At 47.0% G+C, this 57671-nt stretch carries 60 protein-coding genes and 1 pseudogene (2 of these 61 only partly in view); 54 read left to right on the top strand and 7 right to left on the bottom strand.

The genetic code is table 11. From position 1 onward, the window contains the following. A protein-coding gene (locus tag skT53_RS06490) for a ParM/StbA family protein (RefSeq protein ID WP_200760298.1) crosses the window boundary here: on the bottom strand, positions 1–961 show its 5' portion. It extends 116 nt beyond the left edge of the window; only the first 961 of its 1077 coding nucleotides appear in the window; the start codon lies at positions 959–961; the stop codon falls past the left edge of the window. A 382-nt stretch (positions 962–1343) separates the two neighbouring features. Here skT53_RS06490 and skT53_RS06485 point away from each other — a divergent pair, with 382 nt between their 5' ends. From skT53_RS06485 to skT53_RS06380, 22 genes are all read left to right on the top strand, one after another. Next, positions 1344–1679, top strand: a complete 336-nt coding sequence (locus tag skT53_RS06485; RefSeq protein ID WP_200760297.1) for a CDP-alcohol phosphatidyltransferase family protein — start codon at positions 1344–1346, stop codon at positions 1677–1679. A 156-nt stretch (positions 1680–1835) separates the two neighbouring features. Continuing rightward, on the top strand, positions 1836–2834 hold the full coding sequence (locus skT53_RS06480) for a LacI family DNA-binding transcriptional regulator (RefSeq protein ID WP_200760296.1): 999 nt from the start codon (positions 1836–1838) through the stop codon (positions 2832–2834). A 143-nt stretch (positions 2835–2977) separates the two neighbouring features. Continuing rightward, complete coding sequence (locus skT53_RS06475) at positions 2978–4246, top strand: ABC transporter substrate-binding protein (RefSeq protein ID WP_200760295.1); 1269 nt, start codon at positions 2978–2980, stop codon at positions 4244–4246. An 87-nt stretch (positions 4247–4333) separates the two neighbouring features. Further along, positions 4334–5209, top strand: a complete 876-nt coding sequence (locus skT53_RS06470; RefSeq protein WP_200760294.1) for a branched-chain amino acid ABC transporter permease — start codon at positions 4334–4336, stop codon at positions 5207–5209. Positions 5210–5224: 15 nt separating this feature from the next. Next, the gene (locus skT53_RS06465) at positions 5225–6238 is read left to right on the top strand and encodes a branched-chain amino acid ABC transporter permease (protein ID WP_200760293.1); all 1014 of its coding nucleotides are present in this window, start codon (positions 5225–5227) and stop codon (positions 6236–6238) included. Next, positions 6204–6929, top strand: a complete 726-nt coding sequence (locus skT53_RS06460; protein WP_200760292.1) for an ABC transporter ATP-binding protein — start codon at positions 6204–6206, stop codon at positions 6927–6929. Before skT53_RS06465 ends, skT53_RS06460 begins: the two co-directional genes overlap by 35 nt. Beyond that, on the top strand, positions 6922–7626 hold the full coding sequence (locus skT53_RS06455; RefSeq protein ID WP_200760291.1) for an ABC transporter ATP-binding protein: 705 nt from the start codon (positions 6922–6924) through the stop codon (positions 7624–7626). Before skT53_RS06460 ends, skT53_RS06455 begins: the two co-directional genes overlap by 8 nt. Positions 7627–7640: 14 nt before the next feature. Next, positions 7641–9074 (top strand): aldehyde dehydrogenase family protein, encoded by a 1434-nt coding sequence (locus skT53_RS06450; RefSeq protein ID WP_200760290.1) that lies wholly within the window; start codon positions 7641–7643, stop codon positions 9072–9074. 15 nt (positions 9075–9089) lie between these two features. Then, positions 9090–10247, top strand: coding sequence for an iron-containing alcohol dehydrogenase (locus skT53_RS06445; protein WP_200760289.1), 1158 nt, complete (start codon positions 9090–9092; stop codon positions 10245–10247). Positions 10248–10502: 255 nt separating this feature from the next. Continuing rightward, on the top strand, positions 10503–11264 hold the full coding sequence (locus skT53_RS06440) for an SDR family NAD(P)-dependent oxidoreductase (protein ID WP_200760288.1): 762 nt from the start codon (positions 10503–10505) through the stop codon (positions 11262–11264). Positions 11265–11291: 27 nt separating this feature from the next. After that, on the top strand, positions 11292–12248 hold the full coding sequence (locus skT53_RS06435; protein ID WP_200760901.1) for a 3-hydroxyacyl-CoA dehydrogenase family protein: 957 nt from the start codon (positions 11292–11294) through the stop codon (positions 12246–12248). A 28-nt stretch (positions 12249–12276) separates the two neighbouring features. Beyond that, a complete protein-coding gene (locus tag skT53_RS06430; RefSeq protein WP_200760287.1) occupies positions 12277–12879 on the top strand; it encodes a YitT family protein in 603 nt (200 codons plus the stop codon). 112 nt (positions 12880–12991) lie between these two features. Then, positions 12992–14857, top strand: coding sequence for a PrpR N-terminal domain-containing protein (locus tag skT53_RS06425; RefSeq protein WP_200760286.1), 1866 nt, complete (start codon positions 12992–12994; stop codon positions 14855–14857). Between the two features lie 126 nt (positions 14858–14983). Next, the gene (locus skT53_RS06420; RefSeq protein WP_200760285.1) at positions 14984–16303 is read left to right on the top strand and encodes a four-carbon acid sugar kinase family protein; all 1320 of its coding nucleotides are present in this window, start codon (positions 14984–14986) and stop codon (positions 16301–16303) included. Then, positions 16300–17553, top strand: a complete 1254-nt coding sequence (locus skT53_RS06415) for a nickel pincer cofactor-dependent isomerase, group 22 (protein WP_200760284.1) — start codon at positions 16300–16302, stop codon at positions 17551–17553. The genes skT53_RS06420 and skT53_RS06415 overlap by 4 nt, the downstream gene beginning before the upstream one ends. A 61-nt stretch (positions 17554–17614) precedes the next feature. Further along, entirely contained in the window at positions 17615–18817 is a 1203-nt protein-coding gene (locus skT53_RS06410; protein ID WP_200760283.1) for a hydroxyacid-oxoacid transhydrogenase, read from the top strand. A gap of 117 nt (positions 18818–18934) precedes the next feature. Then, positions 18935–19939 (top strand): 4-hydroxythreonine-4-phosphate dehydrogenase PdxA, encoded by a 1005-nt coding sequence (gene pdxA, locus skT53_RS06405; RefSeq protein ID WP_200760282.1) that lies wholly within the window; start codon positions 18935–18937, stop codon positions 19937–19939. A gap of 81 nt (positions 19940–20020) precedes the next feature. Beyond that, positions 20021–21013: a 2-hydroxyacid dehydrogenase gene (locus skT53_RS06400; RefSeq protein WP_200760281.1), complete on the top strand. Its 993-nt coding sequence runs from the start codon at positions 20021–20023 to the stop codon at positions 21011–21013. A gap of 56 nt (positions 21014–21069) precedes the next feature. Further along, positions 21070–21879 carry an ATP-dependent sacrificial sulfur transferase LarE gene (larE, locus tag skT53_RS06395; RefSeq protein WP_200760280.1) on the top strand — a complete coding sequence of 270 codons (810 nt, stop codon included), beginning with the start codon at positions 21070–21072 and terminating at the stop codon, positions 21877–21879. A gap of 13 nt (positions 21880–21892) precedes the next feature. After that, entirely contained in the window at positions 21893–22573 is a 681-nt protein-coding gene (larB, locus tag skT53_RS06390) for a nickel pincer cofactor biosynthesis protein LarB (protein WP_200760279.1), read from the top strand. After that, positions 22570–23865 (top strand): nickel pincer cofactor biosynthesis protein LarC, encoded by a 1296-nt coding sequence (gene larC, locus skT53_RS06385; protein WP_200760278.1) that lies wholly within the window; start codon positions 22570–22572, stop codon positions 23863–23865. Before larB ends, larC begins: the two co-directional genes overlap by 4 nt. Before the next feature lie 249 nt (positions 23866–24114). Next, entirely contained in the window at positions 24115–25008 is an 894-nt protein-coding gene (locus skT53_RS06380; RefSeq protein ID WP_200760277.1) for a LysR family transcriptional regulator, read from the top strand. Between the two features lie 45 nt (positions 25009–25053). Here skT53_RS06380 and skT53_RS06375 read toward each other — a convergent pair whose 3' ends face one another. Next, a complete protein-coding gene (locus skT53_RS06375; protein ID WP_200760276.1) occupies positions 25054–25296 on the bottom strand; it encodes a Rossmann-fold NAD(P)-binding domain-containing protein in 243 nt (80 codons plus the stop codon). A gap of 118 nt (positions 25297–25414) precedes the next feature. Between skT53_RS06375 and skT53_RS06370 the strand changes: the two genes are divergently transcribed. From skT53_RS06370 to skT53_RS06320, 11 genes are all read left to right on the top strand, one after another. After that, positions 25415–26824, top strand: coding sequence for a Rieske 2Fe-2S domain-containing protein (locus tag skT53_RS06370; protein WP_226375359.1), 1410 nt, complete (start codon positions 25415–25417; stop codon positions 26822–26824). 37 nt (positions 26825–26861) lie between these two features. After that, on the top strand, positions 26862–27956 hold the full coding sequence (locus tag skT53_RS06365) for a zinc-dependent alcohol dehydrogenase (protein ID WP_200760275.1): 1095 nt from the start codon (positions 26862–26864) through the stop codon (positions 27954–27956). A gap of 207 nt (positions 27957–28163) precedes the next feature. After that, the gene (locus skT53_RS06360) at positions 28164–29453 is read left to right on the top strand and encodes an MFS transporter (protein WP_200760274.1); all 1290 of its coding nucleotides are present in this window, start codon (positions 28164–28166) and stop codon (positions 29451–29453) included. A gap of 142 nt (positions 29454–29595) precedes the next feature. Continuing rightward, positions 29596–30243 (top strand): cysteine hydrolase family protein, encoded by a 648-nt coding sequence (locus tag skT53_RS06355; protein WP_200760273.1) that lies wholly within the window; start codon positions 29596–29598, stop codon positions 30241–30243. A gap of 58 nt (positions 30244–30301) precedes the next feature. After that, positions 30302–31255, top strand: coding sequence for a xanthine dehydrogenase family protein molybdopterin-binding subunit (locus skT53_RS06350; protein ID WP_226375358.1), 954 nt, complete (start codon positions 30302–30304; stop codon positions 31253–31255). 2 nt (positions 31256–31257) lie between these two features. Next, entirely contained in the window at positions 31258–31728 is a 471-nt protein-coding gene (locus tag skT53_RS06345) for an XdhC family protein (RefSeq protein WP_200760899.1), read from the top strand. Between the two features lie 22 nt (positions 31729–31750). Beyond that, positions 31751–32380 (top strand): nucleotidyltransferase family protein, encoded by a 630-nt coding sequence (locus skT53_RS06340; RefSeq protein ID WP_200760272.1) that lies wholly within the window; start codon positions 31751–31753, stop codon positions 32378–32380. Positions 32381–32385: 5 nt separating this feature from the next. After that, entirely contained in the window at positions 32386–33210 is an 825-nt protein-coding gene (gene modA, locus skT53_RS06335; RefSeq protein WP_200760271.1) for a molybdate ABC transporter substrate-binding protein, read from the top strand. Further along, a complete protein-coding gene (modB, locus tag skT53_RS06330; RefSeq protein WP_200760270.1) occupies positions 33210–33875 on the top strand; it encodes a molybdate ABC transporter permease subunit in 666 nt (221 codons plus the stop codon). The genes modA and modB overlap by 1 nt, the downstream gene beginning before the upstream one ends. After that, positions 33865–34410 carry a MaoC family dehydratase gene (locus skT53_RS06325; protein WP_200760269.1) on the top strand — a complete coding sequence of 182 codons (546 nt, stop codon included), beginning with the start codon at positions 33865–33867 and terminating at the stop codon, positions 34408–34410. Before modB ends, skT53_RS06325 begins: the two co-directional genes overlap by 11 nt. A gap of 27 nt (positions 34411–34437) precedes the next feature. Further along, positions 34438–34884, top strand: coding sequence for a hotdog family protein (locus skT53_RS06320; RefSeq protein WP_200760268.1), 447 nt, complete (start codon positions 34438–34440; stop codon positions 34882–34884). Between the two features lie 397 nt (positions 34885–35281). On the opposite strand, the gene skT53_RS06315 is transcribed toward skT53_RS06320, so the two are convergent. After that, positions 35282–35881, bottom strand: coding sequence for a TetR/AcrR family transcriptional regulator (locus skT53_RS06315; protein ID WP_200760267.1), 600 nt, complete (start codon positions 35879–35881; stop codon positions 35282–35284). Between the two features lie 340 nt (positions 35882–36221). On the opposite strand from skT53_RS06315, the gene skT53_RS06310 reads away from it, so the two are divergent. The 4 genes from skT53_RS06310 to skT53_RS06295 all read left to right on the top strand — a co-directional run bounded on the left by skT53_RS06310 (position 36222) and on the right by skT53_RS06295 (position 40692). Next, the gene (locus skT53_RS06310; RefSeq protein WP_200760266.1) at positions 36222–37796 is read left to right on the top strand and encodes an AMP-binding protein; all 1575 of its coding nucleotides are present in this window, start codon (positions 36222–36224) and stop codon (positions 37794–37796) included. 80 nt (positions 37797–37876) lie between these two features. Further along, on the top strand, positions 37877–39013 hold the full coding sequence (locus skT53_RS06305) for a thiolase domain-containing protein (RefSeq protein WP_200760265.1): 1137 nt from the start codon (positions 37877–37879) through the stop codon (positions 39011–39013). 2 nt (positions 39014–39015) lie between these two features. Continuing rightward, on the top strand, positions 39016–39321 hold the full coding sequence (locus skT53_RS06300; protein ID WP_200760897.1) for a Zn-ribbon domain-containing OB-fold protein: 306 nt from the start codon (positions 39016–39018) through the stop codon (positions 39319–39321). Between the two features lie 75 nt (positions 39322–39396). After that, entirely contained in the window at positions 39397–40692 is a 1296-nt protein-coding gene (locus skT53_RS06295; protein WP_200760264.1) for an MFS transporter, read from the top strand. Between the two features lie 922 nt (positions 40693–41614). On the opposite strand, the gene skT53_RS06290 is transcribed toward skT53_RS06295, so the two are convergent. After that, the gene (locus skT53_RS06290) at positions 41615–42430 is read right to left on the bottom strand and encodes a CAP domain-containing protein (RefSeq protein WP_200760263.1); all 816 of its coding nucleotides are present in this window, start codon (positions 42428–42430) and stop codon (positions 41615–41617) included. 355 nt (positions 42431–42785) lie between these two features. On the opposite strand from skT53_RS06290, the gene prmA reads away from it, so the two are divergent. From prmA to skT53_RS06245, 9 genes and pseudogenes are all read left to right on the top strand, one after another. Next, the gene (prmA, locus tag skT53_RS06285) at positions 42786–43718 is read left to right on the top strand and encodes a 50S ribosomal protein L11 methyltransferase (protein WP_200760262.1); all 933 of its coding nucleotides are present in this window, start codon (positions 42786–42788) and stop codon (positions 43716–43718) included. 20 nt (positions 43719–43738) lie between these two features. After that, entirely contained in the window at positions 43739–44551 is an 813-nt protein-coding gene (locus skT53_RS06280; protein WP_200760261.1) for a 16S rRNA (uracil(1498)-N(3))-methyltransferase, read from the top strand. A gap of 6 nt (positions 44552–44557) precedes the next feature. Beyond that, positions 44558–45937: a tRNA (N(6)-L-threonylcarbamoyladenosine(37)-C(2))-methylthiotransferase MtaB gene (gene mtaB / locus skT53_RS06275; RefSeq protein WP_200760260.1), complete on the top strand. Its 1380-nt coding sequence runs from the start codon at positions 44558–44560 to the stop codon at positions 45935–45937. A 127-nt stretch (positions 45938–46064) separates the two neighbouring features. Beyond that, positions 46065–46274, top strand: a pseudogene (locus tag skT53_RS06270) (nitroreductase family protein); the annotation flags it as partial. A gap of 246 nt (positions 46275–46520) precedes the next feature. Beyond that, on the top strand, positions 46521–46952 hold the full coding sequence (locus skT53_RS06265) for an NUDIX hydrolase (RefSeq protein WP_200760258.1): 432 nt from the start codon (positions 46521–46523) through the stop codon (positions 46950–46952). Positions 46953–47095: 143 nt separating this feature from the next. Beyond that, complete coding sequence (gene deoC / locus skT53_RS06260; RefSeq protein WP_404828958.1) at positions 47096–47731, top strand: deoxyribose-phosphate aldolase; 636 nt, start codon at positions 47096–47098, stop codon at positions 47729–47731. A 30-nt stretch (positions 47732–47761) separates the two neighbouring features. Further along, positions 47762–48520: a 5-oxoprolinase subunit PxpB gene (pxpB, locus tag skT53_RS06255; protein ID WP_318978598.1), complete on the top strand. Its 759-nt coding sequence runs from the start codon at positions 47762–47764 to the stop codon at positions 48518–48520. Then, the gene (locus skT53_RS06250) at positions 48517–49536 is read left to right on the top strand and encodes a 5-oxoprolinase subunit C family protein (RefSeq protein ID WP_200760256.1); all 1020 of its coding nucleotides are present in this window, start codon (positions 48517–48519) and stop codon (positions 49534–49536) included. The genes pxpB and skT53_RS06250 overlap by 4 nt, the downstream gene beginning before the upstream one ends. An 8-nt stretch (positions 49537–49544) precedes the next feature. Further along, the gene (locus tag skT53_RS06245; RefSeq protein WP_404828957.1) at positions 49545–50285 is read left to right on the top strand and encodes a LamB/YcsF family protein; all 741 of its coding nucleotides are present in this window, start codon (positions 49545–49547) and stop codon (positions 50283–50285) included. Positions 50286–50294: 9 nt separating this feature from the next. Here skT53_RS06245 and skT53_RS06240 read toward each other — a convergent pair whose 3' ends face one another. Continuing rightward, positions 50295–51224 (bottom strand): Na/Pi cotransporter family protein, encoded by a 930-nt coding sequence (locus skT53_RS06240; RefSeq protein WP_200760254.1) that lies wholly within the window; start codon positions 51222–51224, stop codon positions 50295–50297. Positions 51225–51360: 136 nt separating this feature from the next. Between skT53_RS06240 and skT53_RS06235 the strand changes: the two genes are divergently transcribed. Further along, positions 51361–52722 (top strand): class I SAM-dependent rRNA methyltransferase, encoded by a 1362-nt coding sequence (locus skT53_RS06235; protein ID WP_200760253.1) that lies wholly within the window; start codon positions 51361–51363, stop codon positions 52720–52722. Positions 52723–52731: 9 nt separating this feature from the next. Here skT53_RS06235 and skT53_RS06230 read toward each other — a convergent pair whose 3' ends face one another. Both skT53_RS06230 and skT53_RS06225 read right to left on the bottom strand, forming a co-directional pair. Next, a complete protein-coding gene (locus tag skT53_RS06230; protein WP_200760252.1) occupies positions 52732–53070 on the bottom strand; it encodes a DUF192 domain-containing protein in 339 nt (112 codons plus the stop codon). 57 nt (positions 53071–53127) lie between these two features. Further along, positions 53128–53508 carry an ATPase gene (locus skT53_RS06225; RefSeq protein ID WP_200760251.1) on the bottom strand — a complete coding sequence of 127 codons (381 nt, stop codon included), beginning with the start codon at positions 53506–53508 and terminating at the stop codon, positions 53128–53130. Between the two features lie 193 nt (positions 53509–53701). Between skT53_RS06225 and rpsU the strand changes: the two genes are divergently transcribed. From rpsU to yqfD, 7 genes are all read left to right on the top strand, one after another. Further along, positions 53702–53878 carry a 30S ribosomal protein S21 gene (rpsU, locus tag skT53_RS06220; RefSeq protein WP_200760250.1) on the top strand — a complete coding sequence of 59 codons (177 nt, stop codon included), beginning with the start codon at positions 53702–53704 and terminating at the stop codon, positions 53876–53878. 15 nt (positions 53879–53893) lie between these two features. Continuing rightward, on the top strand, positions 53894–54337 hold the full coding sequence (locus skT53_RS06215) for a GatB/YqeY domain-containing protein (RefSeq protein ID WP_200760249.1): 444 nt from the start codon (positions 53894–53896) through the stop codon (positions 54335–54337). 69 nt (positions 54338–54406) lie between these two features. Beyond that, the gene (locus skT53_RS06210; protein WP_200760248.1) at positions 54407–55063 is read left to right on the top strand and encodes an NfeD family protein; all 657 of its coding nucleotides are present in this window, start codon (positions 54407–54409) and stop codon (positions 55061–55063) included. A gap of 134 nt (positions 55064–55197) precedes the next feature. Next, on the top strand, positions 55198–56190 hold the full coding sequence (floA, locus tag skT53_RS06205; protein ID WP_200760247.1) for a flotillin-like protein FloA: 993 nt from the start codon (positions 55198–55200) through the stop codon (positions 56188–56190). A 14-nt stretch (positions 56191–56204) separates the two neighbouring features. After that, on the top strand, positions 56205–56636 hold the full coding sequence (locus tag skT53_RS06200) for a hypothetical protein (protein ID WP_200760246.1): 432 nt from the start codon (positions 56205–56207) through the stop codon (positions 56634–56636). Between the two features lie 230 nt (positions 56637–56866). After that, the gene (gene yqfC, locus skT53_RS06195) at positions 56867–57139 is read left to right on the top strand and encodes a sporulation protein YqfC (protein ID WP_200760245.1); all 273 of its coding nucleotides are present in this window, start codon (positions 56867–56869) and stop codon (positions 57137–57139) included. Positions 57140–57153: 14 nt separating this feature from the next. Then, positions 57154–57671, top strand: partial view of a sporulation protein YqfD gene (gene yqfD, locus skT53_RS06190; protein WP_200760244.1) — the start only. The gene runs 655 nt beyond the window's last position; the window shows 518 of its 1173 coding nt (coding positions 1–518); the start codon lies at positions 57154–57156; its stop codon lies off the right edge, out of view.

The raw sequence follows: 57671 nt of genomic DNA, 5'->3' as shown, positions 1-57671 counted from the left end.
TTAGATGGATGTCACTTATGAATTTTTGGACCCAAGGTCTTATTAATTTTGCTCCGCCACCTGTTAATATGATCATGTCAAACTTGCTTCTATTTCTCCAACGTGTTTGAAGTTCATTGATGATGTATTCTGCTGTTTCGCGGACAATTCTTTCCTTCACTTCTTTGATAGGTATAGAAAGACGTTTTGAAGAATAGTAAACATCACTTTCAAATTGCATCTCTACCCTTCGGGGGGTTGCATAGGCATCAGGGTTTACGGAATTAATGTAATCAGAAAGACGCTGATAAATGTCATAAACGCCTACAGGAATGGTAATACGATCGTCGGGGATGGCTTTTAAAGAATCGATTCCATCACAATCTGTCGTACCATATCCGATATCTATAATGCCAATATAAGATGTTCCGATTTCATCTCTGTCGACATTTCCCTCTTCATCCATATATAAATCCAGGATACTTCCAATTGGTTGAGGCAAAACTTTGCATTCTTTGACGTTAATAATTTTTTCCCTGCCATTCATTTGGATCGTGTGTTGACCTTTGAAAACTTGGGCAAGTTTTTCTTCCCGCTTAGTTCCTTTTTCCCATGAGGGGCAACCGGTGACCACAAGAACCTCGAACGTCCCTTCTTTTTCTCTGATAAGGCTTGCCAACCCAAACTGACTTAATAACTTGTAATACTTCTGAGTATATCTGTCTTCGCTTGTATAGGTGGAAAGGTACTTCCCTTTCACTTTATTCACCTCGTTTCCCCACACATAAAGTTCTCTTGCGTATAAACTTGACTCAAACTCATTATAGTTCACATCACCTACTCCCGTTGAATCTTCCCTTTTCACACTCTCTTTCGTAAGAAATCCACTCGGCAGGATCAATTCTATTGCTTCGTTACTATATCCCTTGTAATATCCGTTCCCATGGTCGATTCCCATAACAATCAGTTTGTGTTTGCTCATTTCTATTCCTCCAGTACATAATGTTCTATAATCGTTTTAAAATTCAAACAAGTCTACTGTGTTGACTTGTTGGTACAGGACGTTAAGCAGCATAATCACCCAGTACAGAGATAATATGATAATGGGCGGCACTGTGTGCCATTCCGACAATATAGAAAAATATTCCGTATCACGATATAGGCGGTACGGGAAACTGTTTTGATGTTACCGATTCATCTTCGGTATTTGGAGATTTTCACTAGAAGGGGAATACCGTTTTTTGTCGAACAATGCAACTTGTTTTAGCATTTACATTCTTTTTCATAAACGTCAGGAGAACATTTATGATCTGTCCACATTGCAGTGAAGACATACTCGAGAATAACCTTCCGCGTGGGGAACGGTGCTTGACATTACATTTGACCGGATCGTGGAACTGTCTGTAATCATTGGAGTGGCGGCAAAATATCCGCAAGTGCAGTTTTGGCTGTTACTGCTTACTGCTGGAATTGTGTTTTCCATGACCGTGTTTCTTACGGTAGGGGCTTTATCGGAGAAAAAAGGAGTCAAATCCTTTTATTATCAGGCCGGTTTGGCGGAACGAACGGAAGGTTTTATCCTCTTCCCCATTATGATGCTGTTCCCCGCCTGGCTGCTGATTACCACAAAGATTTTTGTTTTCGTGGAAATCTTTACGGCCATTCAACGAATGTGGGAAGCAAAAAGAAAATTAGGGTGATGGTTATTAACTTCAATCAACTTTATCTGTTTTTATATTCAATATTATTAAAAAGTTTCGTTCGAAATATAGACAAAAAATTTTTATCAATATATACTCAAATTAGAATATGAATACGTATTCAAAAACAGATAAGCAGGGAGTAGATAAAAGGCCATGGTATCTTCCAGAGACGTTGCAAAAATGGCCGGTGTGTCTCAAGCGACAGTTTCGCGAGTGCTGAATAATCCGGAGAGCGTTAAACCGGATACACGAAAGAAAGTATTGCGTGCTATTGATGAACTGGGTTATCAACCGAATCTGATTGCTCGCAGTCTCGTAACCAATAGTACGCGTACGATCGCTCTTATATCCGGTACGCTTAGCAACGGCTTCTTCGTGGAAACAACCAATTCGATTGTAGCGTTGGCAACAAACCGCGGATATAAAACAATGGTTTACTTTGAGGGTGCAATGGCGTTGCGGGATATTTTCGATTCCATCAGGGGGAATCAGGTAGATGGCATTCTGCTGTCGTCGATTAAGCTGGACGACCCCGTGTTTGAGGAAATTGAGCGGTCTGGAATCCCCTATATGCTGTTTAACAGACGCCCTCGAAGCGGTGGCAACTATGTAGTGTTTGACAATTGTATGTCGGGAGAATTGATTACCCACCATCTTCTCCAGTTAGGACATCGGAGAATCGCCTTCATTTCGGGAGAAACAAATATTTCAACTTTTCTTGAACGTAAAATTGGGGTTGAAAAAGCGTTGAACGAAGCGGGACTTTCTCTGGAACCGGATTTGTTCCACGTTTGTGATACAAGTTCATCCGAAGTCGAAAAAATTACGTTGAAGCTCATGCATATGAGCAACCCGCCTACTGCAATTCTTTGCGCGACGGACGCAATGGCGTTTTCCTGCATGGATGCAGTGCTTTCACTGGGATTGCGAATACCGGAGGATGTGAGTCTTGCGGGAATCGATGACATTCGGATGGCTTCCCATCACGCCATCCAGTTAACAAGTATCGGTCACCATAAATTCAGGATGGGTGAAATCGCGGCCGAAAATCTCATTGAGATGATTGAGCAGGGTGTTGACCCGGACCATCCGAGACAAATTATTCTTCAACCTGAACTGGTCGTTCGTAAAACTACCGGTCCAAAGAGATGAGGGTAACGAAAGACGATTAACGCCGCTTATGAAAGCGCATACATTGGTTTCTCCGGCCTGGATTTGAATACGTATTCAGGATATGTATTCAAATTCAGTCGTTGAACATACATTTCCAAGATCATGCAAGGGGGTTCTTAACTGTGAAGAAAGAGATTTTCAGAAAATCACTGGCTTTGGTGGCTGCAGGTTCGCTGCTGTCAATCAGTTTGCTTGGTTGCGGCAAGCAGCAAGCTGCGAGCAACCCAAGCTCCACCGATTCCAGCACGATCAAAATCGGTGCCATTCTCCCGCTAACCGGTGACGCAGCACCACTCGGCGACCAATCCAAAAAAGCAATACAACTTGCGGTCGACGAGATTAATGAAAAAGGCGGCATCAAAAGCATGAATGGGGCAAAACTCCAGGTCGTGTGGGGAGACTCGCAAGGCAATCAGCAAGTCGCGCAATCGGAAACTTCCCGTCTGATTACGCAAGAAAAGGTGGCATTGCTGACCGGGGCTTACCAATCGGGCATGACCATCCCTGCCAGCCAAGAAGCGGAAAAGCAGAAGAAAATTTGGTTTGCGAGTGTACCATCTGACGATTTGATCACCGCACGCGGACTCAAATATGTGTTCCGGATTGCGGATACATCGTCGATGCGTGTAAAAACTCAAATTCAATTTTTAAACGACATGAAGAAAAAGTCAGATCTGAAATCGGTTGCTCTCGTATACGAAAACTCATCCTGGGGACAAGGTGTGGCGAAGTACTGGAAAGAAGAACTTCCTAAGAACGGTTACAGCATCGTGGTGGATGAAGCGTACGACCGGAAAGCGACTGATTTGACGCCGGTTGTAACTAAAGTGAAGAATGCAAATCCGGACGTGGTATTGATGGTTTCGTATGTGCAAGACGGAACTCTCTTAGCAAAGGGCTTTAAGCAACAGCAAGTAAAGCCGAAGGTGTTTCTTGCGACTTCGGGTGGTACAGCGGATCCACAATTCCTGAAGAACGCTGGGGAAGATGCTGTAAACTGGCTTGACGTTTCCGCTTGGGAACCGGATGTGAACCGTCCAGGCAGCAAAGAACTGGACAAGAAGTTTGTTGATAAGTTTGGGGTGCATCCATCCGGCGAACAGATTAAGGAATACGCGGGTATTTACACGATCGCAGACGCTTTGGAGCGTGCCAAGTCTACAGACAGCGACAAACTGAGGGAAGCGTTGAAAGCAACCAATATTACATCCGGCCCAACAACGATCTATACAAAGACAATGCATTTTGACGACACGCAAACTTTACCGGATCCGTCACTTGTTATCGCGCAATTCCAGAAAATCAATGGCAAAATTGAGCGTGTAACGGTATATCCGGAAGCCGACGCCCGTCAAGGTGCAACTCTTGTATTCCCGTATAAAGCTGAATAATCAAAGCTTCTTTCGAGGCATCTTCATTGTTGAACCAATTGGGCGGGTGTACCCGCCCTTTTTAAACCAAGAGAGGAGGACATCGCATTGCTTCAGGCTGTTGTACAAGGAATCTTAATGGGCAGCGTCTACGGTTTGATTGCGCTTGGTTTGACTCTCATTTTCGGAATTATGCGCGTGATCAACTTTGGACATGGAACTTTTTTAATGGTGGCAATGTTTATTTCGTATTTCGGGATTACTTACCTGGGTCTGCATCCCTATCTGACATTGCTGATCGTAGTTCCGGCCATGTTTGTGATCGGATATGCAACCAATAGGTGGCTGATTCAACCCGTATTGAATAAAGAGCAGGATGTTCGAGAACCGATTTCCGCTCTTTTATTAACCGCAGCTATTTCAATTGTGATTGAAAATGGGTTTCTTGCTGTGTTTAAGGCGGATTACCGGGTAGCGAAATCATCGTTCTCGGGTGAAACGATTCAACTTGGTTCCATTATTATTAACACACCAAAGCTCTATGCTTTTTTTCTGTGTGCCATCGTCACCTTATTGTTCTATCTTTTCATGAATCGGACCGAAATGGGGCGCAGAATCCGTGCGGTTGGGCAAGACCGGAACGCGGCCAAATTAATGGGAATTTCGGTTGATAAAACATTTAGCATTGCATTTGGAACAGGTATGGCTTTGTTAGGCGCTGCGGGCGTCGCGTTACTTCCTTTCAATCAGTTGTACCCGGCTATCGGATCGTTATTTGGAACAACGGCGTTTGTTACAGTTGTTCTGGGAGGTCTTGGCAGCATTCCGGGGGCTATTATTGGAGGACTTCTTATCGGGATCGTAGAATCCGTGTCCTCTTTATTTGTGCCTTACACGTTGTCTCCTATGATCGTTCTTTACGGATTTCTGATTTTCTTGTTTATTCGTCCCAGCGGACTTTTTGGCTCTCCGCACGACTGGTAAAAAGGAGTGAATCTGATGAAAAAATCGATACCTCTGCTCGTTGCCGCAATTGTGTTTCTTATTTTACCAGCCTTTGTTACAGATGATTATATTTTACTCGCTTGCATCAACATTCTATTATTCGCCTATCTGGCGACTGCTTGGAACATTGTCGGCGGTTTCGCGGGACAATTAAGTTTTGGCCACTCTGCCTTTATGGCAATAGGCGGATATGTTTCTTCCCTCCTTTTTATTCATGCCGGACTGACTCCGTGGATAGGAATGCTTATAGGTGGAATCATCAGCGCGATTGTTGCCGTCCTGATCGGGATTCCTACCTTTAAACTAAAAGGAGCCTATTATGCAATTGCGACCATTGCGTTTTCGGGCGGATTGCTTACCATCCTGAATACTGTAAAGCATATAGGAAAAATCGATCTGGGCGCCTCAGAGGGAATTGTCATTCCATATAAAAGCGATGCCACATTCCTTGATTTTCAATTTGTAGACAAATTACCCTATTACTATATTATTTTTGTGTTTTTGGCGGTTATTCTGCTTGTTGCCTGGTACATTGACCGCTCCAAACTCGGTTTCTATCTGACCGCCTTGCGCGAAGACGAAGAAGCTGCAAAAGCCCTCGGTATTAACACAGCTCGTGTAAAGCTTTATGCAGCGGCGATCTCCGGCTTTTTTACAGGTATCGGGGGCACATTCTTCGGTCAACTCACGATGTATCTTCTGCCTGATACGGTAGCGGGCCCCGGCCTGTCGTCACAAATGGTTTTCTTAAGCATTGTAGGCGGAATCGGCACCGTTTTTGGACCGTTCGTGGGTTCGATTTTCCTTACCACAATTGGAGAGATTACGCGTGTGACGCTAGGAGACACCATTCCAGGACTTCATCTCGTAATTTACGGGATCATCGTAGCATTTGTAATTCTGTTTTATCCGAAAGGAATTGCGGAACCGTTGCAAAATCTTCTGTTAAAGGGGAAGGAGCGGAAGGGATTCGATGAGCGCACTCTTACAAATCAAAGATCTCAATAAAAAATTCGGTGGACTGACCGTAACAAAAAATTTGACTCTTTCCGTTCACGAGGGGCAGATTTACGGAGTTATCGGTCCAAATGGCGCCGGCAAATCGACGCTTTTTAACCAAATTTCCGGTTATATTAAGCCGGATAGCGGCTCGATCGTATACAACGGAAAAGAAATCACAGGCAAGCAGCCGTACGATCTTTGTCATGAAGGGATCGGCAGAACGTTTCAGATTGTAAAACCGTTTGGCAACAAGTCGGTCCTTTACAATGTGGCTGTCGGAGCGTTCGCAAGAACCAATAACCGCAAAGCCGCTTTGGAGAAAGCGGAAGAGGTCGTAGAGAAAGTAGGGCTTGGAAGAAATAAAGATGTTCTTGCAAAAAATCTTACGATTGTGGATCGAAAGCGTCTCGAGATTGCCAAAGCACTCGCTACCGGGCCAAAGTTGCTGTTATTGGATGAAGTGCTTGCCGGACTTACTCCGAGTGAGGTCGATGATGCAGTCAAACTGATTCGGGAAATTCGTCAATCCGGCGTAACCATTTTAATGATTGAGCATGTCATGCGAGCCGTTATGCAGCTTTGCGAACGTGTTTTGGTTATCTCTTACGGTGAACAGATTGCGGAAGGAACCCCGCAAGAAGTAACCCAGGATCCGGTTGTAATCGAAGCATATCTTGGGGGTGAAGTTCATGCTTAAAGTCAACCATTTATCTGTGCACTACGGCGGCATGCAAGCATTGAGCGGAGTCAGCTTGCAAGTTGCCGAAGGAGAAATTGTTAGCATCGTCGGAAGTAATGGCGCCGGAAAATCAACGCTGATTAACGCGATTTCCGGAATGCGGAATTTAACGAGTGGAACCGTTGAATTTCAGGGCAAGGATATTACCGCTGTTCCGGCGCATGAGCGAGTGGGCCTTGGAATTGCCCAGGTTCCGGAAGGAAGGCGTTTGTTCCCGCTGATGACGGTAAAGGATAATCTTCTGCTGGGATCTACCATTCCGGAAGCGAAAAAGCACCGCCGGGAAACATTGGAGGAAATCTATCAACTGCTTCCGCGCCTGAAAGAAAGAGAGAACCAGATTGCTAAAACTTTAAGCGGCGGTGAACAACAGATGGTCGCAATCGGACGCGCCCTCATGAGCCGGCCGAAACTGTTGATGTTTGACGAACCTTCGCTTGGCCTGTCACCTTTGCTGGTGAAGCAGCTTTTTCAATTGATCCGGCAAATCAGCAAGCGCGGAATCACCATTATGCTTGTCGAGCAAAACGTGAAACAGACACTGCAAATCGTGGATCGTTCCTATGTATTGGAAAATGGATCGATCTCACTGGAAGGGCCGGGAACGGATCTGCTCAACAATGAACACGTCAAAAAAGCATTCTTGGGAATGTAGAGGGGGCAAACAGAATGTATCGATTTGGTTCATTCATTAACGGTGAAATGCTTGTAGGGGGAGGACGCACTTCGTTTGAAGTACACAATCCCTATAACCAGGAATTGATTGGAACGATAGATTTTGCCACGTTGGAAGATGCCAATCAGGCGGTAGAGGTCGCTCATCGTGTATTTCATGACACTATGAAGCAACTTCCCGCTCATGAACGTTCCAGAATCCTCCGGAAAGCGGCGGATCTGATCGAAAGTGATTCGGAACGCTTTGCTGCTTTATTGTCGCAAGAAGCGGGAAAACCGATCCGCGATGCGCGGGGAGAAGTAGGGCGCGCCGTGCAAGTTCTGCGTTTTGCCAGTGAAGAAGCAAAAAACATTGTCGGAGAATTGATCCCGCTTGACGCTGCGGTTGGCGGCGAAAACCGGATCGGCATGTCAAAGAAATACCCGCTTGGAGTTGTATTGGCGATCACGCCGTTTAACTTCCCGCTTAATTTGGTGCTGCATAAATTAGCGCCAGCATTTGCCGCTGGAAATACTGTTGTGTTAAAACCGGCTGAAAAAACTCCTCTCAGCTCAATTTTGCTGGCTGAGATTTTCGATAAGGCAGGTCTTCCAAAGGGTGCGCTTAACATTGTTATGGGAACCGGGGTTGCATTAGGAGAACCGCTCGTTACGCATCCTCTGGTGAAAAAAGTAACATTCACCGGCAGCGGCCCTGTTGGATTCAAAATTAAAGAAATGGCTGGAAACAAGAAAGTCACACTTGAACTTGGCTCCAACTCGCCGAATATCATCTTTGCAGATGCGAATCTGGATCTTGCGGCAACGAGCATGGTGAAAGGCGGATTTTCTTTTGCGGGTCAAGCCTGCATTTCCGTTCAACGAATTTATGTTCAAACAGATGTGTATCAATCCTTTCTTGATAAATTCATTCCGCTTGTCGAAACGCTCAAGGTAGGAAATCCCCTTGATGAGACAACCGATGTCGGTCCAATGATCACTCAGGACGCTGCAAACCGCATCGAAGCGTGGGTTGATGAGGCGGTAAAACAGGGAGCAAGGGTGCTCACAGGAGGAAAACGTGAGGGGCAAAGCTATTTGCCAACCGTACTGGTCGACGTGGAACCTGCTATGAAAGTAGTCTGTCAAGAAGTGTTCGCTCCGCTTGTTTGCGTCATTCCATTCGAAACAGAAGAGGAAGTGATCGCAGCTGCGAATAACTCCGATTATGGGCTGCAAGCAGGTGTGTTCACAAAAGATATCGACCGTGCATTCCGTCTTGCGGATCAGCTTGAAACGGGCGGTGTGTGGATCAACGAGATTTCAACCGTTCGCTATGACCATATTCCATATGGCGGAGTCAAACAAAGCGGAATTGGCAAAGAGGGCGTGAAATTCGCCATCGACGACATGATGGAAACCAAATTTATCGGAATTCGACTTTCTTAATAGGGGGCTGCGGTCATGAGTTTATCATTTTTTCGAGCGCCTGGCGTTCTCATCACAGGAGTAGGATCGGTTTCGCAAGTCGGAATTGAAGCGAAAAAGCTCGGAGCAACGAAAATTCTTGTTATTACCGATAAGATCATTAATCAAACAGGTCTTGTCACAAAAGTAACCGAACACTTTGGCGGCATCTCGTTCGATATTATCGATGAAGTGATACCCGAGCCTCCGTTTGAAAATCTCGAAGAAATGGCAGGGAAAATCAAAGGAAAGGGCTACGATTTATTTGTAGGTGTCGGAGGCGGGTCCGCTCTCGATATCACGAAAGTCCTTTCGATTATGATGACCAATAACGAGGATGTGCGCGATTTTATTGGCATCGAAAAGGTTAAAAACAAAGGAATTCCTTTTATATTGATTCCCACCACATCGGGTACCGGCAGCGAAGTGACTTACAACGCGATCTTTACGGATATTCGTGACAATGTGAAGAAGGGAATCGTAAGTCCGTTTCTTTTACCTGATGTGGCGATTGTTGACGCGGGCATGACTGTGACTTGCCCGCCGGGTGTGACTGCGGCATCCGGCATGGACGCGCTGGTGCACGCAGTTGAATCGTATACCGCCATTCGGGCCAGCGAACTGACCGACGGAATTGCACTTCAAGCGATCAAGGTGATCTCCCGCTCACTTCGCAAGGCCGTATATAACGGAAAAGACATCAAAGCGCGGGAAGATATGGCGATGGGCAGTCTGCTGGCTGGTATTTCACTCGGCAATGCGGGGGTAGGCGCCGTCCACGCACTTGCATATCCGCTCGGCGGAAAGTTTCATGTCACACATGGCGTATCCAATTCGATGCTGCTCCCTTATGTGATGAAATACAATGTGGTCTCGAACATTGAAAAATTTGCGGAAGTGGCAAAAGCGATGGGAGAGAATGTAGAAGGTCTTTCCCTGCGCGAAGCGGCAGACCGTGCGGTTCAAGCGATGGCAAAACTTTCGGAAGACGTCGGAATTCCGAAAATGAAAGAAGTGAAAGGCTTGACGGAGGCGGACATTCCGGCTTTGGCGGAAGAAGCAAGCAAGGTGGACCGTCTGTTAAACAACAATCCGCGCTGGCTGACCATCCGAGAGATTGAACAAATCTATCGTGAAGCTTACGCAGGAGTATAAATAAAGAAAACTTGGCTTCGCCAAGCCTAAGCGCAGGCGAACCCTAGTTGCCCTTATGTCGATAGGATAAAATTTATAAATCCTATCGACTGAATAGGGTACCTCCGTGCTATGGGGTACCCATTTTTCTTTGTGAAAGAGATGGAGGCAGGTTGGTACGCATAAACGTAGAAAGAAGACGAGTTCGAATCCGACGAAGTTTGGAACGCCTAACCTATCAGAAAGTTGATAAACCGGAACAAGGGGTGAATGGAAATGTCTTATTTTTCGGAATTGAAAGGGAAAAGGGTGTTGATTACGGGCGGCAGCAAAGGGATCGGCCGGGATATTGCACTGGCTTTTGCCAAGCTTGGTTCCCGGATTGTGATAACAGGCCGGGATGAGTCGGTGTTGGCGAAGACAACGGAGGAGATCAAGGCTTTCCAGCCTGATTGCTCCTATCTCTCTGCAGACATGCAGGATGTTGCCAGCGTTTACCACATGGTGGATGAAGCGGTTTCTCGCCTGGGTGGCATCGATATTTTGGTCAATAACGCGGGAATCAACATTGCAAAGCCTGCGTTGGAAGTAACAGAAGGGGATTGGGACCGTATTCTTGACACCAATCTGAAAGGGACTTTTTTCGCGTCACAGCGGGCAGGGAACTATATGATCCCGCAGCAGTGGGGCAAAATTATCAACATTGTGTCGCAAATGGCGTTTGTAGGCTACATAAAAAGAGCGGCTTATTGTTCCAGCAAAGGCGGCGCTGTGCAGCTGACAAAAGCGTTGGCCATTGAGTGGGCCCCATACAACATTAAGGTGAATGCGGTTGCTCCTACCTTCATTGAAACAGAACTGACCTCCAAAATGCTCGCGGACGAGGATTTTCGAAAGGACGTGCTTGGTCGCATTCCTTTGGGCAAGCTGGCGGCTCCATCTGACGTAACGGGCGCTGTTTTGTATCTTGCTTCCGATCTGGCCAATTTTGTTACAGGCGACACGATTCGTGTAGACGGCGGCTGGACGGCTATCTGATTGATTGTAAAGGAGGAAAGAACAGTGATGCCTGCTGCAGAAAGAGTTTCCATTCTGGGCGCGGGAACGATGGGGCATTCGATTGCCGTTGCCGCCGTATGGTCCGGATTGGATATCAAGGTTTGGGGGAACAGTGAGGAAGATCTGACGAGAGGACGTGAAGGAGTAGCCGAAAGACTGGATGTTTTGCAGAATTATGATATCATCAGAAGCGAGGAACGCGTTCAGATGGAAGCTCGCGTTCAGTTTACCCTATCGATGGAAGAGTGTATTGCGGACGCTACGTTTATCATTGAGGCGGTCCCCGAGATTCTCTCCCTCAAACAGGATCTGTTCAGAAAACTGGATCGGCAGTGTCCGCCCCATGTGGTGCTGGCCAGCAACACATCCGGTCTGAGTCCGACAGAGATCGCTCTGCAAACCGTTCATGCCGGGCGTACGATCGTAACCCATTTCTGGAATCCGGCCCACCTGATCCCGCTGGTCGAAGTGGTGCGTGGAGAAAAGACGTCGCAGGATACAATTGACCGCTCTCTGAAGCTGTTGAACGCGATGAATAAAAAGCCGATTTTGGTTCAAAAAGACGTTCTGGGATCGATCGGCAACCGGCTGCAATACGCGTTGTTTCGCGAAGCGCAATATTTGCTTGAGCAGGGTGTTGCCAAGATGGAAGACATCGATGCGGCTGTCCGCTACGGCATCGGCCGACGCCTTCCGGTAACCGGACCGTTTATGACTGCTGACATGGGAGGACTCGACGTTTTTCATTCAATCTCCAGCTATTTGTTCCCCGACCTCAGCACCGCGAAAGGCTCGTTGGAAACGATGCGCAGACTCGCAGAAGAAGGGAAATTCGGTCAGAAAACCGGGGCCGGATTTTATCAATGGACCCCGGAATTGTCCCGCCGCATGAATGAAGAACGTGAAAGAGAACTGATCGAATGGATCAAGAAAGATCTCAAAAACGAGCGTAGAAACTATTAACATTCAAATTCAGACAGAAGGAAGCGGAATGAAAAACTACTTGTATATATTCATAACGATTGTGTTCTTCGCTGTAGGCAATTTGTTGTTCGCCGTACCCAACAAAATCATGAACGGCGGTATGACAGGTCTAAGTCTGATGGCGTATTATGTGTTTGGCCTCAATATCGGCTTGGGAATCTTTCTTTTGAATCTCCCGCTGTTTTTACTGGCCTTTCTGTTCTACAGAAACCTGTTTTACAATTCGGTTGTTTGTATGGCTGTTTCCTCTCTCGTTATCGGGGTGCTGCAGAATCCGCTGCTGCGCTTTGGAGTTCACAACGTGTGGGTGGGAAGCATTGTGGGTGGGTTCTGGATGGGAACTGCGTTGGGGGTATTGGCCCACTTCAATGCGAGTCTGGGGGGAGGATCATTGCTGGGAAAAATGGTACACCAAAGATACGGTTGGTCACTAAGTAGATCGATTTTTCTTATCGACTCATCCGTTTTTCCTTTGGGGTTTTTCGTGGTGGGTGCGCGCGAAACTTTGTTTTCGCTGCTGTTGACCGCTTTCAGTTCCTTGGGGGTTTTTACGGTAAGTGCCCTGCTGAAAGCAAAATCGGCAACCAAAAATCTGCAGAGAAGTGCATAAAGTCCAGTCCCCATGACAAGCAAGTCCGATTGAATCGGTCCCCTTTTTTCTGTATACTGGGTGTATCAAAATGCAACAATCTAACTGTTGCGTAAAAAAGCAAGGGGTTCCTATGGCTAAAATATTAGTGATTGCACCCTACCAGGGGTTTAAAGATCTGTTCCTTGAAGTGAGTGAAGAATTGGATTCTGACATCCATGTCGAAGTGGGAGATCTTTATAAGGGGTTGGCGCTTGCTCAGAAATTGGAGAGCGAAGGGTATGAGGTAATCATCAGCCGGGGCGCTACGGCTCTGTTGTTGCGGGAACACTGCAAGCTTCCGGTGGTTGAGGTCAAGGTATCGGGATACGATATTATGCGAACATTGACGCTTGTAAAGGGGTATCCCGGCAAAATCGGCTTGATGAGCTACCTCAATATCATCCAGGGTGCGGACGTGATCGGTGATTTACTCGATATGAACCTGACCTTTTTTCCCATTCAGGAAGAGAGAGAAGTGGAAAGCAGGATCCGTGAGGCGATCGGACAGGGGATTGAGGTGATTATCGGAGACGTGATTTCCACTTCGATCGCTGCCCAACATGGCATCAATTCCATTCTGATCACTTCCGGCAAGGAAGCGGTTTTGGAATCAATCCGTGACGCGGAGCATCTTTCCTATTATGTGAAGAAAGAGAAAGCATCAAGGGAAATGTTTGCGGCGCTGGTAGATTCCTGCAGAGAGGGCATTGTGGCGGTTGACAGTGAGGGTAAAATTTATGCATTCAACCGGAAAGCGGAAGAATTTTTCAGCCAGAAAGCGGCTGAAGTAAGCGGGCGAAAAGCGGGAGAGGTTGATCCTCATCTCAACTTTGAATCGATTTTGACTCTCGGTCATAGAGAGGAAGAGGTAGTGACGCTTAACGGCGAAGAAGTGGTAGTGAGCAAGCAGCCGATTTCCTTGCGCGGCGGAAACGGAGCGGTTGCATTTCTGCAAACGTTGCGCAAGCTGCAAAGGGTGGAGAGCCGAATCCGGAACAGGCTCGCCGACAGCGGATACAAAGCGCGCATGCATTTCAACCATCTGGTGCATAAATCTCCCCGTATGCAAGAGACTGTAAAGATCGCAAAACAATACAGCAGAAATGATCTGCCGATCCTGATTTATGGCGAGCCGGGCACCGGCAAAACGAGTATCGCCGAGGCGATTCATAATGCTTCAGACCGTCATGAATTTCCTTTTGTTTTCCTGAACTGTGAAGCCTACAAAGAGGAACAGCTGGAATGTGAACTGTTCGGTTATGAAGGCAACCGTGTAAAACCGGGTGTTTTCGAATTGGCCGACGGCGGTACCTTGTTTATAGATGAAATTGGCAAGATGCCGATCACACTGCAGGCAAAACTGATCCATGTACTTGAGGAAAAGAAGCTTATGCGTGTCAAGGGGAAAAGCAGTTTCCAGTTCGATGTAAGATTGATCGCGGCGAACGGGAAAAGCCTTCAGGATTCTGTTGTAAAGGGAGAATTCAGAGAAGACCTCTATCACCTTATGAATCAGGGGACTCTTTCGATTCCGCCATTGCGTGACCGGAAAGAAGATTTGGAAGAGTTGGCGCGTTGGTTTATCGCTTCTTTCAATCCTATCCTCGGCAAGCAGATCGTGGGAATTCGGCCGGAGGTCATGAGCCGCCTGAAGGAATCCAACTGGCCGGGAAATGTCCAGGAGTTAAAAAATGTCGTACGCAAAATGTGTATCGCGGCTAAAGAACATTTCATTCGGGAGGAAGATGTAAGGTCCATATTGGATGAGCTGTCTTTCGAAAAGGAAGGGGTCCATTCCGATGTTGCGTTGGATATAGCGGGGAAAACCCTGGAACAAATCGAAAAGGAAATTATCAGCCGGGTACTGGCAGAAGAGGATTACAACCAGTCAAAAGCCGCGAAAAGACTAGGCATCAACCGATCTACGCTTTGGCGGAAAATCAAAGAAACAGAATGAATGTTGCAAAATGAAACGAATGTCCGGTTTTGTGGTGGTTGAATTTTGCATCGTTATCAAGTATCGTTGAATATGAAGACTATTCATATGTGTTTACTATTTACATAAAGTAGGTGATGAAGCCGTTTGACCCAACTCGTCATTATCGCGGATGATTTGACAGGATCCAATGATGCGGGGCTTCAATTCGCAAAGCAAGGATTCCGCACCATCACTCTGTTTGATGCAGATTTTTGTACCATGATGGATGAGGCGGATGTACGGGTTTTCAATGTGGAAACCAGGTCGTTAGGTGTGCGTGAGGCCTATTCGAAGACCGAACAGTTCTGTAAAAAAATTGACCTGAACCGTGTCCGTTATGTCTACAAAAAGATCGATTCCACCATGCGAGGGAATATCGGGGCGGAAATCGACGCATTGATGGACAATGTGCCGTTTGATCTTGCTGTCGTGGCCCCGGCTTATCCAAGAAATAAGCGGTTGACCGTCGGCGGGTACCACCTGGTGAACCATTTGTTGTTGGAAGATTCGGAGATTTCCCGGGATCCCAAATGCCCTGTAACCGAGTCGCATATCCCGACTTTGTTGGGAACACAAACAAACAGATCGGTGGGACATGTGGACTTGAGACAAATACGGAAGTCTGTCAGCGAGTTGCAGGATTACATCAAAAATCAGGTAGCTGCCAACATACAGGTTTTGGTGTTTGACAGTTGCTCGGAAGCCGATTTGAAAGCAGTTGCAGATGCGGTGTCAAAGTTGCCTTTAAAGGTTTTATGGGTGGGATCAGCCGGATTGGCTCACGCGATGTCCGGGACAATTCCACAGACAAGGCACGGTCGGATCTCGCGACCACAAACAGTAACAGACGATCACTTTCCTGCGTTTGTCGTGGCAGGCAGCGTGAATGACGTTACAAGAAGGCAAATTGAAGCACTGTCTGAACAGGCCGATTTTCAACTTGTCCCGGTTGATCCGCTGCAGTTGCTGGAGGGTTCAGCAGACAATCGGGAAAAGCTTATCAATGATGTAATTGCTGTCATAGATTCTGGAAAAAGCCCCGTCCTTACCACGCAAGTTGGCGAGAAGACAAGGAAATCCGTTGAACATTGGATCCGGCAAAACGGAACCGACGGGCTCCAAGCGGGTAACCAAATAGCGGACTCGCTTGGTGAAATCGCTGCTCGTATATCTGCTGCAAGAAAATTACAAGGGTTGGCCCTTACCGGCGGGGACATCGCGTTCAGAACATGCAAGCATTTGAATGTGCAGGCGTTATTGATTCTTGACGAAGTGGAAGAAGGGATTCCTCTATCCCTCATCGTAGGCGGTGACGCAGATTCTCTTCCGGTAGTTACGAAAGCGGGAGCATTTGGCACTCCTGACTCGTTGATCCACGCTGTAAATAAAATCAATTCATTCAGAAGGGAGCGCCGTATCCAATGAAGTTTCCAAGAATGGTGAAGGTCAGGCAGCACTTCCAGGGACCGGTTGTTGAGGATATTGATACAGCAATTTCCCAGCAGTTGTCCGCGGTGGGGTTGTCCAGACAGATTACCCCCGGCATGCGGATTGCGATAACGGCTGGAAGTCGGGGTATCGCCAACATCCATGTGATAGTCAGGGCTGTAGCAAATGAGTTGAAGAAGCTTGGAGCTCAGCCGTTCATCGTACCGTCAATGGGCAGTCATGGAGGAGCCACTGCGGAAGGTCAGGTGGAAGTTTTGGAAAGCCTGGGAATTACAGAGGAGTTTTGCGGCGCTCCCATCCTTTCTTCCATGGAAGTAGTTCATATTGGAAACACCTCCGACGGCATGCCCGTCTATATCGACAAACATGCGTGGGAAGCGGATGGCATCCTACTGATGGGACGTGTCAAAGTCCATACCGATTTTAAGTCGCCGATTGGAATTGAAAGCGGTCTGATGAAGATGGCTGCCATTGGCCTTGGCAAACATAAGCAGGCGCTGCTGATTCACAGCTACGGCGTCAAAGGGATCCGTGACACCATGCCTGAAGTAGCCAAAGTGGTGTTTGAGAAAGCCAACATCCTATGCGGAGTTGCGATCGTTGAAAACGCGTTTGAACAGACAGCTCTAATTGAGGCGATTCCGACGCGGGAAATTCCTGAAAGAGAAAGAGCCTTGCTGGCGCAATCTTCCGCCTTGATGCCGAAACTGCCCGTCGAAGAGATAGACGTGCTGTGGGTGGGAGAAATCGGCAAAAATTACAGCGGTACCGGCATGGATACGAACATAATTGGCAGAATCCGCATACTTGGGGTTGAAGAACCACAATCGCCACGAATCAAATATATCATTGCCAGCGACGTAAGCGAAGAATCGCATGGCAACGCGCTTGGAATTGGATTGGCGGACCTCACGACCAAACGGCTTTTTGAAAAAATCGATTTTCAGAAAATGAACGAAAACGTGGTGACAAGCACCTTCCTGCAGCGTGCGGCCATACCGATTGTAATGGAGAACGACCGGGAAGCGCTGTCTGCCGCTCTGCGGGCGAACTGGGGAGTGGCGCCCGAGCAGGCAAGAATCATGTTCATTCCTAACACTCTGCATCTGGAGCAGCTTTATGTTTCGGAAGCACTAGTGCCAGAGATGGAACAACTGCATCATGTGGAGATTGTAGGAGAACCGCAAGAGATCCAATTCGATCCAGACGGCTATCTGGAAATATAACCGTACAGGATACGGGCAGAAGTTACAGGATTCGAGGAAAATGAGGAGTAGGGTGAATAGTATGCGAAACACTTGGGAATTTTTCTCGACACAGCAAATTGTCTTCGGGAATGGTGCGATTCAGGAATTGGACTCGGTGTTGAAAAGGCTGAAAGCGAAAAACGTGCTGTTGGTTACCGACGCCGGAATTAAGCAGGCAGGGATTGCGGATCGTGTATTGTCGTTGTTGCAGTCTGCCGACTACACGACAGTTCTGTATGACAAGGCCGTTCCGGAGCCGCCGGTAAACACAGCGCTTGAATGCTTTGATTTTGCAAAGTCGCAAATCAGTGTAGACGCGATTATTGGTCTGGGCGGCGGAAGCAGTATTGACCTTGCAAAAGTGGTGGCCCTGCTGATGGCTCATGGTGGGCAGCCGTCAGATTATTTTGGTGAACACAAAGTCCCCGGTCCAATTGCTCCTTTGGTTGCCATTCCAACAACGGCGGGCACTGGATCGGAAGTAACGTCTGTTGCCGTTTTGACCGACGTGGAAAACAACATTAAGGTGGGGATTTCTGACAACTATTTACGGCCTGCCGTTGCGCTGCTTGATCCGGAGCTGACAGTCGGCTTGCCGCCCTATGTAACGGCATGCTCCGGCATTGACGCGTTGTCGCATGCAATAGAAGCCTACACGGCCAAGGACTACAAATATATTCAGGCGCAAGGGAACCTGCTTTTTAAAGGTTCGCTCCCGATCAGTGACGGTCTCGCCTTGCAGGCGATCGAATTGATTGCGGATAACCTGACTTTGGCTGTGCAGCAAGGAAGCAATTTGGAAGCGCGTGCCAATATGCTGCTGGGAAGCTTATTGGCAGGGATGGCATTTTCCAATGCGGGTACTGCTGCGGCGCATGCCCTTGCTTATCCTATCGGTGGACTGGTCAAATCGCCGCACGGGGAAGTAACGGGTCTGCTGCTGCCATACGTCATGGAATACAACACTGCCGTGGTTCCGGAAAAAATGGTAAACATCGCCCGTGCGTTTAAACTGAATGTTGCGGACATGGAACAAAAAGAGGCGGCACTGGCAGCTTCCAGGGCGGTTCTCAACCTGCTTGAGGAGATCGGGCTGCCGACCCGTTTGTCCCAAATCGGAATCAAGGAACAGGATATTCCTGAAATTGCAGAGAAGGCATTGCCGATTGACCGCCTGATTCGCAACAATCCGCGCGTTCCTACGCAGAAAGGATTTGAGGAGCTTTTGCGCAAAGCTTTCTAGGTCGATAGGAATTTATAAATTTTATCCTATCGACATAAGTGTAACTAGGCTTCCGCCTGCGCCAAAGGCTTGGCGAAAGCCAAGTTTTCTTTAAGAAAAGAAAGGAGACCCCTCCTGATGTCGAATTTGAAACCGGTCATTGGAATTACCATGGGCGACGGTGCGGGTGTTGGTCCTGAAATCATAATCAAAGCGCTGAACGACCGAGCTGTGTATGAAACCTGCAGACCGTTTGTTATCGGGGACGCGAAACGGCTGGTACAGGCCAATCAAATCGTCAATGCGAACCTGCAAGTCCGAACCATCGAATCGGCAGATGATGCAGCGTTTGAATATGGAACGGTCGACTGTATCGATCTTGATTTACTGCCGATCGATCTTCCCTTCGGTAAAATATCGGCTGAAGCGGGGAATGCGGCGTTCCGATACTTGCAGAAAGCCATTCATTTGGCCCAGGAGGGACAAATTGACGCGATTTGTACCGCTCCCTTGAATAAGGAGGCCCTGCATAAGGCAGGTCACATATATCCCGGACATACGGAAATCCTCGCGGAACTCACGAATACGGAAGACTACTCGATGATGCTGTCCGCACCAAATCTGAAAGTGATTCATGTGACCACGCATATTGGCCTGATCGATGCGGTTAAGAAAATCAATCCGAAGCGGGTATATACAGTAATCAAATTGGCTCATGACACACTGCAGAAAGCCGGGTACGAAAAACCGCGAATTGCCGTATGCGGCATTAATCCGCATGCGGGTGAGAACGGTTTGTTCGGATACGGGGAAGAAGAGGAAAAAATAGTGCCCGCTGTTGAACAGGCGCAAAAAGAAGGGATCGATGCAGTGGGGCCGCTGCCGGCGGATACCCTGTTTTTCCGAGCCACCCGGGGAGATTTTGATATTGTCGTGGCGATGTATCATGACCAGGGACACGGGCCGGTGAAAGTGCTTGGATTGGAAGCGGGGGTCAATATCACTGTCGGACTGCCTATTATCCGTACCAGCGTGGACCACGGTACCGCCTTCGATATTGCGGGCAAAGGGATTGCGGACGAGTTGAGCTTGAAAGAGGCGATCCGTCAGGCGATCGAACTGGCGCCCAAGCGGGCTTTGTAGAGACTTTGGGGACAGCCCTGCGGCTGTTCCTTTTTTAGCGTATTGGAGGAAATTTTTCTTCTTTACGGGAGGGGGAGGAACATGATGAAACAGAAAGTGGTAATCACCAGAATGATTCCGGATGCAGCAAAAGAGATGCTGAAGAAAGAAGCGGATATCTTCATGTGGCATTCCGGCGACGAGCCGATGCCAAGGGACATTCTGCTGCAGGAAGTGGCTGATGCCGCAGCCATTTTCACCAATGTGGCAGATCGAATCGACAAGGAAGTGTTCGACCATGCATCGAAACTGAAAGTGGTCAGCACGATGGCGGTGGGTTTCGACAATATTGATATAACAGAAGCCAACAAAAGAAAGATTCCGGTCGGTCATACACCGGGAATTCTTACAGAAACAACGGCCGATCTTACTTTTGCGCTACTGATGGCCACTGCCAGAAGAATTGTCGAAGGTATGGACTATATTCGGGAGGGACGCTGGAAAAGCTGGGGTACGATGCTCATGAGCGGACAGGATATATCTGGCGCCACGATCGGAATTATTGGCATGGGCCGTATCGGGGAGGCAGTCGCCAAACGTGCCCGTGGATTTGACATGAATGTTCTTTACCATAACCGAAATCGTCGGCCAGAGGTGGAAAAGCGGTTGGAAGCCCGTTACTGTTCATTGGAGATGCTGCTGAAGGAATCTGACTTTGTTGTACTCCTTTCTCCATCGACCCCGGAAACGTATCGGATGATCGGCGAAAAAGAATTAAATCTAATGAAGCCTAATGCCGTATTTATAAATACATCCCGTGGAACGAATGTGGACGAACAAGCACTGTATCAGGCTTTGGCATCGGGGAAAATTTGGGCGGCCGGACTGGATGTTTTTGAAAACGAGCCCATCTCGCCTGATCACCCGCTGCTTACTCTGCAAAATGTGGTCGTTCTGCCCCATATAGGAAGCGCGAGTATTGCCACTCGTACCCAAATGGCGGTAATGGCGGCGGAAAACATTTTGGCGGGACTTTCGGGTCGGAAGCTGAACCACGCAGTAAATCCGGAAGTGTATGACACCAATCAGAAGTGACAACTGGATAGTTTTTCGGTACTCTTAATTCAATCGTGTACCAAGGAGAGGATACGATGGATCTTCGGGCAAAAAACGATCGGTTGGGGGAAATCCTGCGCGAAATGGATCAGGTGGTCGTGGCTTTTTCGGCGGGAATCGATTCCACGTTTGTTTTGGCAAGAGCGCTGGAAGAGCTGGGGAATAAGGTGTTGGCGGTAACGGCTGCCTCCGAAACGTTTCCCGATCGGGAATTGAACGAAGCGATCGAGTTGGCAAAACATTTGGGGGCCCGTCATGAAATCATCCAAATCCGGGAGATGGAAAATCCCGATTTTGTGGCGAACAATCCGGATCGCTGTTACCATTGCAAAGCCGGTCTATATAACAGTCTAACTTCATTGGCAACAGAGAGAGGGATTCCCTGGATTCTTGACGGAGCGAATATGGATGATTTGGGCGATTACCGTCCCGGTCGTAAAGCTGCAAAAGAATACAAAATTCGCAGTGTTCTGCAGGAAGCACAATTGTATAAGGAGGAACTGAGACAATTGGCCCGCGATATGGGGCTCCCCAATTGGGATAAACCGTCGTTCGCCTGCTTGTCCTCCCGGATTCCCTATGGCAGCCTGATCACTCTGGAGAAAGTGGAGCAGCTTGACCGGGGCGAAGAAGCGCTGCGGACAATGGGATTCCGTCAGTTAAGAATCCGTCATCATGATACGATCGCTCGGATTGAGGTACCCCGTGAGGAATTCATCAAAGTGCTGGATAGGGCGAACGAAATAACAGAAATTCTAAAAGCAGAGGGATTTACGTATGTAACATTGGACCTGCAGGGATATCGAAGCGGTTCAATGAACGAAAATCTGCTTAAGGTATTGTGATGGGAGAAAGCCAATGAGCTCTTTTGAAGATTTGGGATTTTGTAAATTGGATATTGACAGGGAAGCGAGAACCGGATATCCGGAAGTGATTTTTGGCCAGGGGAAAACAGTGGAACAAGTTCGGAAGATTTTTGGGCGGCTGGTGCAGGCTCATGGGCGGGCGTTGGTAACCCGTGCAACTTCGGAAATGGCAAAAGCAATCCAGGCGGATTTTGCAGAGGCGAATTTTGATGATGTATCGCGTCTTCTGTCCTATGGCCAATCCACACGCAAGTATAAAGGAAAGGTGTTTGTTCTTTGTGCCGGAACATCCGACCTGCCGGTAGCGGAAGAGGCGGCTGGCACGGCGGAGTGGATGGGATGTCAGGTGACACGGATATATGATGTGGGCGTGGCCGGCATAGACCGTTTGCTTGCTTACCGGGACAAGCTGCAGGAGGCTCAGGTGCTGATTGTTGTGGCCGGTATGGAAGGCGCACTGGCCAGTGTTGTCGGAGGAATGGTGCGGAGACCCGTTATTGCTGTCCCGACTTCAGTGGGATACGGAGCACATTTTCAGGGATTGACACCGCTCTTGTCGATGATGACTTCCTGCGCAGTCGGGGTTACGGTCGTCAATATCGACAACGGATTCGGTGCGGGTTACTCGGCTGCAATCATACAACAATTGGTGCTGGAGGCCGGTGCTCAATGAATATATTGTATCTCGATTGCATATCTGGAATTTCGGGGGATATGACCTTAGCCGCCTTGATTGATCTCGGGGCGGATCTTTCGTACATAATCGAACATTTGAAGCGTTTGCCGATCGATTCTTTCGAGATGCGCGTTGACACAGTAACCAAGCGGGGAATTGCAGCCAAGAAATTGCATCTGAAGATCAGCTCCGACCACCATCACGATCATGACCACCATCACGATCATGACCACCATCACGATCATGACCACCATCACGATCATGACCACCATCACGATCATGACCACCATCACGATCATGACCACCATCACCGTCCGGCAGCCGAAATACTGGCCATGATCGAAAACAGTGATTTGCCGCCACGCGTAAAGGAACGCAGTACAGCAATCTTTCGGGTGATTGCCGAAGCGGAAGGCAGGATTCATGGGATCGATCCTGCAGAGGTGCATTTCCATGAAGTGGGTGCGATGGATTCGATTTTGGATACGATTGGAGTCTGTCTGGCTCTGGAAAGCCTAGGCATTGACGAAATTCATGCTTCCCCCGTTCCTACCGGACACGGCATGGTAAGAATGGCTCACGGGTTCTATCCGATACCCGCTCCGGCAACGGCCGAACTTCTGAAAGGGATTCCGCTCGCACAATTGGAAGCACAAGGGGAACTGACCACACCTACCGGAGCCGGCATACTGAAAGCGCTTGCCACCAAATTCGGCCATATCGGTTCGATGCAGATCGAGAAAATCGGGTACGGTGCTGGTGAGAAAGAGTTTGATCATCCGAACGTATTGCGTGCATTGTTGGTCAGACCTGCACCAACCAACAGCGTCTCCGATCTGCAAGTAACACGGGTAGAGCGGGAATCGATTTTTATTCTGGAAGCCCAAATGGACGATATTACCGGTGAGGCTTTAGGATTTGCAATGCAAAGATTGTTTGACGCAGGAGCCCTGGACGTCTATTTTACATCGGTCTATATGAAGAAAAGCAGGCCGGGTATTCTTGTAACTGTCCTTGTCACACCAGAAGTATCCGATATGTGCGAGGAACTGCTGCTGAGGGAGACTACCACACTTGGCGTTCGAAGATCCCAATGGACTCGTCGTATTCTGGACAGGAAGTTCAGGATCGCGGTAACCCCCTATGGACAGGTTCGGGTCAAGCAGGCTTTCCTCGCGGACCGATTGGTGCATGAAGCTCCCGAATACGAAGATGTGGCGGAGTTGGCCAGGCAGCATGGAATTGCGTTTCAGACGGTGCTTCAGGCAGCGATGCAACAGAATGGCTAATGAATAACCAGCATCATGACAAAGAATTCAAAATCCAGGCTGTTCAGACGATACCGGTGCAAGAGAATAATTCAGTTGTCTGGAATAGCGACCGTTAATTTCAGTGAATTCTAAATTTTTATTTATTAAACCAACTCTAATGTTATATAGTAAGAGTAGAGAATGGACTTGAAAATCAGACCTCAGTAGGCGCATTTTACTATCGATAGTAATAGGGTGTTGATCATTTACTAGGGAGATGGCATAACTGTGGAGTTGAAAAATATAGAGGCATTCCTAATGGTAATAAACAAGGGGAGTTTTTCAGCGGCAGCTGATGCCTTATATATTAGCCAACCTACCATTAGCATTCGTATCCAACAGCTTGAGCAGCATCTGAATACTACGTTATTCGAACGGGAGAATGGTAAGAAAATAGCGTTGACACAAGCGGGAGAAAAAATTTATCCCTATTTTCAGGAGGCCTTTCAACTCATTCAAAAAGGGCAGGAAATTCTCAAGGAAAACCCTATGGAACGAGAAAAAATAAAAATTTCCTGTCCGAATCACATGGGTGTAGAAATAATGCCCGAAGTATTAAAGGTGCTATATGATTGCTTTCCGAATTTTGAATTTCCGGTAAAAATCAGTGTCACGGAACAGATCATTCAAGAAATCCGACTCGGAGAAGCAGATATTGGATTTGCTTACATCCAGCCAGAGAAAAGCTGCGAAGACCTTTCGATGGTAAAGATTGCAAACGAACAAAATATTCTGGTGTGTGCACCTGATCACCGGCTAACGAAATTGGATAAGGTTTCTCCATCAGATTTAGAGAATGAACGTATTATCGTCTACAATCGTGAATTTGTTACAACGAAAATCATTGAGCAGTTTCTGGAAAAAAACCGTTTAAAAGAATATAAGCAGGTCGAAATCAGCAATGTGGGATGGCTAAAAATGATGGTCAGAAAAGGATTAGGCATTGCCTTTTTACAAAATATTATTGTGCAAGAAGAATTGCAAAGTGGAAAGCTTATAAAACTGGACCTTCGGAAATCTCTTCCCCCAACACCCATTTATTTAATTTTTCGTACTGATTTACATCAGGAAATAAAAGACATCATAATAAAAACTTCTAAACGGATATTTTCCCGATTGTAACAATGTCCATGTTCACTCCTGGGCGCCGAAAATCCCCCTTTGCCATTACCAAACTTGAGCGACTTGAGCTTGTTCAGCCGCCTCCCAAACCGGTAACACTTTAAAACCGTCTTTTTTTGCTTCCTCCCAGCATTCGTCACCAATTCGAAGACCAATAATTACATTAATTCCCCGATTCTTTAAAAAATGCGCCCGCTGCCGCCCCCCATTCTCACGGTAACCCAGGATGGCAACTGTTTTTCCTCTATAGCATTTCAAAATCAGCTCTTCAAGTTCCTTATCATTCATAGATGTAAACCCTCTTTCATAAGAAACCTAATCATAAATAATCAACAGTTTACAGGATTGATTATATACACAAGACCTACACTCCTCAAATTGATGATTTTAATTGATCTTATAGAATATGTTAATGGCTAAAAATAGGACTATTAATTTTTTGTATAGGTGGGATAAGAACAATCAATTTGAAAGTTCTGTATTTTTGCATAACAATGCAAATAACGATACATCAAAAACAGGAGGCAAATGGATAATGTTATCTTGTCAGGACAACCAAACATTAACCAGAACCGGTCCAGGAACCCCAATGGGAGAGGTGCTCAGAAGATACTGGATTCCAGCCCTTATGGCAGAGGAACTTCCCTTTCGGGATTGTCCTCCAGTACGAGTCAAACTCTTACATGAGGAATTAATCGCGTTTCGTGATACCGATGGGAAAATTGGATTAGTTGACGAGTACTGTCCGCATCGAAAAGTATCCTTATTTTACGGTCGAAATGAACAGTGTGGTCTTCGATGTGCCTATCACGGATGGAAATTTGATATTGACGGAAATTGCGTTGATTTACCGTCTGAACCACCCGAAAGTAATTTCAAAAATAAAATAAAAATTAAATCGTATCCTTGTGAGGAACGTGGTGGGGTTATTTGGACATATATGGGTCCACCCGAACACAAACCGGAATTACCTGTGCAAGAATGGATGATGGTTTCCGATAGTCAAAGATATATCTCGAAAAAAATTCAGGAGTGTAATTACTTTCAAGCGTTGGAGGGCGGCATTGATTCTAGTCATGTATCCATTCTTCATTCAGGTTCAGTTGGCGGTTTGGGGGTTTCCAGTAAAAGTAGCAGTACGTCACTATTGGCTAAAGATTCTGCACCACGCTTTGAGGTGGCGGATACCGATTACGGACTGTTGATTGGGGCAAGGCGAACCGCAGATGATGATCATTTTTATTGGAGGATTACACAGTTTATTATGCCTTGGTATACCATGATTCCTCCTTTCGGGGGTGCTCCACGTGGAGGGCATGCCTGGGTACCTATTGATGATGAAAATTGTTGGGTGTGGAGTTGGAGCTGGACACCTGGTCGTGATCTAACAGAACAGGAAATAGAACAGATGAAATCTGGTGCTGGCATTCACGCAAAATTGATTCCTGGCACCTTCCGTACAGTAGCGAATAAAGAAAATAGTTTCCTTATTGATCGGGAAATGCAAAAAAGAGGCGAATCGTTTGCCGGCATTTTTGGTGTCGGAATGGAAGATCATGCGGTTCAAGTAAGTGCGGGTCCTATTGTCGACCGATCGCAAGAATCATTAGGAACTAGTGATACCGCCATTATAAAAGCTCGCCGCTGTCTATTAAACGCAGTAAATACTATAAACAAGGGAGAGCAATTGCCTGGTTTGGATCCCGAGAGCCATAAGGTTCGTGCAGCCTCCATCTTACTTCCAAAGGGTATACCCTTCCAGGAAGGGGCAAAGGATGCTTTAAAATTAACAGAAAAAGATTTTGAGGCTGTTTAATATTCCCATTAACTCTTTAGTTTGAAGGTGGATTTATATGTCTGAAAAATCATTCGCTGCCGTAGCAACAAATAGTAAACATACGGAGATACATCAGTTTGAGTTGCCTGATATCACGCAAGATGCGGGTATTTTAAAGGTGGAAATCGTTGGTGTCTGCGGCACAGATGTTTCTTATTATAGAAAATTAAAATCTCCAATGATTTTAGGGCATCATGTAGTGGGGCACATACACAAAATTGGGGATATAGCGTCCACACGATGGGGAGTAGCAGTGGGAGACCGTGTCGTCATGGAGGAATACATTCCTTGTGGGCATTGTGAAATGTGCCGGTCCGGGTTTTATCGTTTATGTGCTGACACAGATCCGAGAATCGGCGGCATCCGATACGGTGCTACCCCAATTAGTGCAGCTCCAGCTCTCTACGGTGGATTCAGTCAATATATGTATCTTCATCCGAATGCCGTTATGCACAAACTGCCACCTCATGTACCACCGGTTGAAGCGGCATTGACATTACCCTTATCCAACGGATTTGAATGGATGAGGATTATAGGAGGGGTTGGACCCGGCGATGTTGTTGTTATCCAAGGACCTGGTCAACAGGGGCTTGCATGCGCTTTGGCGGCAAAGGCAGCAGGAGCTGAGACTGTAATTGTTACTGGAAGAAACAGCAGTCAAAAACGTTTAGAACTTGCTAGGGAATTAGGGGCCGATTATACAATTAATGTTTCTTCGGAAGATCTGATTAAGAGGGTTGCTGAAATAACGGGTGGAAAAATGGCCGATCTGGTTATTGACGTAACGAGCGGAGGAACAGAACCTGTCATCTCTTCATTCGAAGTGGCAAAAACACGGGGCACCGTTTTATTGGGGGCCTTGAAAAACCAACCTTTCAACGAACTTGATCTAGATGTAATTTACAATAAAACTCTCACTGTTAAAGGGGTTCGCGGACACAGTTATCATTCGGTACAAATGGCGGTAGATTTTGTCTCTTCCGGAAAATTTCCTCTCTCTATCATGAATTCACATAATTATAAACTAAGCGACACTGATTTGGCGTTAAAGACTGCTGGAGGGGAGGGGGAACCTTTTCCGTTGTTAGTTACTGTCTCACCGTGGTTGTAAAGGATGGGACATTGAGAGCGACAAATTGGGGAATTGTTACGTGAGAACTCTAAACGAGCCATTTTTTGTAAAGGCGATCCACAGGAACGGACATATCTAGAATATTCAGTATATTTAAAAAATAAATTGAATACAAATTAATTAATTTTCGTAATGCGGATCGAATCAATAGCTATACTATCAACTATTTTTTACAGAGGTGATTTTGTGGAAAATGTAAGAATAAATACGAAAGCGGTAGTATCATCTTTACAAATTAAAAAAACATCTGTTCGTTGGAAAACGGTCATTCCTATTCTATTATTGGTCTGGATTGTAAATATGTTAGATAAAATAGGCGTAGGTATTATCGCAACAAACAAAACTTTTTTAATCGATATGCATCTGACCAACAATCCGGCGTTGGTTGGCACACTAGTATCAGCATTATTATTTTCATATGGTATTGGGTTTTTCTTTTGGGGTCCTTTAGTCGATAAGTTCGGAGCGAAAAGGTGCGGGTGTATAGCCCTGTTTCTCTGGGGATTAAGTACAGGAATTGCGGCCTTGGCTCCAAATTTTACCGTATTATTGATATCAAGAATTATCCTTGGAGTATCTGAGGCTGCACTTTGGCCGTTATCAAATTCACTGACAGCTCGATGGTTTCCATTAAGTGAACGCGGGCGTGCAAAATCATTTTGGATTAACGGCACAATTATAGGACCTGCCATTTCAGGATTTGTAATTGATTTTCTTTTGGAAATATTCAATTGGCGTGGTGTTTTCTGGTCCTTAACGTTTTTAGCAATTGTTGTTTGCTTGCCTCTTTTTGGATTTATTTTAAAAGAAAGTCCAACTGATGATAAGCGCGTCTCACCAGAAGAATTACATTATATTGAGAGTGATCAATTAACATATCCTTCATCCAACAATAGCAGTAATAACGGGGTTTTAAAATCATTGAGTTTTTGGATGGTTGTCCTGACAAATACAGCGACTCTTTTTGCATTCTTTGGTCTGGCGACATGGTTCCCGAGTTATTTATCGATTGCTAAACATTTCAGTCGTCAAGCTACGAGCTATTATATGTTGCTGGCATACGGAATATCTATATTTGTAGTTATCTATACCGGTAGGCAAATCGATAAAACGCGAAAAAAGGCAATTTGGGGTCTGAGAAGTTTTTGGGGTATTGCAACATGCTTCATTTTAGCCGCTTTGATTGACTCGGTAATGGTCGATGTTCTTCTGGTATGCTTAGCGATTGTTATGGTTAATATTACAACGCTTATATCGCACGGTATTACGCACAGCTTATCTGTTACAAACCGAATTGGTCGTGAAAACGCTTTAATGATGGGGATTGCGAGTATACTTTCTGCTTTTGGCCCCACAATCATGGGAGCTTTAATCAAAGTGGGCAATGGAACATATCTATATTCATTTATGTTTCTTGTTGTAGTCAGTATTCTAGCTTCCGGATGCTTTATTGTCCTTAAAAGAAGAGGATACTGAAGGAACATACCGATAATTGCATTAAAAACAAATACTATGTATTCGACACGGCAAAACAGGCACTTGCGTGCAGTTTTGCCAATTTTTAATAAGGATCCTGTAAAAATGGAAATACGCTTTTGTAAATCAGGGAGGGAGAGTTGTGCCATATTATCCGTTTCATTTGCGTTCTACAGCTTTACTTGTGATTGATATGCAAAACGCATTTGTGGATCCGACTTACCCGCTTGCAGTTACGGGAGCGTTACAGTCGGTGTCTAAAATGAACCGCTTAATACGTGTCTGCAGACAATTCCGTATTCCAGTTATTTGGACTGTACATGTAATAAAGCCAGACCTGAGTGACGTCGGATTATTAGGAATTTCTATTTCATCCGGCAAAGATTCACGTGCGTTGAAATCATTGTCTGAGGGAAGTACAGGAACTCAGATTTTTCGTGGTTTAGAATGGGATTGGATGGATGGGTTGATCAAGAAGAATCGATTTAGTGCCTTTTACAACACAAATTTGGAACAACATCTCAAAGCAAATCATATCGATTCGCTCATTATTACAGGAACGGTTTTAAATAATTGCTGCGAATCAACAGCCCGCGATGCATTCCATCGAGATATCAAAGTGTTTCTGCCTGTCGATTTAAATACCACACGTGATTATGAAGACATTGGATTCGGAGCTTATACTGCAGAGGATATGTCAAGAGCTGTTTTTACAAGTTTGGGCAACCGGTTTGCGCATATTTTAACAGCGAACCAGTTGATAGAACTCATCACATCCGCCTCTAAATAAAAGTAAAAGAGAGTGGAATCTGTACAACTTGCAGCACAAAAATTGCGGGGTGAAGAAGTTGGCAAGTGAACCGAAACAATATCGATGGATTGGCAAGAAAAAACCGCCGGTTGAAAACTATCGTTTCGTTATGGGAAAAGGAAGGTACGTTGCCGACGTGAAGCTGCAGGGGATGAAACATGTGGCTTTGGTAGCGAGTCCGCACGCTCATGCAAAAATCGTATCTATTGATACGAGAGAAGCGCTAAAAGTTCCCGGTGTCATCGCAGTGATTACCGGTGAGGACATTGCAAGGGGAACCAAGCCGCTCAGGCAGTATTTGGATATTCCCGGGGTTCATTGGCGTCCATTGGCTTACGAAGAAACGAGGTACGCAGGGGAATGGGTAGCAGCAGTCCTGGCTGACGATCGATATATTGCTGAAGACGCGGCTGAACTAGTCCGGGTCGAATATGAACCGCTTCCATTTGTCATCGATCCGGAAGAAGCAATGAAACCGGACGCTCCGCTTGTACATAGTGCCCACTCCTGTAACATCATGTGGCAAAGGAAGTTTGTTTGGGGTGACGTAGAGGGTGATTTTAGGGCTTCACCTTATAAAGTGAAGGCCCGCTATCGCTGGAATCGGAACTCAACCGTTCCGCTTGAAACTTTTGGTGTTGTCGCCAAATGGGATGAAGGCAATCAAATTCTTGATGTTTGGGCATCGATTCAAATGCCGCAATATGCGGAACAAATTTCTTCCGCTCTTGATATCCCCCTCAATGGCGTTCGTGTCCATTATGATGTCGACGTCGGAGGCAGTTACGGTGTAAAACGGGGAATCAAACATACCGTTCTTACCGGTTATTTGGCCAGACGTTACGGAGTGCCTGTCAGATTTATTGAAGACCGTCTTGAGAATATGCGAGCTGGCGATATGCACGGTCCCGATCGAATCTTTGATGTGGAAGTAGCCTTTAATGAAGAGGGTATCATTAGGAGTTTGCCGCTCAAACGGGTTTTGAAGTAACGATTGTCGATCAAAGATCACAATTTCTTAACCATGACCGTTTTCCGTGCGCGACCGGATTGATTCATGCATTTCCGGACGAATACGGTGAAAAATTATCCCTGCTGGCTGACGATTATGTTTTGTTCATGTCACATCGAATTCATAGCGATGCTGCGGCATTCCAGGCCTGTTATCGGAAGCCTGTCAAATATTTTGGATTCCTGGGGCCCAAACAAAGAACCGAGAAAATTCTCAGTGAGCTGTTGCGAATCGATGCAGCGTCTTTAGACCAGATTCGACACCGGATATATGCGCCGATCGGCTTGAACCTCGGCTCAGAAACTGCGGAGGAAGTAGCTTTAAGCATTGTGGCTGAGTTGCTGGCGGTAAAAAATAACCGTTCACCAAAATTTCTTCGTGAAAGAAACGGAAGTATTCATGATAGAATAGAGAGCAAAAGGGTTCCAGTGGCTTTCGTCTGTGGGATATGAGTCTATCACCAAGGTGAAAAGTATGAAAACGAACAGTCGAATTGCGGCGGTGGTTCTAGCTTCCGGAATGTCCAAACGAATGGGCACCGCCAAACAGCTTTTGCTGCTGCAAGGAGTGACACTGTTGGAGTATATCATTCGAAAACTCCTTCCGCTGCCTTTCGAGAAAATTTGTGTAATTATCGGAAACCAATCCGAAGAAATCATGAATCGGATCCACATCGAAGATCCAAGGTGTGAATGGAAAATCAACAGGATGTATAAAGAGGGACAGAGTGCAGCTTTAAAAGTTGCAGTAGAGAGTGTAAATGAGCTGGATGGTATGATGGTGTTTCTAGCGGATCAGCCATTGATTTCTGATGAAACTATAAAAATAGTGTTTGATCGGGCAACGCACTTCCTTGTTTCCCACCAAGGGGATTTTGTTGTACAGCCCTCATTTTTCAATAAAAGCGGACATCCCGTGTTTTTTTCCAACCGGTTATTTTCTTTGTTTCACAAGCTGGAAGGTGATGAAGGAGGCAGACGGATCATTAATCTGGCTACAAGTCACTATCTGGTTCCAGTGGAGGATCCAGGAATTTTGCTTGATATTGATACACCGGAAGATTATCAGAGACTGTTAAGGATTTTTGACGTGAGAAAGGGATAAAGTCAATGAATCGAATCGGACGTTTTGCATCAATCACCGCCACGTTAGTGCTGCTTGGGTCAATTGTAGGTTGCATTTCTCAACAGGGGGCTTCCGACAATCAGAACTCCGGAAAAAAGCAAGCTCCCACTGTTGAATTGTACGTATTGGCCGCTGCAAGTTTAGGGGACGTCATGAAGGAACTGGCCCCTAAATACGAGTCTTCGCATCCCGGTCAAAAACTTGTTATCAGCTACGGATCTTCAGGTACCCTGCAGCGACAAATTGAACAAGGGGCGCCAGCCGATATATTCATCTCCGCTGGTGCCAAACAGATGGACGAATTGATTCAGAAGAATCTGATCGATCCACAGAATGAAACGGACTTATTAGCCAATAAGCTTGTATTGATCGTTTCGAAAGAATCCAAATCGGAAATCAGAACATTTGCGGATCTGAAAAATCAATCCGTCAAGAAGATTGCGATAGGGGAACCGGAATCGGTTCCCGCTGGCACATATGCAAAGCAAACCCTTACCCAAATCGGCATTTGGGAAAGCTTACAGGCAAAATTCGTTTATGCAAAAGATGTTCGCCAAGTTCTTGCTTACGTGGAAACCGGAAATGTGGACGCCGGTATCGTTTATAAAACGGATGCCGCTTCTTCAGACAAAGTCAAGATCGCGGCAACCGCTGACGAAAAAACCCATTCCCCCATTCTCTATCCAATTGGAATTACGAAAAACTCCAAGCATGTAAAAGAGGCCCAAACCCTGTATAACTGGTTACGCGAATCGGAAGCAACCGCCCTCTTTACCAAGTATGGCTTCGAGACAGAGGTGAAAAAATAATGGATTTCTGGTCGCCTGTTGTAATCTCTGTACAGGTTACGCTTTTGGCAAGTGTTATCGCATTCGCTTTCGCAATTGTCTTTGCTTGGGGGATGGCTCGCCGCAAATTTAAGGGGAAGTTACTTGTTGAGACCATTTTGATGCTTCCCCTCGTCCTTCCGCCAACCGTTATAGGATTCGGGCTTCTTTTTCTGTTTGGTAAAAATAGTTGGTTGGGACATTTTATTGAGTGGCTCTTTGGCGTACCAATCGTTTTTACCTGGTGGGCAGCCGTAGTTGCGGCTGCTGTTGTAGCGTTTCCACTTGTCTACCAGACTCTGAAAACCGGTTTTGAATCCGTGAATAAGGATTTAGAGGATACGTTTCGATCCGCGGGGGCAAGTGAATGGCTAGTCTTTCGGCATATAACTCTCCCTTTGGCGTGGAGATTCCTGTTATCGGGATATATGTTCGGCTTTGCCAGGGGAATTGGCGAATTTGGGGCTACGTTGATGTTTGCGGGGGTTATTCCCGGAAAAACCGAAACGATTCCCACAGCTATTTACATGGCATCCGAGTCCGGAAATATCAGACTCGCGTCTTATTGGATACTCTCCATTATGGTATTGTCTTTTCTTTTATTAAGTTCTATCCATAAAATCCGAAGACCGGAATATGAAAAGTGATAACCGACTGACAATTGCTGGAGGTAAACGATATGTCGTCGTTGAGCAGATTGCCGAGTATTTCCAAACCTTAATTGGAACTAAAAACGAGGTGTATCTGGGTCAAGTAACGTCAATGTTAATCCGTCGCTATGCGCTAACTGTTGGGGATGAAAACCCTTTATACTATGATAAAGAATTTGCACAAAACCACGGTTATCCCGATATTATAGCACCGCCTGATCTTTTGGCGTCAATTGTGGATTGGGGTGTAGGCGAAACAGATGAAAATTTAAACCGTGATGGTACGCATCAGAGTGAAGGATTTCTTCCGCAAAGTTTTCAGGGAATTCGAATCATGGGCGGTGGGGAAGAAATGCGGTTTTTCAAGCCACTTGTCGCAGGAACCCATGTTTATTTAACATCAGAGGTTATTGATACCTATAGCAAACGTGGGAGTAAAGGTTTGATCGCTTTTTTATCCATAAAGAACATATACCGGGTTGAGAAAGATCAGATCCTTAGCATTTGTACAAGAACTATGATTGCGCGTTAGAGACGCAATCAAGGAGGTGAACGGATAATGACTGCGCGTACTCCAACTTTCGAGCAAGTGGAAGTGGGTTATCAATTGCCGCCGCTGATAAGAAAACCAACGTATGTGAAACTATTCCGTTATAGCGCAATTACTTGGAATGCACATCGCATTCATTACGATCAAAATTACGCCAAAGAAGAAGGGTATCCGGATGTCCTGGTTCAATCCCATTTGCATGGTGCTTTTCTTACCCAACTTTGTACGGATTGGGCCGGGCCCTGCGGAGAATTAAAGAGTTTAACGGTTACTGTTAAACGGTTCGCAGTTCCGGGCGATATTTTAACTTGTCATGGAATCGTTGTAGAGAAGAAAAGGGAGGACGGTAGCGGAATTGTGGTGGTGGACTTACAAGAGATCAACCAAAACGGCGAAATTTGTGCTCCTGGCCGAGCCGAAATTAAACTCCCGTATTTCACGTTACCCGCATTGTGAAGGGCGCTGATCTCAGGCAATCACAACTCTTTCATCTCCTAAAAAAGAATCCAACTCCGAATCTGGGGACGTGGCGCCATGTTCCAATGCATTTCCTCAACCGCTCCCCGAAACGGATGAAGAGAAACACCTCACGCTGATGACCGTAGGTGACGAAAACTCCGTAATGTACTGATTGAACATAACCTGTGGCTGGTGGTGCACATTGTCAACACGTTGTAAACACGAAACGATGTCAAAAGAACGGCGTTACAATCGCTTTGAATGCAAGTTTTTCGTTGGTGAAGTTTTGAAATATGCAAAAGAAGATGTAAGCAAATATGGACAAGCCGTTCATAAAATGTAAGGTAACCTTTTTTCCATGCTTGTAACCTTCTCAGTTTCAAAACACAGTAGATTACGCCTTTATTCCTGCTAAAACAACGCGGATGAACTTTTGACTTTCAGCTAATAGATCAAAACTTTCTTCAAACAAACACCAATCGTAAAGTGTTCCACGCATACAGCGAGTAATCAACATGGTAATCTCACTGGATGAAAGCTCTTTTTTGATTTCTCCTGCTTCCTGTCCTTCTTTAACAAATGAATGAACAATCTTATAGAGTTCCCTGTCCGTATTCGAGAAGTAATTAGCCGGATTCGGAATTAAGGCGCTCATATAAACAGTCCTTATCAGATCTTTTCCCAAGCAATCTCTTAGATAAATCATTTGGGATTCAGTTAAACGAAGTATTTTTTCATGAGAGCTTGTTCCTGCAGGTAGTGACCGAATAAAAGTAGCATAGAAGTCATCAATTTCTTTGAACTTTTCAAGGAAGATCTCGTATTTTGATTTAAAGTGTACATAAAACGCACCCTTTGATGTCTTGCTTTTATTTACAATTTCATCAACAGTGACGTGATCGAACCCTTTTTTGCTAAAAAGATCCAAAGCAGTTTCCAGTATTCTCTTTTTCGTTTGTTGGGCTTTTATCTGTCTGGGAGTTAAATGCGACATTACAATTCTCCTTTTTAAAAACTGAGAATTCATGAAATTAAAATTGCGGAAATAGGTTGTCTATTTATTATTAGAGGTATTTTTTGATCATTTTAACATGAAGTATATTTGCATGCATGTTTTAGAGCCAAAACCTAGATTTTTGAACTACATTATAAAAAGAATAAGTTATGTAAGATTTGAAATATATTGACAAATTAAAATGGTTAATCTAGAATTCCCTTAAGAGACTATAGTCTCTGACTGTGGTTTGTAATTTCAATATGTGCTTTATTCGCTCGCGTGAGAGCGCTTTCATTGTGGGTAATGAATTCCGCTTAATGCGGTTAAGGAGGATACTGTGGACATTATTGGAAATAAAACTCTGCGCGATTTATTAAATGAGAAAACCGCTATGCATCGGGATAAAACTTTTCTCCTTTTTGAGGATCAAGAGCAAAGGAATTTTAAATTAACTTATGGCGAATTTGCTGATCAAGTCAATCGTCTGAGTCGAGTATTCTTGGATCTTGGTGTAACGAAAGGGAATCATGTAACATTGCACCTGCCAAATTGTCTGGAATTTATGACCTCATGGTTTGCCTTGGCTAATATCGGAGCCATTATGGTTCCAACGAATATTTTATCCACAGCAGACGAAATGGAGTATGTCTTGAATCACTCGGAATCCATTTTACTTATCACAGAAGAAGAGTATTTGGAAAAGTTCACAGGTATACGTAGCAGATTACCGCATCTGCAGGAAATTCTGCTGACCCGTTATGAAGGGGACGATTATGTAGATCAAAACATGAATCAGTTGATAGCAAAAGCTAAGCCAGAAATTCCAAAAATTCCTTTGGATTCGGAAGATGTTGCTGCAATGCTTTATACATCGGGCACCACATCCAAGCCTAAAGGGGTTCAGATCACTCACGCGAACTACCTGTTTACAGGAGAAGTGATGTCAAAGTCAATTCGCTTATCACCAGATGATAGGCAATTCATAGTTCTTCCTCTGTTTCATGGTAATGCCCAATACTATTCGGCTATGTCAGCCTTTGTTGTAGGGGCTAGCATTGCGATTACAGAGCGGTTTAGTGCTTCCCGTTATTTCAAACAGGCAAAACGACTTGGGGCGACGGTCGGCTCTTTATTTGCTGCACCGATCAGGATGATTCTCGCCCAGAATTATGATCCTGCAGACCAAGATAATTCATTAAGGATCATCTGGTTCGCTCAATCGGTTACACAGGAGCAATTAACGATGTTTGAGGACAAGTATAATGTTTCTTTATTACAGATGTACGGAATGACGGAAACCGTTGGAGTTCCCTTGATGAATCCTATAGATGGGATCCGTAAAAACATGAGTATCGGCAGGCCGACTATTGGTTATGAAGTGAAAGTGGTTGATGAAGAAGGAAAGGAAGTACCTACAGGGCAAGTGGGACAAATCGTTGTGAAAGGAATACCGGGTCGTACTTTGATGAAAGGGTATTTTAAGAACCCGGTGGCAACGGCAGAAGCACTGAGAGATGGATGGCTGTACACAGGAGATAATGCACGGATTGACGATGACGGTTACTTTTACTTTGTTGACCGAATTAAGGATATGATTAAACGAGCAGGCGAAAATGTTGCGGCAAACGAGGTTGAGAGTGTTCTTGCAGAACATCCGAGTGTATATGAAGCAGCCGTAATTGGCATTCCCGATCCGATGCGCGATGAAGCGATTAAGGCTTATGTCATTTTACATAATAATCATGACATATCAGAAGAGGAGCTCCTTTCCTACTGTCGTGAACGATTGGCAAAATTCAAAGTTCCGGATTCCATTGAGTTTATTTCTGAATTTCCTCGTACCTCAGTCGGAAAGATTCAGAAACAAGTTCTACGGCAAAGAAATGAAGAAGGATTCAAAGCAAATTCTTAGGTATAAGTGAAGTCAAGTATCGTGGAGGTGATGATAGTAGCGTCTGGCATTGGGATAGAAAGAATATTGGAGGGTAAGGTATGAGGAATGTTTCTGTTACGGGATTGGGGATGACCAGATTTGGAAAGCATGAATCTTCCTTAAAATCACTTGCTTTAGCGGCTTGCCGTGAGGCATTGTTGGATGCGGGAAGGCCTAAGGTAGATGCGATTTATGTAGGGAATTTTCTAGGCGGACAGTTAGCGGGACAGGAAATTATGGGTTCAATCTTAGCTAGAGAACTAGGATTAGGATCTATACCAGCAGCAAAAACAGAAGGTGCCTGTGCATCCGGGGGCATTGCATTCCGTCAAGCTTATCAGATGGTAGCTGCAGGTATATATAATACTGTGCTAGTTGTAGGTGTTGAGAAAATGACCCATGCACCTACAAGCCTGGTTACTCAAGCGATTAATTCGGCGATGGATAATGATTCAAATGAAGGAGTATCGGGTCTCACTTTCCCGGGATTTTTTGGGGTTGTTGCAAATCGATATATGTACGAGTACGGAGCGGGTAAAGAACACCTTGCCATGGTTGCCCTGAAAAATCGAGAGTATGCCATGAATAATCCGAAGGCACAGTTTAGAAAAGAAACCACACTGGAAGAAATCATGCAGGCGCATCCAGTCACGGCACCTCTTGGTTTATTCCACTGTTCACCGATTACCGATGGAGCGGCAGCTGTCGTTATTACCGCGGGAGATCAAGGGATTAAAGTAATTGCATCCGGTCAAGCATCAGGACCACCGCTTATGCAGGATATTCCCGACCTATTAAGTATCGGGGCTATTCGGGAAAGCGCACGCCAGGCATATGAACGAGCAGGGCTTGGTCCGGACGACATTGATGTAGTAGAACTTCATGATTGTTTCGCCATGACCGAGATTCTGGCTATTGAAGATTTAGGTTTCTTTGAAAAAGGATCCGGGTGGAAAGCCATTGAAAATGGTTTAACAAAACATGGTGGGAAGGTCCCTGTCAACACGAGTGGAGGGTTACTCTCGCGTGGTCATCCGATTGGAGCTACAGGTGTATCCCAAATTGTACAAATTGTAAGTCAACTCCGAGGGACATCGGTCAATCAAGTCGAAAGAGCGAGAATTGGATTGGCGCAAAATCTAGGGGGAACTGGAGCGTATTCGATTGTCCACATTTTTGAAGGAAAGGGGATGTAATCATGGATATGACATTATTATCTTGTGAAGGTTGTAAAAACGTCTCCGTTCCTCCCAAGTATGTTTGTCCTCATTGCTACAGTGAGGAACTAGTTGAAACCAAGGTAAGTGGAACAGGTAAAATTTATTCCTTTACAACGATCTATATAGCACCAGAAAAGTTTGCTTCACAAGCTCCTTATCACATTATTTTAGTGGACTTAGATGAAGGTCCTCGAGTTACAGGTCGTCTTGTTGGGGGGCAGCCAGCCATTGATCAAAGGGTTGAACTTCATAGAATGGATGACTCCGTTTATTGGTTTGAATAAAAAGAATGCTATTGGGTGTATTTCAAAACTATTACGGCAGGTTACTGCCAGTGGATATGTAAAGGGGTAAGATCTATGAACAAAAGCCGCGTTCTCTTCGCCAGTCTGGTTGGTTCGGTCATCGAATGGTATGATTTCTATTTATATGGAACGGCCACTGGCTTGGTTTTTTCCAAACTGTTTTTTCCCAATCAAGATCCTGCAATTTCACTTCTTCTCGCATTTGTCACCTTCGGAGCAGGTTATGCCGCCCGGCCGATCGGCAGCGCCCTGTTCGGTCACATGGGGGATCGCATAGGGCGAAAGGCGGCGCTCATTTTTACGCTTGTTGGTATGGGAGGCAGTTCGATGCTTATTGGTCTTCTCCCTACTTATGCACAAGTGGGCCTGTTGGCTCCGATTTTATTGGTTATCCTGCGGCTTATCCAGGGCATTGCATTAGGTGGTGAATGGGGTGGAGCCATCCTGTTGGCAACAGAATCTGCACCGAAGGGAGTTCGTGGGCTTTACGGTTCAATTCCCCAGTTAGGAGTTCCTATCGGTCTGGTTACCGGGTCCCTCAGTTTTACGCTCGCTAGTTCTTTAACTACAAATAACCAGTTTATTACCTGGGGATGGCGGATTCCCTTCCTTTTAAGCGGTGTCCTCATTGCTCTGGCGATCTGGGTCCGGAGCGGGGTAGAGGAAACCCCAGCCTTTCAAAAGCAGAAGGCAAGCGGAGATCTTGCGAAGGTGCCCTTTATCGAAACATTTCGCAACGATTGGAGAAATGTGTTGCGTGCAATTGGCCTGAAAATTGGTGACGGGTTCATGAACGTATTTACCATGTCGTTTGTGCTTGTCTATGCCACTGTTTATTTGGGGTACTCCCGCGATGTAGCCTTAACCGCTCTCACCATTGGTTGCGCAACAATGCTTGTTACCATCCCACTTTTTGGTTACCTTTCTGATTTTATCGGCCGGAAATTCATCTATATAGGAGGTTTGATCCTTCTATTCCTTCTCGCGGTCCCTTATTTTACAATGATCAGAGAAGGGGCCGGCTGGCTGTACTTTATGCAGGTGGTCGTGCTCGGTATCACCTGGGGGGCTGTTTTTTCTACACAAGGTACATTATTCTCTGAACTCTTTCCGGCCAAAGTCCGATACACCGGGTTGTCGGTCGGATATCAGGTAGCGGCAGCGATTGTTGGTTTTGGACCTATGATGTGGACCCCAATGGCGAAATCATTTGGCCCATCGCCTTTGATATTCGGTGGATTCATGATGGCGGGGCTTGCACTTTCCCTGGTATTTTGCTTCTTTTTACCAGGTACTAGAACAATGGTAAACACGCATTATGATGAAAGTGTGGAAAACGTGGGGAGCTGAGGAGCGCCTTCATGCCTGCAGGTTCCAAAAACTCCTGGGGTAAACGGATTCTATTCTGCGGAAGACGATCCATATCTACTAACGAAGCAGACTCGTTTGAATAAACTGACTTTAAATTCTGGTTAGAACGGGATCGAGAGTTGAAAACACAAACAAAAGGCTGCCGTGAAATGAAGTTACCTCGTCCAGTAGACATACTGAAAACAAGCTCTTCTAGGCAACAGCCTTAGTTCGGTATTGTACCGGGCTAAGGTTGTTTAATTTCTTCTGGAACCTCTGCGCGAGACAGCTGAGATGTTACCTCGTTTATTGAACTATCGCCCCCGTTAGAATAAATGTACAGAATTAAAGATGTTCAACATATTCAATAATTGTTCTATCTGGATGTTGAACAGTCATATTCTTCCCAGTTGGTACTGGTGAAGGACCTCACAAAATGATTGCACCGATGCTTTCTAAAAAAACTTTGTATTCATCTAGGAATCCACTAAAAATGTCGCCGTTGTTTGCTTAAAAGGGGTCAAATTCTCTTCTTCACCACTAATGATTAATACATCACCGACTGAAGCAATTTCGAATTTATTTAGCGGCATTTTAAATCTCATACCCACGGAGTGTTTGGTAAGTTCTTGTAAAAATTAATAGCGGGTGTCAAGGTCATTGACATAAATTCTAATTAGTTTCCCCTGAAAAAATAGAAATTTCTAATCGGTATATACTACATTTAGTGTTAAACCATTCATAAAAACACTGTATATAGTAGGCACGTTTAGAGAAAAATGACTTTTTCAGGAGTAACCAGTTAGAGTAGTCCCCTTCACCTTACTCCCTAATAAAAAAACGAGAACCCCCTATCTGGGGGCCCCGTTCATCCTCTTTCATTTCGCAATCTCTATATTCGCTTGCTCCAACCTTACATCCCTTACGGACGAATAAATTCCTGTGTCCAATAGGTACCGAAATCGCCACCGGTCACATAGCCGATTCCGATTTTGGTGTAGTTGGGATTTAGAATATTGGCGCGGTGCCCGGACGAATTCATCCAGTCGTTCATAACCGCTTGCGCAGTTTGTTGTCCGGCTGCAATGTTTTCGCCTGCATACGAATAGGTGATGCCGAGCGATTTCATCAGATCAAACGGCGATCCATAGGTCGGCGACTGATGGTCAAAGTAATGCTTGTCCCGCATATCTTGCGCTTTGATCATAGCGTCCTTTTGCAAAAGCGGATCAATCGTTAATGCAGACAATCCGTTTTTGGCACGCTCGTTGTTCACCATTTGGAGTACATCCAATACTTGCTGTGGGTAGGTCTGTGCAGAAGTAGAAGTCGTCGGTTTAGAAGGAGTTGCAGGCGCTGGCTGCGGTGCAGTAGGTGTAGTCGGTTTCACCGGCACTGGAGCCGCTGCACTTCCTTGTTTTAACGGTGTATTTGAATTGGACGGGATCAGCAGAAATTGTCCCGGAAAAATCGTTGTAGATTTCAATCCGTTTGTTTTCATCAAAGAGGCTACCGTTGTATGATGAGACGTTGCGATTTTCCACAACGTATCCCCTGTCTTTACTGTGTACAAATTACCGCTAATTATGTTTGGAATCTCGGTACCGGACCAGATCCAATTTGTTTTAATCGTAATGGGTGTCTGGTAACTGCTGTACGTTGCCGCACTAGCCGTTCCCGTGCCAATCAGTAAACCTGCTGCTGCAATGGCTGCAATCCGCTTCGCGATTTTATTCATTCTGCTCCCTCCCATTGTCGAAAGTAGAACTCAGTCTAACATAAAAACAGATTCAAAACTTTAAAAATGGAACTGAATTGGTAAACCTTTTTTTACCAATGGAGATGGAAAACTGATCTGGCAAAACAAAGTGTCAAATGGCGGTACGCACACGGATGCTACAGTTAACGTCAGCGGTGTTAATGAACTTATGATCCGGTTTGACCGTGATGGAGATAACGATGCATTTGTTATCGTTGATTTCGTGAATCCAATCTTAAAATAAGAGAACCTTAAACCGTCTAACTTGACCCTATTTGCCTTTCACCCCAATCTTGTGTAAGATGAGGGGTGATTCTTTTCTGGGGTGATTTTTGTGAAATATACGGAAGTGACCGTTTGGACCTCACACGAGGCAAGCGAAGCGGTGTCGGAGTTGTTGACCCGTTTGGGGGCGGCTGGTGTGGCCATCGAAGACCCGCACGACCTCGAAACGATCCGCCAAAATCCCTACGGCAACTGGTATGTGATTGAAGACGATCTGGTTCCGAAAGAAGGCGCACGCGTCAGCGCCTACTATTCGGAGTTTGCCAATATCGAAACGCTTTTGTCCAACATAAAAAAAGAGCTCGCGCTGTTTGCCGATTATGGCCTGGACATTGGTCGCGGCGATATCAGGACGAAGGAAGTAGAGGAAGAAGATTGGGCAAACGCCTGGAAACAATTTTTTAAACCTGTAAGGGTAACCGACCGGCTGACCATCAGGCCGACTTGGGAACCTTATGAGCCAACTCCTGCTGAACTGGTGATCGAACTGGATCCCGGCATGGCGTTTGGGACTGGCACGCATGCGACCACGGCGCTTTGTCTTCAAATGTTGGAAAATTGGCTGCCTGCAGGGGCGCGAGTGATCGATGTGGGAACCGGGTCGGCCATTCTTTCCATCGCCTGCGCAAAATTGGGCGCGGCATCGGTGCTGGCACTGGACCTGGATCCGGTGGCTGTCAAAGTGGCAGCCGACAATGTGGCGCAAAATCAGGTGGAAGACTGGGTGACAGTCAGGACAAACGACTTGCTGAAAGGCGTTGAAGGCCCTGCCAATCTGATCGTAGCCAATATTTTGGCGGAAATTGTCGTGCAGATGATTGAAGATGCGTTCCGGTTGCTGGAAACGGACGGGATTTTTATCGCATCCGGCATTATTCAGGAAAAAGCCGACTGGATCCGCGCGGAAATGGAGAAAACAGGGTTTCAGATTTGCGATTTGCAGACCAGCCAGGATTGGGCGGTTATTGTGGGCCGGAAATAGAACGAACAGGTGGAAGAACCATGCAGCGCTATTTTATTTCACCAGAGGATATACAGGGGCAGCAGGTGCGGATTAGCGGCGATGATGTCAAACATATCACGCGCGTCATGCGGTTTGAACCGGGCGATTTGATTATTTGCGCGGCGGGGAATGAAGTTTCCTATCGTGTGCAGTTGACCGATTTTGCGGCAGATGCAGTATTCGGCGAGATTGTGGAAACGTTGCAGGAACAATCGGAACCGGAGGTAAAAATTACACTCGTTCAAGGACTGCCGAAAAGTGATAAAATGGATTTGATTGTGCAAAAAGGAACAGAAGCGGGTGTATCCGATTTTGTCCCCGTCGAAACGATTCGCACGATCGTCAATTACGACGCCAAAAAAGAACACAAACGGCGCGACCGCTGGCAGCGGATCGCAAAAGAGGCTGCCGAACAGGCGCACCGGTTGATCATACCTGAAATTGCGGAAGTGACAACGCTCAAAGAGTGGTTGTTGCAAAAATCCGATTCCTACGATTTGGTGCTGTTGGCGTATGAGGGGCAGCCCTTATCAGACAGAGAACGGCAACTTGATGGCGAGTCGGGGTTGGGCGACAAGCCGCAAATACTGGCTTGTGACAGCTTGCGTGCGGTCTTGAACGGGTTTCCGCAGGCCCGCTCGATCGCTCTTTTGATTGGGCCGGAAGGCGGTTTTGATCCGCAGGAAGTGTTGTTGGCAACACAGCAGGGGGCCCGTCCTGTTACACTGGGACCCCGTATTTTACGGACAGAAACAGCGGGGCTGGTAGCCGCCGCGATTATTTTATATCACTACGGACAGATGGGAGGGTGAAATAAGATGTCCACAGTTGCATTTCACACATTAGGTTGTAAAGTCAATTCGTATGATACGGAAGCGATCTGGAACCTGTTTAAACAGCAGGGATACACACAGGTTGATTTTCAGGATATTGCCGATATTTATGTCATTAATACATGCACCGTGACCGATACGGGCGACAAAAAATCGCGGCAGATGATTCGCCGCGCCATTCGCCGCAATGAAAATGCGACGGTCGTTGTAACCGGCTGTTACGCGCAAATGGCACCCGATGAAATTTTGGCGATTCCTGGTGTTGATTTGGTGATTGGCACGCAAAATCGCGATCAGATTGTCGAGTTGACGGAACGGGTGCAGGCGGAGAAACATCCGTTGAAAGTGGTGTCTTCCGTCCGCCGTCAGCGGGAGTTTGAAGAGTTGGACGTGCCGGATTTTCAGGGACATACACGGGCCTTCCTGAAAATCCAGGAAGGCTGCAACAACTTTTGCACATTTTGCATCATCCCCTACTCACGTGGTTTTATCCGCAGCCGTAAGCCGGAAAACGTGATTTTGCAAGCACAAAAACTGGTCGATGCGGGCTATCAGGAAATTGTTCTGTCGGGTATCCATACAGGCGGGTACGGGGACGATCTGGACGGTTATACACTTTCAGACCTGCTTGTTGATTTGGAAACAAAAGTGGAAGGGCTTGGACGCATCCGAATTTCTTCGATTGAAGCGAGCGAGATCGACGACCGAATGCTCGATGTGCTGACTCGTTCGCAAAAAGTCTGCCGTCATCTGCACATTCCGCTGCAGGCCGGATCCAATTTTGTGCTGGATCGGATGAACCGCAAGTATACGGTGGAAGAGTTCGCAGCCAAATTGGTGGAACTGCGTAAAGCACTGCCGGATCTGGCGGTTACAAGTGACGTGATTGTAGGATTCCCTGGCGAAACGGATGAACATTTCAGAGAGACGTACGATTTTATCAAAAATCAGTGGTTTGCCGATCTGCATGTATTCCCATACTCGCAGCGAAAAGGCACGCCAGCTGCCAAATACAGCGATCAGGTTGCGGAAGCGGTAAAAGAAGAACGCGTAGCGAAGCTGATTGAGTTGGCGAACGAACTGCAGATTTCCTACTCAAGCCGTTATATCGGCGAAACGCTGCAGGTGATTCCGGAAGAAATTAACGCTGACGGTCTGCTGGAAGGATTCTCCGACAACTATATCAAAATCGGGTTCCGCGGCCACCCGGACATGCTCGGTCAATTGGTCAGTGTCCGGTTGGACGAAGCGTTTGCTGACGTGTCGAAAGGGACGTTCGTGGAACAGTTGACGTTCCGGTCCACTGTGGAGCCGCAACCGCTGCAGGAATCAGGATTGATACAATTGGAAACAGTAGAGGCGTGAGGTTCCTGTTATCTGGGACGAGATGCATTTGTATATGTGTGTCGTCCTTTTCTTTATAACCAAAATCACTGGCGGGCCATGCTATGTATATTCCTAGACATGCGGTACCGCGAAACATGGAGCAAGTTCAACAGCACTCATGTTGGCAGCAAAGGATTTGGGATACGGCACCTGCCCAATGATCGGATTCGACCCGGAAGCGGTTCGCAAAGAGTTTAACATTCCCGAACAATACATTCCGGTTATGATTATCACGATCGGACCGGCTAAAGAGGAGAGCAACCCGCGCAAAATGCGGTATTCTGTTTCCGAAGTGACTACGTACAACGGTTTTTAATCCGAATCAAACGGCTGCACGAGTCGGGTAAGGTTGTTTATTCAGGTGAGGTTGCGGATTCAGGAGGGGTTTTTCGTAAGATACGGGCTGTCCAAGGGAGGGCAGCTTTTTTTTATCGAGTATTGACGGAAATTCATTTTTTTCGGATATTTATACCACAAGTTCCATGCGTCTGCTTAGGGATCATACAGAAAAATAACCGGAAACGGACAAGCTTTCAATAATCGGACGGACAGGGGTGAAAGAATGAAGGAATATTCGGCAGGCGGCGTAGTGTATAAAAAACAGGACGGAAATACGAAAATCCTGTTGATTCAGGACCGGTTTGGCAAAATAACCCTGCCCAAAGGCCACGTGGAAGAGGGGGAAACGGAAAAGGATGCGGCCGTCCGCGAAGTTTTCGAGGAAACCGGCATCCAGGCAGAAATCGAAGGCGACCCTCTGGGAGTCATATCCTTTCAATTTGAAACGTCCGGTAAAGGCATGATTACAAAACAGGTGACTTATTATCTGATGAGAGCGGTATCTGGCGATACAAAAGCGCAGGTTGAGGAAATTAAAGACGTGATTTGGTTGCCGCTTGACGATGTACTGCCTCTCCATACGAAGCAGGGATATGACAATAATCATGTGATCCTGGAAAGGGCGGTAAACCGTTTACGGGGGGAACGACGATGAAAGATCTGATCGATGCGGTGCGTTCCCAACTGGAAGAGGTGATCGGACCGGTTATTCTGGAAGCGGGGGAGTTTCACCCGATTCCACCGGAAAAATTAGCCTCTGCAATCGACCATACCCTGTTAAAACCGGACGCGACTCCTATGCAAATTCGCCAATTGTGCGGGGAAGCGGTTGCGCACCATTTTGCGTCTGTCTGCATCAATCCCCTGTTTGTGCCTATCGCTGTTGAGGAGCTGAAAGGCACTGATGTAAAAGTATGCACGGTAGTTGGATTTCCACTCGGTGCCACAAGTTCTGCCGTCAAATCGTTTGAAACGAAAACGGCGGTTCAGCAAGGTGCGTCTGAATTGGATATGGTCATACCCGTTGGGCTGTTAAAGTCAAATCGTTTGATCGAAGTGCTGCAGGATATCGAATCGGTTGTAAAAGCGGCGAAGGAGACTGCAGATTCTCCCGCTGGGACATCGACAGTGGTGAAAGTGATACTGGAAACTTGCCTGTTGACCGACCGGGAGAAGGTGATTGCCTGTCTGCTGGCACAGCGGGCGGGAGCCGATTTTGTCAAAACATCAACCGGGTTCAGCCATTTCGGCGCTTTGATTGAAGACATACAATTGATGCGCGCGGTTGTCGGCCCGACCATGGGGGTTAAGGCGTCAGGCGGCATTCGAAATCGGGATGCGGCCCTTCAGATGTTGAAGGCAGGCGCCACCCGTATCGGAGCAAGCGCTTCTGTGGCGATAGTAGCTGGGCAATCGTCCACTGCCGGTTATTAAATCAATTTTCGCTTTGCTGGATGGGGGCGAATGGAAGTGGAAGTGGCAACTGGAAATTTGCAAAAAGGTTTGACAGATTCTTTCCGGCTGACAGCCCTTGGGGATTCGGCGGTGATTGTCAGCTTTGGCAATGTGATCGATCTCACCACCCAGCGAAAAGTGAGATCGCTTGCAGAATGGCTTGACCTGCGCCCACTGCCGGGGATGGTCGAATACATACCGGCGTTTACCACGTTGACCGTGTTTTATGATCCGCTGGCGATCGATTTTTCAAGCGTTTGTGAGGAACTGGAACAAATGATGGAAGAGCTTCCGAATGCAACGAAAGAATCTCCGCGTATTGTTGAAATTCCCGTTTGTTACGGCGGTGAATTTGGGCCGGATCTGGATTTTGTGGCGGAACATAACGGATTGACAACCGAAGATGTGATCGAAATTCACACAAATGGGGAATATCTGGTGTATATGATCGGCTTTGCACCCGGATTTCCCTATTTGGGCGGTATGTCGCAAAAAATCGCTGCGCCTCGCCGTTCCGCACCGCGCTTGTCGATACCGGCCGGTTCGGTGGGGATTGCGGGGAGCCAGACAGGCGTTTACCCGATCGGAACACCAGGCGGCTGGCAATTGATCGGCCGTACTCCACTGGCTCTGTTCCGGCCTGCTGATGATTCGCCCAGTTTGCTGCAGGCGGGAGATGTGGTTCATTTTCGTGCGATCACACCGGAGGAATATGAACGGTGGTCGGTGGTTTCCGGCGAGTCGAAGTGGGAGGAGGGGCGGAATTGAGCATTCAGGTGATCCGTCCGGGACTATTGACCACTGTCCAGGATCTGGGGAGGCTCGGACAGCAGAAACACGGGGTAATTGTGAGCGGCGCGATGGATCCGTTTGCGTTGCGGATCGCCAATCTGTTGGTTGGCAACGACGAGCGGGAGGCAGCGCTTGAAATCACTCTGATGGGTCCAACGATCCGTTTTCAGAAGGATTGTGTAATCGCGATCTGTGGCGGTAACTTGTCTCCGAAGATCGATGGGCAGCCCATTCCAGATTGGCGTCCCGTATGGGTGAAACAAGGCAGTTTGCTGCAGTTTGGTTCGCCGCAAACGGGCTGCCGTGCCTATTTGGCGGTGGCAGGCGGGTTTGACGTGCCGGTTGTCATGGGCAGTCGCAGTACCTATCTGCGTGCGGGCATCGGTGGATTTTACGGAAGGGCGTTACGGGAAGGCGATGTGTTGCCGATTGGCTGCCGGTCCATGTGGGAGGCTGCAGAATGGCGGGAGCGGGAAGGCCGTTTTTTCGCCGGTTGGTTTGTAGATACCCGAATCAGGCCGAAATACGGAAAAAACCCAACTGTGCGCGTGATGCGCGGCGGTGAGTTTGACTGGTTTGCGAAAGACATCCAACAGCAGTTTTTTGCTGCGTCGTTTCAGGTTACACCGCAGTCGGACCGGATGGGATATCGGCTGTCAGGGCCTCAATTGGCATTGTCAGAGCCAAAAGAATTGATTTCGGAAGCGGTCGCGGCAGGAACTGTGCAGGTTCCGGCAGAGGGCAATCCGATTATCCTGCTGGCCGATCGGCAGACAACCGGTGGATATCCCAAAATCGCACAGGTCGCAACTGTCGATCTGCCCATTTTGGCGCAAGTGACACCGGGCGAACGGATTCGGTTTGAAGAAATCTCGCTGTCACAGGCGCAGGAGTTGTATCGTTTGCGTGAAAGAGAAATCGGGATTTTGCGGCAGGGAATCAAATTCCGTTTGGATGCAAGGGGGGAAGACAGGTGTACCGGATTGATTTGAATTGTGATATGGGAGAAAGTTTCGGAGCGTACCGAATGGGAAATGATGAACAGATTTTGGAGTTTGTTACCTCCGCTAACATCGCCTGTGGGTTCCATGCGGGAGACCCGGGTACAATGAAGAAAACGGTGGAACTTGCTTTGCAAAAAGGGGTCGCAGTCGGCGCGCATCCCGGACTGCCCGATCTGATCGGATTCGGTCGGCGCAATATAGATATTTCGCCGCAAGAGGCGTATGACCTGGTAGTTTATCAAATCGGCGCCCTGTATGGGTTTGTAAAAGCGGCGGGAGCTTCCCTGCAGCATGTAAAACCGCATGGAGCGTTCTATAATATGGCGGCCAAGAATCGAAAACTGGCGGATGCAATCGCACAGGCGATTTACAATGTGGATCCGCAGCTGATTTTGTTCGGCTTGTCCGGGAGTGAACTGATTCAAGCGGGAGAAGCGATTGGGTTGCGCACGGCCAGTGAAGTGTTTGCTGATCGGACGTATCAACAGGATGGATCATTGACCCCCCGCCGTCAGCCTGACGCCTTGATCACAGACGGTCAGAAAGCGGTTCAGCAGGTTGTCCGTATGATTAAAGAGGGAAAAGTGACGTCGCAGCAAGGAATCGATGTATCGATCAAAGCGGATACCGTTTGCATTCACGGGGACGGCCCGCACGCTTTGGAGTTTGCCCGTCAGATTCACAATATGCTCCCCTTGTCAGGAGTGGCTGTCCAGGCGGCAGGACATTTGAGGTAAGGAATCTGCTCAGCGGAGCTCCGGCACCAACCATTCGATCAACACCGCGAACATTCGCGTAAATGGCCAAATGGCGAACGACGAAATCACATTAAACCACATATGCGCATTGGCAACCTGTACAGCGGGAGAGGCGCCAAACAGCTCAACAAACTTCGTAAACAGGTTGAGAAACGGCAAAAAAGCGGCCACGCCTGCCACATTCAGCAAAACGTGAGAAACCGCGACCCGTTTCGCGGCCAACGGACTGCCAAGCGAAGCGAGAACGGCGGTTATGCAGGTTCCGATATTGTTGCCAAGAACGATTGCAATCGCACCTGCCAGATCGATCAGTCCTTGCGATGCCAGCGCCATGGTAAGTGCGGTTGTTGCGGTCGAACTTTGCACGAGAGCGGTTAATCCTGCCCCGGCCATTACGCCATACAGCGGATTGCCAGAAGCGGCTGCCAATATATCCCGGAACCAGTCTGTTTCCCCGACGGGCGCCAGCGAGTGAATCATCGTGTTTAAACCGAACAATGTGATGCCAAAACCAAAAACGGACAACCCTGCAAAACGTTTTTCTCCTTTTAGCATAAACCATAGCAGAATTCCAATTATGACAATCGGCAATATCATTTCCTGCGGATTCCAGGCGATCAACTGTGTGGTAAATGTGGTTCCGATGTTGGAACCGAGAATGATGCCAAGCGAATCGGCAAATGAGATCGTTCCGGCCGACACAAAGCCGATGGTAATGACCGTTACGGCAGCCGAACTGTTCAACAGAGCGGTCACTATAATGCCGGTCAACATGCCGCGTGTAGGCGTTTTTACAAACCGTTTCAGGATCGATGGTAAACGGTCGCTCGCCATCCGTTCCAATCCGTGCCGCAAGCACCAGATTCCGACCAGAAAAATGGCCATTCCCATTGCCAAAAAGAAAAGAAACGTATACATATCGTTCCTCCATCGGGTAGACTATAGTTTGCAAACATTGGTACATTCTATGGCACATGTCTGCCGGACATGCATACGCCTGTCTGATACATAGCGAAAACAGCAGGACAGTCGGCCTTGACGGGAGGAATATCGGATGACAAAAGTGTTTCTGCACCGGAAACGAAAAAAAAGATTGGAGCAAGGGCATCCCTGGGTTTATCGAAATGAAATCGAACGGATAGAGGGAGATCCGGAGCCAGGTGAAATCGTGGAGATTTATAATCATTCGGGGCACTTTTTGGCGAAAGGACCGATCAATCTGAACTCCCAACTGGCGGTTCGGGTATTTACATATGACAATAAGGAGTCGATTGACCAATCGTTTTTTGAAAGCCGGATACGAGACGCATGGGAATATCGGCAACGCATGCTGGAGGATACCAACGCCTGTCGGGTTGTATACGGCGAAGCTGATTTTTTGCCGGGTGTGGTGGTGGATAAGTTTGCAGATCAGCTTGTCGTCCAAATCCTTTCGATTGGCATTGAAATTCGTCGCGATCAATTGGTGTCTGCTCTGGTGAATGTATTTCAACCGAAAGGAATCTATGAACGAAGCGATGTCCCAATCCGTGAATTGGAGGGACTTGAGCAGCGTACGGGCCCCCTCTGGGGCGATGTGCCAAGAGAAGTGGAAATTGTGGAAAACGGACTCCGGTACATCGTCGATATTGTCGAGGGACAGAAAACCGGATTTTTCTTCGATCAAAGAGAGAATCGGGCCGCTGTTGCGCCGCTTATGACTGGATGGGGGAAAGCAAACGGCATTCAATTGCTGCCGATGGGAGCGGACGGGCAGCCGCTGCGGCAACGGGATGGGTCAATCCGGCCAGGAATCGAACCGATGGTGGATGAACAGGCAGAGCCGGTGGTTCGTCCGGTGGACAAACGGGGAAAAGTGATCAAAAACCCGTTCTGGGACGGTGCGGAAGTGCTGGAATGTTTCTCCCATACCGGCTCGTTTACGTTGAACGCCTGTAAACACGGCGCCAAAAAAGTTACCTGCCTCGACATTTCCGAACATGCCATCGAAACGGCAAAACGCAATGTGACGATGAACGGGTTTTTGCACCGGGTCGATTTTGTAGTGGCGAATGCGTTCGATTACTTGCGTGAACAGGTGCAGAAAGGGAGCTTGTGGGATGTTGTGATTCTGGATCCGCCCGCTTTTGCCAAAACGAAGTCAGCGGTCGAAGGGGCCTGCCGGGGCTATAAAGACATCAATCTGAACGGAATGAGGCTGGTACGCGACGGCGGTTTTCTGGTGACTGCCAGCTGTTCGTACCACATGCGGCCGGATCTGTTTAAGGAAGTGATTCAGCAGGCGGCGCTTGACGCGAAGAAGATTTTGCGGCTGGTGCATTGGAGCGGAGCGGGTAAAGACCATCCGGAGATCGTCGGGGTGGAAGAAGGGCATTATTTAAAATTTGCCATTTATGAAGTGCGAAGCCGGGCGTAGCATCCCTGCTTAGACCACAATTCGGTCCCCTTCTTCAATCTGAAAGTTGTCGATGGTGCCAGCAGCCAGTTCCAATACGGAATGGGCTTTGCGAACGGGCGGGATGAAGGACCAGGGAGGAAGATTTGCCGCCAGTTTGACCACCCGATTCCGGTCGTCCAGGAAAACCGCGTCAATCGGAAAACGCATAAAAAACATATGGACCGAGTTGCACGGAACCAGCCATAAGCCGGTTTTCGACTGCAATTCCCGGCGAAACATCAAACCTGCCAGACGACCTGCAAAATGATCGGCTTTCTTTATTTCGATAGGGAGCAGAATCTGACTCCCTTGTTTATACAAAATCATGAAGATTCGTCCTGTCCCGGCTAATTAAAGAGCCCTCAACGAACAAGGGCTCTTTCTCTAAATCCACGCATTCACATTCACTTTCCGGATAAATTCTTCCGGTTTTAATGTGTCATCGTTGACAGCTTCCTTTTCGTCCGATGGCTGTTTTTTGCCGACCAACTCTTCAAACAATTGTTTGTTGCCGGTTGCCAGTGCATAATCGATCAACGCCTGCCGTTCAATTTCAGCCGCCTGTTTTTGAATCAACACTTCTTCCAGTTCAATGTCTGCAGCGGCCACATAATAGTGTTTATCGGATTTAGGGATCCGAACCACATAATCAAAAGCGCTGTCTGAACTGCGATCACGGCCGATAATATATCCATATTCGCCGATCGGTAAATTTTGTTCGAACGAATCGTTGACAACAATAACTTTTTGACCAAGCCGAAACATCGAATCCCCCCTTTGTCAAAATGAGGTGTACTATATTTTATCATGCTTTGGAAGCGGTGGGTACCCCATTTTTCGGGATAGGCAAGTTGACTGCTGTCCTGTTATCCAGTATAATTTGGCGTGATAAACTTTCTTGACGTGCATCATGCTGACTTGGAGCAGGTGTTTGGCAAGTTGGAGGGAGGGAAATTAAGTGTCTGAAGTTCGGGTTCGCAAAAATGAATCTTTGGACAGTGCACTTCGTCGTTTTAAACGGGCCACTGCAAAAGACGGCATCCTTGCTGAGATCAAAAAGCGTAAACACTACGAGAAACCAAGTGTTGCTCGGAAGAAAAAGTCCGAGGCCGCTCGCAAGAAAAAGAAATACTAAGGGGGCATTGACCTCGTGAGCTTGGTCGAACGGTTAGATGCTGATATGAAACAGGCGATGAAGGACAAGGATAAAGTTCGCTTGTCTACCATTCGCTTAGTTCGTACAGCTATCAAAAATGCGGAAATTGATCAACGGAAAACACTCACGGATGAGGATATTCTCGTGCTCTTAAACCGGGAATTGAAACAACGGCGTGATTCCCTCCAAGCTTTTCAAGACGCCGGTCGCTCCGATTTGGTTGATCAAGTGAAGCAAGAAATTACGGTAATTGAGGGCTATATGCCCGCCCAACTGAGTGAAGATGAGATTCGAGAGATAGTTCTGGCTTCCATTGCGGAGGTTGGTGCCGTTTCAAAAAAGGATATGGGAAAAGTGATGTCTGTTCTGATGCCGAAGCTGCAAGGGCGAGCGGATGGCAAACTGGTAAACCAATTGGTGCAGTCTCAACTTTCCTGATAAAAATGAAGCCATGTGCAATTTTGCACATGGCTTTTCTGGTGAAATTGCAAGAAGGAGTTTGATACCATGCTCACCCATCCCGTGATCATTCCGATTCTTCTTTCAATTGGCCTTATCGGGCTGGTGGTGGAAGTGCTAATCCCGGGGGTTATCCTGCCAGGTGTAATTGGAATTGCATCGTTTGCGGTGTTTTTTATCGGCCAGATCCTTGCGGGTTACTCCGGTTGGGAACCGATACTGCTGTTTTTATTGGGAATCGTCTTATTGGTGATTGAAATTTTTGTTACCTCCTTTGGCATCCTGTCGGTGGCCGGAATCGCCTCAATCGGAGGCAGTGTGGCATTCGCTGTGGCAGATGCCAAATACGGAGTACAGTCTTTTTTTCTGGCTCTTATACTGGCTGGCGTTGCCACCTGGATTACCGTTAAGCGGTTCAGGAACCGGGGGGTGTGGAATAAGTTGATTTTAAAGCAGCAGTTGACGAAGGAAGAAGGCTATTTGCCTACCAAAAGTTACGAGTTTCTGCTGCATAGGGAAGGAACGGCGCTTACACCCCTGCGCCCTGCCGGTAAGGTGGTTATCGATGGGGAACGGTTTGATGTGGTAACGGAAGGCGGTTTTGTTGAAAAAGGGGATTCGGTTGTCGTTATCCATGTTGAAGGGGTGCGAATTGTAGTTCGTCCTGCTTCCAGGCAGGAGGGCGCGGCCGCTCCGTCAGTTTGACGTTGTACCCTACCCCCAAAGGGGGGCAAGTCGCCTTGGCGCTAGGCGCCAGGTCTCGCTATGCACCCAAAGGGCACAAGTCACGCTTAGGCACCAAAGGTGCCAAGTCGTGCTATGAAAGGAGTTTTGGAAAAATGGATCAGGCGTTTATTGGGTTGTTGGTCATTATTGGTTTGGCCGTGATCGTTTTGGCCGTTCTGTTGACGTTTATTCCGGTTGCGTTGTGGATTTCCGCCTTGGCGGCCGGTGTTCGAATTTCCATTTTTACGTTGGTGGGGATGCGATTACGCCGAGTCATTCCGTCTCGTATTGTCGAACCGCTTATTAAAGCGACAAAGGCAGGCCTGAACATTACGACAAACCAGTTGGAAAGCCATTATCTGGCGGGCGGCAATGTGGATCGTGTAGTTAATGCGTTGATTGCAGCAGAACGGGCCAATATATCGCTTGGTTTTGAACGGGCGGCGGCGATCGATCTGGCGGGCCGCGACGTTCTGCAGGCGGTGCAAATGAGCGTAAATCCGAAAGTGATAGAAACTCCCATTGTCTCTGCGGTTGCAAAAGACGGTATCGAAGTGCGGGTGCGGGCAAGAGTGACGGTTCGCGCCAATATTGATCGGCTGGTCGGAGGCGCCGGGGAAGAAACGATCCTGGCTCGTGTCGGGGAAGGGGTAGTCAGCACCATCGGGTCTTCCGGCAATCATAAGGATGTGTTGGAAAATCCGGATTCGATTTCAAAGACGGTATTGGCCAAAGGGCTGGATGCGGGTACCGCTTTTGAAATTTTGTCGATTGACATTGCGGACGTCGATGTGGGGAAAAACATTGGCGCTCAGTTGCAGACCGATCAGGCGGAAGCAGATAAACGCATTGCCCAGGCAAAAGCAGAAGAACGGCGCGCTATGGCTGTAGCGCGTGAACAGGAAATGCGCGCTTATGTGGAAGAGATGAGGGCCAAAGTGGTAGAAGCGGAATCGGAAGTGCCAAAAGCGATGGCAGAGGCATTGCGACAAGGGAAATTAGGTGTCATGGATTATATGAACATGCAAAATATTATGGCGGACACAGATATGCGGGGCGCTATTTCCAAACTTGGGGATGACCCGGATAAACAAACGAAAAAGTAGGTGAGATCCTGAGCGTGATCGGACTTATAATTTTGGCGGCTGTGTTTGTATTGGCAAACATCGCAAAAAATGGGTTTCCCAGATTGCCGGATGGACGGGATAACACTCCGCTTGGTCCTGGTGGACACAGGAAATGGTCCCCCATGTCGCAAGGAGAAAATCGCAACCGATTGCCCGAACCGGATCGGACACCGGCTCAAACGAGACCGGTGCAGAGAGAAGTGGACCCTGTTCCACAACAGAGCCACGTCGTACAAATGAGGCAACCGAAACAGGAACCGCAACAGGAACCGAAACCGAAACAAATGGAACAGGGCGGCCCCCGCAATTTGAGTCATCCATTGCTAAAACGGGATGATTTGTTGCGCGCCGTGGTCCTATCCGAAATCCTGTCGCCTCCCCGGGCTCGCAATCGCTGGTCAACTGCCAGAAAAACAAACAGGTAATAGTTGGAAAACCTAGTGCATAAAATGGAACATGGCATATTTACAGTCGGGCGGTGAACCACCGTCCGATTTTTTGTGCCGTCGAACAGTATAACTTCGAAATATGCGTGTGTGTCACAGTTATTTGCACTATCGGAAGTGGCTTCGTACTACCCTTCCAATCCGGCGCATATGGTTCTAAAAGAAACGGTTTCCGACATATCGATGTGAAGCAATGGGAGGGTGCAACTGTGCGCGCATTTCAAAGAGTCAAAACATATGCCGCCAATCTTTTGGAAATGCCGAAAGACGTAATTTATGACGTCCCTCGCATCACCCTCTTCGGAGGCATGCAGATTTCGATTGAAAACCATACCGGGATTCTCGAGTTTAAGGATACAATGATCCGTTTATCACATTCGCAAGGGGAACTGCGTGTGACGGGAAGACGATTGACAATCAAGCATATTTTGCCAAGCGAGATTGTAATTGAAGGGGAAATTCGGGGCATTACGCTGGGGTAATGGGGGGAAACACATTGTTAAGCCGATTTCTGATCGATTTTTATGAAGGATATGTGGTGGTCAATGTGACCGGCAATCGATTGCCTTCGCTGGTGAACCTGGCCAACCAGGAAGGGTTGTGGATACGCGATATTGTGTACCGCGCCAATGGATCCATTCAGATGACGATTCTGCGCAGCGATATTCGTCGACTTATCCCGCTGCTTCGCCAAACGAACAGCAAAATTCATTTCGGAAAACGGACGGGCCTGCCCTTTTTATGGCAAAGAGCTTGGCGCCGCAAGATGTTTTTGGCTGGCGCCGTTCTGTTTTTGGGCTTACTGTATACTTTGACATCTCTAGTATGGTCAGTTGAAGTAGAGGGCACCAAAAAAATTTCCCCGGAAACGGTTTTGGCAGCAGCTGACTCGATCGGCATCCACCGCGGCACGTGGATTGCCAAACTGCCCGAAAAGGAAGTTTTGCGCGAGCAAATTATGGACAAAGTGCCAGAGTTGTCTTGGGTAGGCGTCAGCATTCAGGGGACGCACGT

The organism is Effusibacillus dendaii (genome assembly GCF_015097055.1).
In the GTDB taxonomy this organism is placed as follows: Bacteria; Bacillota; Bacilli; order Tumebacillales; family Effusibacillaceae; genus Effusibacillus; species Effusibacillus dendaii.
The sequence above is the reverse complement of the archived record's forward strand: the minus strand, read 5'-3'. Positions and strand labels throughout refer to the sequence as shown.

Excerpts from the sequence above, each read along its gene's own strand:
- skT53_RS06425 (WP_200760286.1), top strand. The coding sequence starts at position 12,992 with ATGGCTAAAATATTAGTGATTGCACCCTACCAGGGGTTTAAAGATCTG.
- skT53_RS06430 (WP_200760287.1), top strand. The coding sequence starts at position 12,277 with ATGAAAAACTACTTGTATATATTCATAACGATTGTGTTCTTCGCTGTA.
- mtaB (WP_200760260.1), top strand. The coding sequence starts at position 44,558 with ATGTCCACAGTTGCATTTCACACATTAGGTTGTAAAGTCAATTCGTAT.
- larE (WP_200760280.1), top strand. The coding sequence starts at position 21,070 with ATGGATCTTCGGGCAAAAAACGATCGGTTGGGGGAAATCCTGCGCGAA.
- skT53_RS06480 (WP_200760296.1), top strand. The coding sequence starts at position 1,836 with ATGGTATCTTCCAGAGACGTTGCAAAAATGGCCGGTGTGTCTCAAGCG.
- larC (WP_200760278.1), top strand. The coding sequence starts at position 22,570 with ATGAATATATTGTATCTCGATTGCATATCTGGAATTTCGGGGGATATG.
- skT53_RS06465 (WP_200760293.1), top strand. The coding sequence starts at position 5,225 with ATGAAAAAATCGATACCTCTGCTCGTTGCCGCAATTGTGTTTCTTATT.
- floA (WP_200760247.1), top strand. The coding sequence starts at position 55,198 with ATGGATCAGGCGTTTATTGGGTTGTTGGTCATTATTGGTTTGGCCGTG.
- skT53_RS06315 (WP_200760267.1), bottom strand. The coding sequence starts at position 35,881 with ATGTCGCATTTAACTCCCAGACAGATAAAAGCCCAACAAACGAAAAAG.
- skT53_RS06280 (WP_200760261.1), top strand. The coding sequence starts at position 43,739 with ATGCAGCGCTATTTTATTTCACCAGAGGATATACAGGGGCAGCAGGTG.
- skT53_RS06325 (WP_200760269.1), top strand. The coding sequence starts at position 33,865 with ATGAAAAGTGATAACCGACTGACAATTGCTGGAGGTAAACGATATGTC.
- skT53_RS06265 (WP_200760258.1), top strand. The coding sequence starts at position 46,521 with ATGAAGGAATATTCGGCAGGCGGCGTAGTGTATAAAAAACAGGACGGA.
- skT53_RS06460 (WP_200760292.1), top strand. The coding sequence starts at position 6,204 with ATGAGCGCACTCTTACAAATCAAAGATCTCAATAAAAAATTCGGTGGA.
- skT53_RS06450 (WP_200760290.1), top strand. The coding sequence starts at position 7,641 with ATGTATCGATTTGGTTCATTCATTAACGGTGAAATGCTTGTAGGGGGA.
- skT53_RS06340 (WP_200760272.1), top strand. The coding sequence starts at position 31,751 with ATGAAAACGAACAGTCGAATTGCGGCGGTGGTTCTAGCTTCCGGAATG.
- pxpB (WP_318978598.1), top strand. The coding sequence starts at position 47,762 with ATGGAAGTGGAAGTGGCAACTGGAAATTTGCAAAAAGGTTTGACAGAT.
- skT53_RS06320 (WP_200760268.1), top strand. The coding sequence starts at position 34,438 with ATGACTGCGCGTACTCCAACTTTCGAGCAAGTGGAAGTGGGTTATCAA.
- skT53_RS06415 (WP_200760284.1), top strand. The coding sequence starts at position 16,300 with ATGAAGTTTCCAAGAATGGTGAAGGTCAGGCAGCACTTCCAGGGACCG.
- skT53_RS06400 (WP_200760281.1), top strand. The coding sequence starts at position 20,021 with ATGATGAAACAGAAAGTGGTAATCACCAGAATGATTCCGGATGCAGCA.
- skT53_RS06435 (WP_200760901.1), top strand. The coding sequence starts at position 11,292 with ATGCCTGCTGCAGAAAGAGTTTCCATTCTGGGCGCGGGAACGATGGGG.
- skT53_RS06230 (WP_200760252.1), bottom strand. The coding sequence starts at position 53,070 with ATGATTTTGTATAAACAAGGGAGTCAGATTCTGCTCCCTATCGAAATA.
- pdxA (WP_200760282.1), top strand. The coding sequence starts at position 18,935 with ATGTCGAATTTGAAACCGGTCATTGGAATTACCATGGGCGACGGTGCG.
- skT53_RS06235 (WP_200760253.1), top strand. The coding sequence starts at position 51,361 with ATGACAAAAGTGTTTCTGCACCGGAAACGAAAAAAAAGATTGGAGCAA.
- modB (WP_200760270.1), top strand. The coding sequence starts at position 33,210 with ATGGATTTCTGGTCGCCTGTTGTAATCTCTGTACAGGTTACGCTTTTG.
- skT53_RS06445 (WP_200760289.1), top strand. The coding sequence starts at position 9,090 with ATGAGTTTATCATTTTTTCGAGCGCCTGGCGTTCTCATCACAGGAGTA.
- skT53_RS06290 (WP_200760263.1), bottom strand. The coding sequence starts at position 42,430 with ATGAATAAAATCGCGAAGCGGATTGCAGCCATTGCAGCAGCAGGTTTA.
- skT53_RS06410 (WP_200760283.1), top strand. The coding sequence starts at position 17,615 with ATGCGAAACACTTGGGAATTTTTCTCGACACAGCAAATTGTCTTCGGG.
- skT53_RS06300 (WP_200760897.1), top strand. The coding sequence starts at position 39,016 with ATGGATATGACATTATTATCTTGTGAAGGTTGTAAAAACGTCTCCGTT.
- skT53_RS06370 (WP_226375359.1), top strand. The coding sequence starts at position 25,415 with ATGTTAATGGCTAAAAATAGGACTATTAATTTTTTGTATAGGTGGGAT.
- skT53_RS06455 (WP_200760291.1), top strand. The coding sequence starts at position 6,922 with ATGCTTAAAGTCAACCATTTATCTGTGCACTACGGCGGCATGCAAGCA.
- skT53_RS06440 (WP_200760288.1), top strand. The coding sequence starts at position 10,503 with ATGTCTTATTTTTCGGAATTGAAAGGGAAAAGGGTGTTGATTACGGGC.
- skT53_RS06210 (WP_200760248.1), top strand. The coding sequence starts at position 54,407 with ATGCTCACCCATCCCGTGATCATTCCGATTCTTCTTTCAATTGGCCTT.
- skT53_RS06245 (WP_404828957.1), top strand. The coding sequence starts at position 49,545 with ATGGGAGAAAGTTTCGGAGCGTACCGAATGGGAAATGATGAACAGATT.
- skT53_RS06365 (WP_200760275.1), top strand. The coding sequence starts at position 26,862 with ATGTCTGAAAAATCATTCGCTGCCGTAGCAACAAATAGTAAACATACG.
- modA (WP_200760271.1), top strand. The coding sequence starts at position 32,386 with ATGAATCGAATCGGACGTTTTGCATCAATCACCGCCACGTTAGTGCTG.
- skT53_RS06375 (WP_200760276.1), bottom strand. The coding sequence starts at position 25,296 with ATGAATGATAAGGAACTTGAAGAGCTGATTTTGAAATGCTATAGAGGA.
- skT53_RS06305 (WP_200760265.1), top strand. The coding sequence starts at position 37,877 with ATGAGGAATGTTTCTGTTACGGGATTGGGGATGACCAGATTTGGAAAG.
- larB (WP_200760279.1), top strand. The coding sequence starts at position 21,893 with ATGAGCTCTTTTGAAGATTTGGGATTTTGTAAATTGGATATTGACAGG.
- skT53_RS06225 (WP_200760251.1), bottom strand. The coding sequence starts at position 53,508 with ATGTTTCGGCTTGGTCAAAAAGTTATTGTTGTCAACGATTCGTTCGAA.
- deoC (WP_404828958.1), top strand. The coding sequence starts at position 47,096 with ATGCAAATTCGCCAATTGTGCGGGGAAGCGGTTGCGCACCATTTTGCG.
- skT53_RS06295 (WP_200760264.1), top strand. The coding sequence starts at position 39,397 with ATGAACAAAAGCCGCGTTCTCTTCGCCAGTCTGGTTGGTTCGGTCATC.
- skT53_RS06240 (WP_200760254.1), bottom strand. The coding sequence starts at position 51,224 with ATGTATACGTTTCTTTTCTTTTTGGCAATGGGAATGGCCATTTTTCTG.